The sequence below is a fragment of the Nostoc sp. genome, from assembly GCF_036919895.1.
Lineage (GTDB): Bacteria > Cyanobacteriota > Cyanobacteriia > Cyanobacteriales > Nostocaceae > Nostoc.
Genome location: NZ_JBALBW010000107.1, coordinates 1 through 49,074, shown reverse-complemented (window position 1 = coordinate 49,074; position 49,074 = coordinate 1). Strand labels below are relative to the sequence as shown.

Annotated in this window: 38 protein-coding genes; 18 read left to right on the top strand and 20 right to left on the bottom strand. The window is 41.2% G+C overall.

Going from position 1 to position 49,074, the window contains the following annotated elements; genetic code table 11:
• Window positions 1-463: 463 nt before the first annotated feature.
• The 4 genes from V7K55_RS21385 to V7K55_RS21370 all read left to right on the top strand — a co-directional run bounded on the left by V7K55_RS21385 (window position 464) and on the right by V7K55_RS21370 (window position 9,179).
• The gene (locus V7K55_RS21385; RefSeq protein WP_334834651.1) at window positions 464-3,004 is read left to right on the top strand and encodes a beta strand repeat-containing protein; all 2,541 of its coding nucleotides are present in this window, start codon (window positions 464-466) and stop codon (window positions 3,002-3,004) included.
• Between the two features lie 156 nt (window positions 3,005-3,160).
• Window positions 3,161-3,724, top strand: coding sequence for a hypothetical protein (locus V7K55_RS21380; protein ID WP_334834650.1), 564 nt, complete (start codon window positions 3,161-3,163; stop codon window positions 3,722-3,724).
• Window positions 3,725-3,870: 146 nt separating this feature from the next.
• Window positions 3,871-5,421: a hypothetical protein gene (locus tag V7K55_RS21375; protein ID WP_334834649.1), complete on the top strand. Its 1,551-nt coding sequence runs from the start codon at window positions 3,871-3,873 to the stop codon at window positions 5,419-5,421.
• Entirely contained in the window at window positions 5,418-9,179 is a 3,762-nt protein-coding gene (locus V7K55_RS21370; protein ID WP_334834648.1) for a TonB-dependent receptor, read from the top strand. The genes V7K55_RS21375 and V7K55_RS21370 overlap by 4 nt, the downstream gene beginning before the upstream one ends.
• A gap of 323 nt (window positions 9,180-9,502) precedes the next feature.
• Here the strand turns inward: V7K55_RS21370 and miaB are convergent, their stop codons facing one another.
• From miaB to V7K55_RS21330, 8 genes are all read right to left on the bottom strand, one after another.
• Window positions 9,503-10,867, bottom strand: coding sequence for a tRNA (N6-isopentenyl adenosine(37)-C2)-methylthiotransferase MiaB (miaB, locus tag V7K55_RS21365; protein WP_334834647.1), 1,365 nt, complete (start codon window positions 10,865-10,867; stop codon window positions 9,503-9,505).
• Between the two features lie 331 nt (window positions 10,868-11,198).
• Window positions 11,199-12,455, bottom strand: a complete 1,257-nt coding sequence (locus V7K55_RS21360; RefSeq protein ID WP_334834653.1) for a glycoside hydrolase family 10 protein — start codon at window positions 12,453-12,455, stop codon at window positions 11,199-11,201.
• A gap of 117 nt (window positions 12,456-12,572) precedes the next feature.
• On the bottom strand, window positions 12,573-13,436 hold the full coding sequence (locus tag V7K55_RS21355; protein ID WP_334834646.1) for a hypothetical protein: 864 nt from the start codon (window positions 13,434-13,436) through the stop codon (window positions 12,573-12,575).
• Window positions 13,437-13,878: 442 nt separating this feature from the next.
• On the bottom strand, window positions 13,879-14,382 hold the full coding sequence (locus V7K55_RS21350; protein WP_334834645.1) for a hypothetical protein: 504 nt from the start codon (window positions 14,380-14,382) through the stop codon (window positions 13,879-13,881).
• Window positions 14,383-15,395: 1,013 nt separating this feature from the next.
• The gene (gene speB, locus V7K55_RS21345; RefSeq protein ID WP_334834644.1) at window positions 15,396-16,439 is read right to left on the bottom strand and encodes an agmatinase SpeB; all 1,044 of its coding nucleotides are present in this window, start codon (window positions 16,437-16,439) and stop codon (window positions 15,396-15,398) included.
• 211 nt (window positions 16,440-16,650) lie between these two features.
• Window positions 16,651-18,243: an FAD-dependent oxidoreductase gene (locus V7K55_RS21340; RefSeq protein ID WP_334834643.1), complete on the bottom strand. Its 1,593-nt coding sequence runs from the start codon at window positions 18,241-18,243 to the stop codon at window positions 16,651-16,653.
• A gap of 404 nt (window positions 18,244-18,647) precedes the next feature.
• Window positions 18,648-20,552: a molecular chaperone DnaK gene (gene dnaK, locus V7K55_RS21335; protein ID WP_334834642.1), complete on the bottom strand. Its 1,905-nt coding sequence runs from the start codon at window positions 20,550-20,552 to the stop codon at window positions 18,648-18,650.
• A gap of 412 nt (window positions 20,553-20,964) precedes the next feature.
• Window positions 20,965-21,786 (bottom strand): SDR family oxidoreductase, encoded by an 822-nt coding sequence (locus V7K55_RS21330; protein ID WP_334834641.1) that lies wholly within the window; start codon window positions 21,784-21,786, stop codon window positions 20,965-20,967.
• Between the two features lie 233 nt (window positions 21,787-22,019).
• Between V7K55_RS21330 and V7K55_RS21325 the strand changes: the two genes are divergently transcribed.
• The 3 genes from V7K55_RS21325 to V7K55_RS21315 all read left to right on the top strand — a co-directional run bounded on the left by V7K55_RS21325 (window position 22,020) and on the right by V7K55_RS21315 (window position 26,466).
• Window positions 22,020-23,738: a sensor histidine kinase gene (locus tag V7K55_RS21325; protein WP_334834640.1), complete on the top strand. Its 1,719-nt coding sequence runs from the start codon at window positions 22,020-22,022 to the stop codon at window positions 23,736-23,738.
• 192 nt (window positions 23,739-23,930) lie between these two features.
• Window positions 23,931-25,421 (top strand): sensor histidine kinase, encoded by a 1,491-nt coding sequence (locus V7K55_RS21320; RefSeq protein ID WP_334834638.1) that lies wholly within the window; start codon window positions 23,931-23,933, stop codon window positions 25,419-25,421.
• A gap of 376 nt (window positions 25,422-25,797) precedes the next feature.
• Window positions 25,798-26,466, top strand: a complete 669-nt coding sequence (locus tag V7K55_RS21315; RefSeq protein WP_334834637.1) for an AIM24 family protein — start codon at window positions 25,798-25,800, stop codon at window positions 26,464-26,466.
• A gap of 360 nt (window positions 26,467-26,826) precedes the next feature.
• On the opposite strand, the gene V7K55_RS21310 is transcribed toward V7K55_RS21315, so the two are convergent.
• The 3 genes from V7K55_RS21310 to V7K55_RS21300 all read right to left on the bottom strand — a co-directional run bounded on the left by V7K55_RS21310 (window position 26,827) and on the right by V7K55_RS21300 (window position 30,337).
• Window positions 26,827-28,290 carry a DICT sensory domain-containing protein gene (locus V7K55_RS21310; RefSeq protein ID WP_334834636.1) on the bottom strand — a complete coding sequence of 488 codons (1,464 nt, stop codon included), beginning with the start codon at window positions 28,288-28,290 and terminating at the stop codon, window positions 26,827-26,829.
• A 154-nt stretch (window positions 28,291-28,444) separates the two neighbouring features.
• A complete protein-coding gene (locus tag V7K55_RS21305) occupies window positions 28,445-29,947 on the bottom strand; it encodes a UDP-N-acetylmuramoyl-L-alanyl-D-glutamate--2,6-diaminopimelate ligase (RefSeq protein WP_334834635.1) in 1,503 nt (500 codons plus the stop codon).
• Window positions 29,948-29,980: 33 nt separating this feature from the next.
• Window positions 29,981-30,337, bottom strand: a complete 357-nt coding sequence (locus V7K55_RS21300; protein ID WP_334834634.1) for a glutaredoxin family protein — start codon at window positions 30,335-30,337, stop codon at window positions 29,981-29,983.
• Window positions 30,338-30,420: 83 nt separating this feature from the next.
• Between V7K55_RS21300 and V7K55_RS21295 the strand changes: the two genes are divergently transcribed.
• The 5 genes from V7K55_RS21295 to V7K55_RS21275 all read left to right on the top strand — a co-directional run bounded on the left by V7K55_RS21295 (window position 30,421) and on the right by V7K55_RS21275 (window position 35,853).
• On the top strand, window positions 30,421-30,606 hold the full coding sequence (locus V7K55_RS21295; RefSeq protein WP_334834633.1) for a DUF4089 domain-containing protein: 186 nt from the start codon (window positions 30,421-30,423) through the stop codon (window positions 30,604-30,606).
• A 327-nt stretch (window positions 30,607-30,933) separates the two neighbouring features.
• Window positions 30,934-31,692 (top strand): LmeA family phospholipid-binding protein, encoded by a 759-nt coding sequence (locus V7K55_RS21290; protein WP_334834632.1) that lies wholly within the window; start codon window positions 30,934-30,936, stop codon window positions 31,690-31,692.
• Window positions 31,693-31,797: 105 nt separating this feature from the next.
• Window positions 31,798-33,492, top strand: a complete 1,695-nt coding sequence (gene crtO, locus V7K55_RS21285; protein WP_334834631.1) for a beta-carotene ketolase CrtO — start codon at window positions 31,798-31,800, stop codon at window positions 33,490-33,492.
• Between the two features lie 666 nt (window positions 33,493-34,158).
• Entirely contained in the window at window positions 34,159-34,902 is a 744-nt protein-coding gene (locus V7K55_RS21280) for a tetratricopeptide repeat protein (RefSeq protein ID WP_334834630.1), read from the top strand.
• A gap of 78 nt (window positions 34,903-34,980) precedes the next feature.
• Window positions 34,981-35,853, top strand: a complete 873-nt coding sequence (locus tag V7K55_RS21275) for an SDR family oxidoreductase (RefSeq protein ID WP_334834629.1) — start codon at window positions 34,981-34,983, stop codon at window positions 35,851-35,853.
• 38 nt (window positions 35,854-35,891) lie between these two features.
• Here V7K55_RS21275 and V7K55_RS21270 read toward each other — a convergent pair whose 3' ends face one another.
• From V7K55_RS21270 to V7K55_RS21260, 3 genes are all read right to left on the bottom strand, one after another.
• Window positions 35,892-36,128, bottom strand: a complete 237-nt coding sequence (locus tag V7K55_RS21270; protein WP_334834628.1) for an SDR family NAD(P)-dependent oxidoreductase — start codon at window positions 36,126-36,128, stop codon at window positions 35,892-35,894.
• 61 nt (window positions 36,129-36,189) lie between these two features.
• Window positions 36,190-36,516 carry a hypothetical protein gene (locus V7K55_RS21265; protein WP_334834627.1) on the bottom strand — a complete coding sequence of 109 codons (327 nt, stop codon included), beginning with the start codon at window positions 36,514-36,516 and terminating at the stop codon, window positions 36,190-36,192.
• Window positions 36,506-36,691, bottom strand: a complete 186-nt coding sequence (locus V7K55_RS21260; protein WP_334834625.1) for a hypothetical protein — start codon at window positions 36,689-36,691, stop codon at window positions 36,506-36,508. Before V7K55_RS21260 ends, V7K55_RS21265 begins: the two co-directional genes overlap by 11 nt.
• A 225-nt stretch (window positions 36,692-36,916) precedes the next feature.
• On the opposite strand from V7K55_RS21260, the gene V7K55_RS21255 reads away from it, so the two are divergent.
• Both V7K55_RS21255 and V7K55_RS21250 read left to right on the top strand, forming a co-directional pair.
• Entirely contained in the window at window positions 36,917-37,936 is a 1,020-nt protein-coding gene (locus tag V7K55_RS21255) for an Npun_R2821/Npun_R2822 family protein (RefSeq protein ID WP_334834624.1), read from the top strand.
• Between the two features lie 80 nt (window positions 37,937-38,016).
• Entirely contained in the window at window positions 38,017-38,964 is a 948-nt protein-coding gene (locus V7K55_RS21250) for a glycosyltransferase family 2 protein (protein WP_334834623.1), read from the top strand.
• Between the two features lie 75 nt (window positions 38,965-39,039).
• Here V7K55_RS21250 and V7K55_RS21245 read toward each other — a convergent pair whose 3' ends face one another.
• Genes V7K55_RS21245 through V7K55_RS21235 form a run of 3 tightly spaced genes read right to left on the bottom strand, consistent with a single transcriptional unit; the run spans window position 39,040 to window position 41,894 of the window.
• The gene (locus V7K55_RS21245) at window positions 39,040-39,720 is read right to left on the bottom strand and encodes a hypothetical protein (RefSeq protein WP_334834622.1); all 681 of its coding nucleotides are present in this window, start codon (window positions 39,718-39,720) and stop codon (window positions 39,040-39,042) included.
• Between the two features lie 42 nt (window positions 39,721-39,762).
• Entirely contained in the window at window positions 39,763-40,515 is a 753-nt protein-coding gene (locus V7K55_RS21240; protein ID WP_334834621.1) for a chromosome partitioning protein ParB, read from the bottom strand.
• 2 nt (window positions 40,516-40,517) lie between these two features.
• Window positions 40,518-41,894: an AAA family ATPase gene (locus V7K55_RS21235; RefSeq protein WP_334834620.1), complete on the bottom strand. Its 1,377-nt coding sequence runs from the start codon at window positions 41,892-41,894 to the stop codon at window positions 40,518-40,520.
• 248 nt (window positions 41,895-42,142) lie between these two features.
• Here V7K55_RS21235 and V7K55_RS21230 point away from each other — a divergent pair, with 248 nt between their 5' ends.
• Entirely contained in the window at window positions 42,143-42,514 is a 372-nt protein-coding gene (locus tag V7K55_RS21230) for a zinc ribbon domain-containing protein (protein ID WP_334834652.1), read from the top strand.
• Between the two features lie 64 nt (window positions 42,515-42,578).
• Here V7K55_RS21230 and nblS read toward each other — a convergent pair whose 3' ends face one another.
• Together nblS and purD are read right to left on the bottom strand one after the other, a co-directional pair.
• A complete protein-coding gene (gene nblS / locus V7K55_RS21225; protein ID WP_334834618.1) occupies window positions 42,579-44,525 on the bottom strand; it encodes a two-component system sensor histidine kinase NblS in 1,947 nt (648 codons plus the stop codon).
• Between the two features lie 163 nt (window positions 44,526-44,688).
• Window positions 44,689-45,990, bottom strand: a complete 1,302-nt coding sequence (gene purD / locus V7K55_RS21220) for a phosphoribosylamine--glycine ligase (RefSeq protein WP_334834617.1) — start codon at window positions 45,988-45,990, stop codon at window positions 44,689-44,691.
• A 405-nt stretch (window positions 45,991-46,395) separates the two neighbouring features.
• Here purD and V7K55_RS21215 point away from each other — a divergent pair, with 405 nt between their 5' ends.
• The 3 genes from V7K55_RS21215 to V7K55_RS21205 all read left to right on the top strand — a co-directional run bounded on the left by V7K55_RS21215 (window position 46,396) and on the right by V7K55_RS21205 (window position 48,100).
• On the top strand, window positions 46,396-47,343 hold the full coding sequence (locus tag V7K55_RS21215; RefSeq protein WP_334834616.1) for an NAD-dependent epimerase/dehydratase family protein: 948 nt from the start codon (window positions 46,396-46,398) through the stop codon (window positions 47,341-47,343).
• Between the two features lie 98 nt (window positions 47,344-47,441).
• Window positions 47,442-47,579 carry a hypothetical protein gene (locus tag V7K55_RS21210; protein ID WP_334834614.1) on the top strand — a complete coding sequence of 46 codons (138 nt, stop codon included), beginning with the start codon at window positions 47,442-47,444 and terminating at the stop codon, window positions 47,577-47,579.
• 134 nt (window positions 47,580-47,713) lie between these two features.
• A complete protein-coding gene (locus tag V7K55_RS21205) occupies window positions 47,714-48,100 on the top strand; it encodes a hypothetical protein (protein ID WP_334834613.1) in 387 nt (128 codons plus the stop codon).
• A gap of 71 nt (window positions 48,101-48,171) precedes the next feature.
• Here the strand turns inward: V7K55_RS21205 and V7K55_RS21200 are convergent, their stop codons facing one another.
• Complete coding sequence (locus tag V7K55_RS21200) at window positions 48,172-48,846, bottom strand: ankyrin repeat domain-containing protein (protein WP_334834612.1); 675 nt, start codon at window positions 48,844-48,846, stop codon at window positions 48,172-48,174.
• Window positions 48,847-49,074: the final 228 nt, after the last annotated feature.

Below are 49,074 nucleotides of genomic sequence, written 5' to 3'. Positions count from 1 at the left end.
TGAGCGACTGCCGCACAGAGAAGCCAGTGCGTTGCGGGGGTGGAGGAGTTTGTAGCACCTGGCGCAACACAGAGAAATGAGGAGAAGAGAGTTTTTTAACCAGTTTTTGGGTATTTTTTTATTTAGAAGTCCCTATTATAGCGTTTCCCGGTCTGGTGAGATACAAGAACCCCACCCCCAACCCCCTCCCCGCAAGCGAGGAGGGGGCTGTGATGTACCTCTTTTGATTAGGAAACGCTATAGCATTGATCCTCAAACATTAAGCGTAAAACAAGTAGGCAAATTATTTCTGCTTATTGCTTCAATGTAGTTTTTAAGGAGTGTCAATAATTGAACAGGTCAAATATGCGCTCCCCGAAAACTTAATTTGTGGGGGAAATGTAGTCGCTAATTCTTTAAAGAATTGTCGAACTTTTTACTGTCTCAAAACCCAAAATTAAAAGCAAAGAAATAAACAACTTTTATGGTAAATCGAAATAAATCTATCAACAAGCAGCGTCAGATCTACCAATCTCTAGTAGCAACAGCATTATTGACTGGTAGCTTTTTCCAATTTGTTACACCTGTATTAGCTGACGGAACTACTGCGGGTACATCTATCAGTAACACCGCGACAGCAACCTACGAAGATCCTAACAGTCCAGGGACAACAATTAATGCCACGTCTAACACTGTAGTTGTCACTGTAGCAGAGGTTGCTGGTATTACCGTTACAGCATCTGGTGTAACAGATGCCACTACTAGCCCTACTAATACAACAGTTCAGGTTGGCGACTTACTAATCTACACCTATACCCTGACCAACGTAGGTAACGACCCCAGCAAATTCCACATTCCTAACCAAGCGACAACAACCGGGCCGGGTACAGTTTCTGGCACATTACCAAATGGTGGTACAGCTAATAGCCTGCAATATAGCACCGACGGCGGTCAAACGTGGACAAACATCCCGCAAGGCGGCGTAGACACACCCTCGGTTCCAGTTGGTGGTACTGTATTGGTGCGTGTACCGGTTACTGTCCAGAATGGCGCTCAAACCAACGACATAATCACCGTTACCCTTGGTAATACCCCTGGTGATGCTCAAAACCAACTGCGGAGTCCTGATGGTGGTGACGTGTTCACCGTAGATAACCCCGATGGTAGTATTACTGGTGAGGTAACTGGCGTGCCAGTTAATGGTACACGAGAAGCTAGCGCCACCGAGCAAATTAAGGTTGGTTTAACGCTGAAGACTTATGCTCTAGCTACCATTCTTAAGGTTCGCAGTGGCTATAACAATGCTGGCACAACTGCGATTACAGATGACAAGCTGACTTATGATTTGAGTTTGCGAGTTGAGTCTAACGATCCCACAGGGCAGGGAATTACGCCAGCAGCTTTGACGGGTACAAGCATCAATGTTAATGGTGCTGCTGGCAACTATATTTTAGTTTCCGATGCGATTCCTGCGGGTACAGATTTGGCAGTAGCACCAACTCCACCTCCTGGTTGGCAAACTGTTTATACCATTAGTCCAGTTACAACTAATGCTAATACAGCTACTTGGACTACGACTGCACCAGCCTCTCTGGCCTCAGTTACCCGCGTTGGTTTTATCAATAATCCAGCGACTATTACTTCCATCGCTCCTGGTACAACGGTAAATGGCTTCTCAATTCAGCTAGCTGTTAAATCAACTGCAACTTCACCCTTAACCGTCGCTAATATCGCTCAATTATTTGGTCAAACACCTACCAACAATTTCCCAGTATACGATGACTCTGGCGACCAAAATCCCAGCAACTACGACGGTTCCCCAGGCAATATGACACCTCCTGCGGGTACTGATACCAATAATGATGGTGTTCCCGATGCTTTACCACCTGCTAGTGTTGATGATGGCTATATTAATACTCCAACATCTCCAGAAACTGGAACTGACACGGGTAATAACAACAGTGGTACTGGTACTGGTGGTGAGGCAAACGTCTTCACAGTGCAAGCACCTGTTGCCTCAGCATTACTCAACGGGCCGCTGAATGCCCCGGATGCCACTGGGCCATCGGGTCTGACTAACGATGACTTCACGAACAAATCTTCTCTCGTTCCTGCTGGTACAGCACCTGGTAGTACACTCGATCCTCAATCAGTTGGTTTCACCAACACAATTAAGAATAGTGGTACTGATGCAGGCTTATTGAAGATAGAACCAACGCCACCAGCAACTATAGGAGATTTGCCAAATGGTACGAAGGTAACTATTACCTATAATAGTCAGTCTGCTGTCTATACGTACAATAATGGAGTGTTTACAACACCTGGTACAGCAATTACAATCCCCAACGTTGCTCCTGGTGCAAGTATCAACTACGGTGTGGAAGTTGATTTACCTCCAGGCACGCAGTTATCTACTGATATTAACAGAGGCTTCCCAGTACCCATTACTGCTTCTATTGACAACTACACAACGGATACCAACGCTGATGGAATCAAAGATAGTGGCAACGATAATATCTTTGATTCATCCAACATTACTATCGATCGCGTTTACACTGGTTTCTTGAAACTGCTGAAAAAGTCACGAGTCTTACAAGGAACTGGGCCTGTAGTTCAGGGGAATGACGGTACATTCAGTATCGATCCGAAGAAACCTGCACCGGGGAATATTATTGAGTATCAAATTCAGTACACAAATATTTCCGATCCTCAATCTGGAACCGGTAACGTGATTTTGAATGCTAACAAAGTGGTGATTATTGAAGATGGTACGCAAAGCCCCAACAACTGGGCATTAGACAACGATACCAGTGGTCAAATTGATACTAGCAACATTGTTGGTTCAGCTAAGGATTCTGGAACTGCAACTATCCAGTTCTTCAGTGGTAATCCAGCTAATACTTCTGGCATCGACCAAACCGGAACTACAGTAAACGCAGATATTACCAAGTATGTAGATAGTGTAACTGGCGCGATCGCACCGGGTATTCAAAGAACATTTACCTTCCAACGCAAGGTGAACTAATTCGTTGGGAATGGGGAATGAGCGATCGCTGCAATTAGTTTACCTCACTCCCCAACCCTTAAACAGCAAGCAAATAGGAGAGTGACTATTTCTTGGCAAAAGCAGGGAAAGATAAGTCAACAATCAGCATTCTGAAAGTTTTTTGAGGTTATTTGTATGAAGCGTGTTTCTCTTGCAGGTTTAGGAGCGTTTGCTCTCATTGCTACAGTTCCATTTATCGGTCAAATTCCAGGAATCGCAAATGGATGGCACTCAGATAGTGCTGTTGCTCAGAATATCAAAACTCAAGGGCAAATACAACTGCGTTTAGAAGTAGAAAAGCAAGTGGTAGCCCAAGATCAGCAGGGTAAGCAAAGCCAGAAATGGGAACCTTTGAAAGGTCAAGCCGTGGTACGTCCGGGGGATGTGTTGCGATATACCTTGAGTGGCGAAAATAAGAGCGATCGCTCAGTGAAGAATTTAACTCTTAATCAACCTATTCCCAAAGGAATGGTCTACGTGCTGAAATCTGCAAATGTCCCCAATAATGCCAAAGTCATTTACAGCATTGATGGTGGGCGCAGCTTTGTTGAAAATCCCACTGTGAAAGTTACTCTTCCTGGGGGCAAAGTGGAAACCAAACCAGCACCAGCCATTGCTTACACCCATATCCGTTTGCAGATTCCGTTACTTGCAGCTAAGACAACGGTATCAGCGACTTATCAAACCCAAGTGCGCTAATTGGGTTGGGGATTGGAGAAGATTTTCTGCGAACGCTAAGGGAATTGCTGCTGCTTCCGAAACGAGATTTACACCATTTAAAAATTCTGGATTTCCAGAAATAAATAAGTGCTTTTATTAACAACAGGCTTGACATTTCAGAGGAGATGTGTTCTGTGAGCCGTCTTCAAAACCAAAAACAAATTACTTCTTGCAGTAGCTGGTGGCGACGGTTAACAGCTACTGTTCTTCTGGGAAGTTTTTTGCATACTATTACACCTATACCAGCGAACGCCCAGCAGACTAACAATCTAGCTGCATCTTTGCCATTAATAAATCAAGCTACTTATACTTATACAGACTCTGTTACTAATTATCAATATCAAGGAAGTTCTAGTCAGCTTAATGTTACTCCTAGCCGATTATTCGATCCATTAGGGCGGATTTTAGGTTGCGCCGGCACTATTTTATCTGACTATACAGGTTTTTCAGTTGGGGTATACGAACCTAATTCTAGCGACCCAACGGGTACAGAATTGGGCAGCTTGGTTTCTTTGACTCGAACAGAGTTACCCGATATTCCTAATAACAACGTTCCTGGTGGGAAATCGCCAAATACCGAGAATAGTAACCCTTATTTCGTTACGAATAACCCTGCGGGTGTCTACAATTTCCTACTCGATCCGAATAAGGGTCAAATCGATCCAGGTAGAATTTACATTTTTGTAGTTAATCCACCACCAAATTCTATCTACAAACAACGGCGAATCAAGATTGAAATCATTGGTAGTACTGGCACACAAGGTAATGAGGTCGTGCGATATGTTGCTACTTCTCTGGATGGTCAACCAATAAGTACCACAGGTGAAACCAGGGTAGAGCAAACAGTTGTTTTAGTTCCTAATGCAGAAGTTGTGGGACTAAATTTATTAGCCTTTGAATTCAGCACAAATTTGTGCCAAGCCAATCAGTTGCAGATTATCAAAACAGGCGATCGCGCTGCTGCTGAACCTGGAGATACGGTAATCTACCGTCTGTCGGTAAAAAATCTCGCTGATGCTGGTTTGAATAATATATTTATCACCGACAGCCTACCTTTAGGATTCCAATTTTTACCTAAATCTGTGCGGGGAGAGTTGGATGGTCAAGCAGTTACTCTCACCTCAGAACGCAATGGGAACACGGTGATTTTCAGGACAGACGTAACGATTCCCACTGATAAAGTCTTGAATATTGCCTATGCTGCTCAACTAACAGCCGATTCTCTGCGCGGTAATGGTCGTAATAGTGCGATCGTCAATGGTCAACGGGCTGATAACCGTTTTAGCACCAAGGATGGCCCTGCAACCCATCAGTTGAAAATTCGTTCAGGAATCGTCTCTGATTGTGGCACGATTATCGGTCGCGTGTTTGTTGATAAAAACTTTGATGGCGAACAACAACGGGGTGAGATGGGAATCCCCAATGCAGTGATTTTTCTAGAGGACGGAAACCGCATCACTACAGATCCTAATGGTTTGTTCTCCTTAGCTAATGCCTTACCTGGATACCACACAGGTGTACTAGACCTCAGCAGTGTACCCGGTTACGCCCTAGCTCACAACGAAAAATTCCGCGAACGCAATAGCCAATCTCGCTTGGTGCATTTAGAACCTGGTGGTTTGGTACGCATGAACTTCGCAGTTACCCCCACATTCCAGGAGCCAGTCAAGAAATGAAACCCAGACTGCACTGTGAAACTAGATTTAATCTGAAGATGATGGGGGTAATGCCAGTAATAGCTCTCAGTCTTGTTTTGTATCCTGCCATAGTCAAAGCAGAATCAGCTAGTGAAAACCTCTTTTTCCCTTCGCAAGCAGACAAGGGTATAGAGCAGAATAGAGTTGCTGAAAAAAGCATAAATTCAAATTCTCCCGATCTGTTGGGAAGTTCCGAGCAGCAGTTTCTACCTCTTGAAACGGAAATACAACCATTTCAACCAGCAACTTCTATTACTTTACCCAGAGGAGATAAAAAGGACGAAGGCCAAAACAGTGAGAGACAGTTGCAAACTTCTCCAACGGAAATACAACCATTTCAACCAGCAACTTCTGTTACTTTACCCAGAGGTTTACGCAAAATAGCCGGAATAGTTGAAGCCAAAGAGGAAATTCCCCCTCCCTCCATTTCTGGAGCAATCAAAATCCTGACTCCGACGGCTAACAGTGTTGTAGATGTACAAGCTACCACAGTAATTTTGCAATTCCCTGCTGGTAGTCAAGTGGAATTGCGGGTAAATGGTGTGTTGGTAGATCCTTCCTTAGTGGGACGGACGGAAACTGAGGCCAATACTAACTTGGTAACGCAGACATGGTATGGTGTCTCCTTAAAGGAAGGTAATAACACTATCTCTGCACAAGCAGTTGGAGGAACAGAACCCCCTGTAACAGTGCAAGTTGCAGTCCGAGGAGCGGCACAGCGACTAACCTTAGAAACAGTTGAGTCCCGTATCCCGGCGGATGGACGTTCTACAGCCACCATCAAGGGTCAACTCATTGATGCAAATGGCAATCGCTCTAATCGTGATGCTGTTATCACCTTGATACCTACTGCTGGGGAGTTGGTTGGGAAAGACTTCAAACCCGATGAACCCGGATTTCAAGTGGCGGCAAAAGGGGGGCAATTTACTGCGATTTTGCGATCGCAATTAAAAGCGCAAACTGTGACAATTCGGGCGATCGCTAATGATTTGGAAGCCTTTACCCAATTGCAATTTGAAACTGCACTGCGTCCCAGTTTGGTAACAGGGGTAATAGATTTACGTTTGGGCGCGAGAGGGACAGATTATTATGGCAGTTTTCGTGATTTCCTCCCTCCTAACAAAGATAACGGCACACAATTAGATTTTCATTCAGCGATATTTGCCACTGGTGCGATCGGGGAATGGTTGTTTACAGGTGCATATAACAGTTCTCGTAATCTGAATGAAGATTGCAACTGCGATAATCGCCTATTTAGAACTTACCAATCCAGCGAGCAAAACTATCCTGTCTATGGCGATAGCTCGAAAGTTGATGTGGTCGCTCCTTCTATTGACAGTGTATTTTTGCGTTTTGAGCGTTCAAATGGTATCCCCGGCTCCGATCCTGATTATGCTATGTGGGGTGACTACAACACAGAAGAGTTTGCAAGGCGATCGCAGCAATTTACTTCTATCACCCGTCAACTCCACGGCTTTAAAGCTAACTACAACTTAGGAAACTTACAAATTTCCGGCTTTTATGGCAACAACTTAGAGGGATTTCAACGGGATACCATTGCTCCCGATGGTACTAGTGGTTATTACTTCCTCTCTCGCAGAATATTACAAGCAGGTAGTGAGAATGTCTTTATCGAGTTAGAAGAACTAAATCGTCCTGGAACTGTATTAGAACGCAAACAGCTTAACCGAGGCCCAGACTACGAAATCGATTACGATCGCGGTACTTTATTATTCCGCGAACCGATTCTTCGTACAGATATCGATCAAACTGGACAAGTATTGGTACGCCGGATTGTTGTTACTTATCAATACGACGACCAAAACTCTGATAGCAATATCTTTGCTGGTCGTTTGCAATATAACCTTTCCCGGAAACTCAATCAAGAAAGTTGGATAGGAGCAACTTACCTCCAAGAAAATCATGGGGTGCGTGATTTTCAACTCTACGGTGCAGATGCGCTGATCGCTTTGGGTGAAAAAGGCAAGTTAATCGCAGAATATGCCCATTCCATGAATGATTCTGATGTTGTGGGAAAAGTCAGTGGTGATGCGTACCGATTGGAAGCTGAGGGAGAAATTGCCAATGGGATTCAAGGTCGAGCCTATTATCGCTTTGCTGATACAGGTTTTGTCAACAATGCCACTATTAGCTTTGTTCCAGGACAAACCCGTTATGGGGCGCAGGTTACAGCTAGACTCACCTCAAGTACCAATGTCAGGGCGCAATATGACCACGAAGACAATTTTGGGATTGCTCCCCAACCCCTAGACACCTTTGAAGAACTGTTTGCACCCCGTTCTGAGGCTATACCTGGGAGCCAAGTTGATAATTCTCTGACGACGATTTCGGCTGGGATTCAACAACGCTTGGGTAGTGCCACTTTGGATGTGGATTGGATTCATCGTCGTCGGGAAGACCGAATTTCTGACAACGCCTTAAGTAGTAATTCCGATCAATTGCGATCGCGTTTCACAGTTCCCATCGCTAAGAACCTGACTTTCCAAGCTCAAAATGAACTCAGTTTATCTTCCCAAAAAGATACAGTTTACCCAGACCGCACCATCTTAGGGTTGAATTGGGCATTAATTCCTGGTGTCAGTGTCAGTCTGGCTCAACAGTTTTACACTGGCGGTCAATTTTCGGGTAATTCCATCACCAGCTTAAGTGTCAATGGCGAACACAAACTCGGAACCGATACTACTTTGACTGGTCGTTACTCAATTTTAGGTGGTGCTAATGAACTAACTACCCAAGGAGCAATAGGTTTAAATAACCGCTGGACTATTGCTTCGGGATTGCGGCTGAATTTAGCTTACGAACACATATTTGGCAACTTCTTTGGACGAACTGCGGCGGGTCAACAATATGCCCAACCCTATGCCTTTGGTCAATCAGCATCTGCGATCGGATTTGAAGGTGGAGATAGTTACAGTGTTGGGCTAGAATACTCTGATAATCCCCAGTTTCAAGCCAGCGCTCGTTACGAACATCGCACTTCTTCTGGTGGTAGCAATACAGTAATTACCGCAGGTGCCGCAGGGAAAATTTCTCCGGCTCTCACAGCTTTGGTACGCTATCAACAGGCAAACTCTTCCAATCAAAAGCTGTCAGGATTGGGAGATACCGCTAACCTGAAGTTGGGTTTAGCTTACCGCGACCCCAATAGCGATAAATTTAATGCTTTGTTGCGTTATGAATATCGCCAAAATCCGGCGATTATTCCTGACACTATCCTGTTAGGAAGTGGTACAGGTTCCCAAGACCATACCTTTGCATTAGAAGCTATTTACGCTCCTAACTGGCAATGGGAATTCTATGGTAAGTATGCTTTGCGTAACAGTACTTCTTATTTGGCTAACGATTTAATTGGTACAAGTACGGTTAATCTGGGACAATTACGAGCTACCTATCGTTTGGGATATAGCTGGGATTTAGTTGGTGAGGCTCGTTGGATTGGTCAATCTAACTACAGTGAGACAGGTTTTGTGGTAGAAACAGGCTATTATCTCACTCCTAATTTGCGCCTTTCGGCTGGATATGTGTTTGGGAAAGTTGATGACCGGGATTTTTCTGGGACACGTTCCGCAGGTGGAGCATATTTGGGTTTCACGGTTAAACTGGATGAATTATTTGAGGGCTTTGGACAACAAAAGCCGGTGCCACGTCAGCAACCAGAATCCACGGTGCAAAGCCTGATAAAGAAATTACGAAATAGAGAAATTACGAAACTATAGTGGTTCTCAATTGCATAAAATACAGAGCATTCGTAGGGGTACAGCGATGCTCATTAGTATCAAACGTGAAACCCTTGTGAAGAAACGATCTTGAGTTCACTCACCTCTGATCGCGATCCGCGTCACCCCAACCCAGCTTTGCTGACGCAAAACCTCTCCTCCCCTTAGTAAGGGGAGGGGATTGAGGGGTGGGGTAAAATGCCTGTGAAATAAGCATTTGAGCTTAAGTTGACACCAATGAGCGTGTGTCCCTAATGTGTTGCATCCAAACGAGAATCACTATAAGTTTGTAAAGCGACTAGAAGTCGCCCAAAACATTTTCATTAGACAGACAAGGGTTGTTTGACTTCAACTGGTTCACCTGTCAAGCTAAAAGGGCGAACTTCGGTAATTTTTACTTTTACTAACTGCCCTTTCAATTCTTTGATGTCGCCATTAAAGAATGTCAAACGATTACCATCAGTACGTCCCATCACCTGGGTTTGATCTTTGGGGTTTTGGTCTTCTACTAAAACGGATTCGATGCGTCCAAAGTAACGTTGCGATCGCTCGGCTACTTTCAAGTTTCCTAAATGATTGAGCCGTTGGAGGCGATCGCTTTTAATTTCTTCACTTAGTTGATTGTTCCACAAAGCGGCAGGTGTCCCTGGACGCGGCGAATATGCTGCTGTATTCAGCATATCAAAGCCAATATCTTCCACCAGTTTCAGGGTATTTTCAAACTGTGCCTCTGTCTCCCCAGGAAAACCAACAATCGCATCAGCACTAATTGAGGCATCTGGCATATACCGCCGAATGGTATCGATGATGCGGCGATATTTTTCATGGGTATAACCCCGCGCCATCGCCTTTAAAAGTTCATTATCCCCAGATTGAAAGGGAATGTGGAAGTGTTTGCAAACTTTGGGCAACTCAGCACAAGCCTTAATCAATCTCTCTGTAAAATAACGGGGATGGCTAGTAGCAAATCTTAACCTTTCAATCCCTGGCACATCATGGACGTAATAAAGTAAATCTGTGAAGTTGTGCAGATGCCGACCTTCTGGCGTTGTTCCTGGCAAATCTCGGCCGTAAGCATCAATATTTTGACCGAGTAGAGTAATTTCCTTGTAACCTTGCCGTCCTAATTCTGACATTTCATCGCGGATGGCTGACGGTATACGAGATTGTTCGACTCCTCGCACATTGGGAACCACGCAGTAGGTGCAGCGTTCGTTACAGCCATAAATTACATTTACCCAAGCTGTTACCTTACTATCCCGTCGCGGCTGTGTAATATCTTCAATAATGTGAACCGACTCGGTTGCTACAACTTGATTGCCTTCAAACACCGATTCCAGCAAATCTTTAAGGCGGTTGGCATGTTGTGGCCCCATTACCAAGTCTAATTCTGGAACTCGTCGCAACAGCGCTTCGCCTTCTTGCTGGGCAACACAACCAGCAACAATCAGTGTTAAATTAGGTTGTTCATGCTTACGCTTCGCCTGTCTGCCAAGATAGGAATATACCTTTTGCTCGGCATTATCTCGAATTGTGCAGGTATTGTAGAGAATCAAATCTGCATTATTCGGGTCTTCAGACCATTCAAAGCCCATATCTTCTAAAACGCCAGCCATGCGCTCTGAGTCAGCTTTATTCATCTGACAACCGAAAGTAGTGATGTGGTAGTGGCGTTTAGAAGTGGTCATGGTCAATTTTGCTTAATTAGCTAATGTATATAAGGTTTATTCCCATTCTATAACGCTCTTAGGAGGATGTTTTAAAAGTCCACCACTGGTAAGATTTCTTGGGATGACGACTCAACCAAGATTAAGGGTCATTGTCCCCTTTTGGCGATCGCCAAAAGGGGATGCTCTCAGTTGAGCGATCGCTAAATGGTATAGTTGCGGAGGCAAAGTCAATCCCATAATTTCAGCAGTTAATTTTTTTCGTTCTTTATTTCTGCTAAAATCTTGTCAAGTTTATCGTTTGCGTCCTTAGCAAGTTGAATGCAACGTACACTTGAAACTGTTCAGAAAGTCAACTGGGCGGTTTCCAACCAGCTAGCAAATTCGGATAAGCTACAGGTGTGGGGAAAATTCTCTGGAAACTATTCTGACGCTCTTGTGGCTTTTCTTTGCCCATATTCCAGAGAGATTCATAGAAAAAGAAAGAGACTCCAGCAAAATTGCGATCGCGTACTTTTTGCACTTGTGTCTGAATCTGCTGTATCGGTACGGATTTATTTTTCAAGCCAGCCAAAATACCTACACTCACTGGAATATGTCTTTTTGCCGCTTTCACTTCTGGATACTCTAATTCGGTGATAAAAACATTCAAGTCATCTCGATATATCTGCAAAACTAAATCTTCAACAATTCCTAGCCGTTCCCACTTCTGCCAGTCTGCTAAAAAGAAATCATAAGAAAAACGTTGGGGATTAGGAGCAACGGAAACTAGGCAATTTTTTTTAGTAGCTTTGATGGTTGTAAATACCCGTTTCATAAACTCGGTGATTTTGTTAGCTCTCCAACTTACCCATTCTGGATCTTTAAAGTTTTTCGAGGGAGCTTTACCACGGTGTTCTTTTTTGTAAAGTGCTACTGTATAGGCATCGTATCCTAATTCTGATGGTAAGCCAAAATGGTCATCAAATTGAATGCCGTCAATATTGTAGTTTCTGACAATTTCAATGATTAAATCTTGAATAAATTCTTGGACTTCAGGGCGAAAGGGATTTAGCCAAACGCGATTATCATTCCCATCTTTGACAATCCGAGTTCCATCGCTGCGGCTAGTGAGCCATTGGGGACGATTTTTAGCTAATAGAGAATCGGCTGGTGCCATAAAGCCAAATTCAAACCAGGGAATCACTGTTAACCCTTTTTGATGTCCCACATCGACAATTTCTTTGAGGATATCTCGTCCTTGTAATCCAGGTGTGGGATCGAGCGATCGCCCGATAACTTTTTGAGCAACTTTGCTAGGATACAATGTATAGCCCCAATTCCAAACCGCCGGATATACGGTGTTAAAATTGAGTTCGTCAAGGCGTTGCAAAGATCCCTTGAGGCGATCGCGCTCGAATAACACATCACTATCAATATTTGTTAACCACACCCCCCTTAACTCAGATGCAGTTCGCGGCAGATTAATTTGAGCGTTCAAGGGGAATGATAGCATCACCGTAGCTACCACACTCAAGGTAACTATAGCGGCAAACAACCCAGACTTTCTGCTTTGGCCAATATTCCACCAAGAAGCAAACTCAACACTCCACTTGAGAAATCTTTTCATCATTTGCTACAGACATTATCAAATTATGAACAACTGGCATAGATAGCGATCGCTTCGATTGTAAGCGCTAAAACAATCGCCATCTAATCCCATCAACTTAATTCAGAATTATTTTTATTATTTGGCACTGGTTGCGAGATGATTCCAGACTTTGACTACTGTCTGTAAATTCTTTGGCAGGTTATCTTTAGAAATATCGTTGTACTGAACCGTACCTTCTGGGCTGGTAAGAGTAAAGGTGATATAGTCAGCAGCACCACTGGGGGCTGGGTAACTCAGATTTTGGAATTTACTAAATTTAGAACGTTCTAAAAATCTCTGAAATTGTTGCACCTGTTGTACAGAAACGCGGCGAACACTACGTTCAGAATCATTTGCATCACCAATCCGCACGCGAATTAATCGCCCATCTTTGAGTAAAACAGTCTCGTAAGTTCTACCAGCAAAGCCACCACTAGAAATTTGCCGAAATACTACATCTCTATCTAATGGTGGTGGTAACTCGCTGGCTGGAATTTGCACAGGGGACAGTGTACCTTCGCTAGCCTTTTGATTCAGCCTGACTGTGGAACCTGTCTGATTGGTATGATAAATCCACTTTTGTTCGCCATTAGATACCACAATCAGCCAACCAGGAATTAACGCTTGGGTACAGAATTCATCAGCTTTAGGCAATTCCAAACAACCATTGCGCCAAGTCTGTTGATTATAATCAATAATTTGCAGTTCTCTGGCTGAAATTCCCTGTCTGCGGGCTAAATCTTGTAGTACCGCGTTAGATACTGGACGTGGCAAGCGGTTTGATTTAATATTGTTTTTGAGAACTTGATTACTTGTTTCTAGCGATAAGTTTACAGAAGCGCCTTTAGCATCTTTGATAAGTGTTAAACCGCTAGTAACAGACAAAATTCCAGTCAAAATCAAAGCAGTGAAAATTCGCGCTTGGTTAGTGTTAAAGTAGTCTTTCAGCATGAGCTTCATAGTAATATAGCGGTGTTAATCAAGAGTTATAGAGATCAAAAATAATATCCAGACACTAATAGACAATAAAATACATAATTACAGAACTTCAGCAGTTGGAATTAATTTAGTGGATGTCTTCTGAAACACATATAAAGACAGACGCTGATGTACTGATTGTTTGTTCCTTATATAAATTATCGATGAAAATGCACTCAATCAAAACTCCCTATAGTTTTATGGCAATAGAGTAATAACTTAGAAGCTCAGGCTTCATAAAATGAGAATTTTTTTAGAGAAGGGAATACATACCCCTGTTTTAAAAAATAGCTTGCGAGGAAATCTGGCAAGGCTGTTTGCCTCACCTGGGTAAGCAGAGGTTCAATAAAAGTAATTTTAAAGCTAAGGTTTTGCTCGGATCAACCTAGCGGGTACAAGATTTTGCAAGTAAGCTCAGGCAATATTAGGCACTGATGGCTTGTTGTTCGGCTTCAACTAACTGATTGTGAGGTACATCAAATCTAATGGTACTAGCTGCCCAGTCTTTGAAATCTGGTGCCAGCCAGACTAGCTTACGTAGAATTTCATCATTTACCCACAACACCAACGGAAACTGAAACTGTTTCCGAAACTCATCTCGCATGATGTTAGTACTGATGATTAGTTGGTTAATTTCCACTACAGATTCTAAACCCCGTACCATCAAAGCTTCGGGTTGAGTAGCACCAATTGCAGTTGTAATTGCTGTATATAATGTGTCAGACGCAGGTGAGAGCAGGATTTCGTGGATATCTGCTGATGAAAATTCTGTTAACAGATTCAGCACTTGCTCCTGCCTTTCAACACAGTTACAACAAGCTAATATCAGCGAGAACTCGCCACCAGAAACCATCATCGCCCTTGCCAGCCTTTTAGTGGCTGCGGTGCTGCTAACTGTGCCGTTTTCCGAATTACTTAAGCTGATCATTAAAAAATCCTGCTTTGAATTTTAAAAATATCTGAGCAATATTCAGTTATTCTACCCTATGATTTTTTACTCAAAAGTGTTAGACCGGGTAATTTGGATAAAGTTGTTACTTTAATACTAATGACAGTCTACGGATTATGTAAGGAAGAAGTATATTGTGTATTATCCCACACTTAATAATTAAGGAATAATGTAAAGGTAGCATCAAAATCATGTGAGCAAAAGATAATGCAGGCAAAAGGAAGCAAGTAAAGAATTAGCAATTTAATTACACTATATTTTCATAGATTTTCGCATCTATCCTTGGTTAAGTAATTATTTTTTAATATAAAGTTAAAAAAATACTCAGTATTAGTTTAACAACAAAGATTGGGAAGTGCGAGAAAACTTGACTGGCTAATGGTTTACTGTCACCTACGATAAGTCGCCTAGCAATGATTTTCCCTTGCAAGCTACTTTGGGGCGGGTGTAGAGTCGTGAAATGGTATCAGCCCAATATGCAAAAATCTCTCTTCATTAAAATTAACTCATAAGCTAATGAGCATTTAAGTTGCATAAAAGCAGGGCTGAAGCCCTTACTACGAGCGAATCATTCTGGAAAAATGAATGACGATTAGCTTATCATGTCCGCTTGATTGCTTATTAGACCCGAAGAACCCCACCCCGCCAAAGGATAGCTTTGTCGGAGTGGGGTTCTTTTCTTATGGGTAATTTAGCGGACATGATATCATCCGTTTGATAGACCTGTAAATCGAAGATGTCGCCTCGTTATATCATGTCCGTTTAAGGAATTATCATGAAGGCCGCAGTTCTTGCTGGGGGTAGGGAGCAGGGGGAGTAAGAAAAATATAATCTGAATAAATTGGATAGTTTATTTTCTGGAAGTCCCTAAATTCATTAGCAGGCTTGGTTTCTGGTAGTTTTAGGAATTATTCGAGGGTGAGAGATCAAGGAATTGCTGTTGTCATCCTCTTGAATTCTGTATTATTGCCACTCTGCCAAAATTGTATCGTTTATATTTTTGGCTGAGATAAATCCATCAAATTTGCCAGCTTGTAAACTACCCGCGCTCCAACATTACCATCCCACTCGGCATCACCAACTTCACAAATATCAAAGCCAATAATTTTTCTACCACTCTTGACTAATTCCCGGAACAGAAAAAATGTTTGCTCTAATTCCAGCCCACCTGGAACAGGAGTACCTGTACTTGGGCAAAGTTTTGGATCTAAACCATCGACATCAAAGCTAATGTAAACAAACTCAGGTAAATGACTGATAATTTCTCGGCATAAATCAAGCCAAGTTGTTCCAGAGTAAAGCTTTTGTTTAATAGCTGGGTCGTAGTATGCAATAATGCGATCGCTAGATTGGTCTATCATTTGCACTTCATCATGACTAATATCACGCAAACCCACTTGCACTAGCTTGGAAATTTGCGGTATTTTCATCGCATTAAACATAATCGATGCATGGGAAAACTCAAATCCCTCATAAGCATCGCGTAAATCTGCGTGGGCATCAATGTGCAAAATGCCATAGTTGGCGTAGTTAGCCGCTAATGCTTGGAAATAACCTAACGGCGAACTGTGATCTCCTCCAATAACTGCAACTTGCTTACCCTTGTTAATTGCTTCTTGGCAATTGTCAAACAGCCATTGATTTACCTGTTGTCCAGCCTGATTAATTTCTGTGAGGACAGGTGTTAAATCTGGTGGATCTGAGAGTTCTTTACCTTGGGCTAATCGTTCAATAATTTTTGCTGCCAAGGCGCGGTAGTATGTATTCTTCTCTAAGATATCTTGGGGAATTTCTACCATGAAAATTCCCTGCTTCCAACCATTAGGGTTATCGAAATCGAACAAATCTAGTTGAGTCGAAGCATCGAGAACTCGCTGGGGGCCGTTAGCAGTTCCTGCACCATAAGAAACAGTGACTTCCCACGGCACACCAAATACAATTAGGTTTGCAGATTCATAATCGCAGGGCAAACCTAAGAGGTTGCCATTTATTTCACCTACGCCGCTAGGATTGTAGTCTTGTAGTTGATTACTCATCGATTATCTTCTGGATTTACGTGGATAGACAGCACGCCGCCTAGTGGACATCTGCATTGTAATCAAAATTTTTCACAGACAGTTAGGGACTTCCAAATAAAAAAATACCCAAAAAACTGACGAAAAAAACTCTCTTCTCCTCATTCCTCTGTGTTCTCTGTGCCTCTGTGGTTCGTTTATTTAGGTAATTTATTTCTTAGAAGTCCCTTAACTACAACGCTTCTATTATTTGGTTGAAATTGCGGCGATACACCTGTTGACTGAACTCCTGCCACTTTTTGTCTGATGAATGGGGCGATCGCTGTAATGTTGCCTCTTGGACGTATGCCATTAATGGGCGACGAAGATGTTCGTATTTCTCGAAGGCTTTGGCTATAGCTTGCAGATTATCCCAGTTATTCTCTTCAGCAATTTTAGCGATGAGTGTTGTAACTATTAACGCATCTTCCAATCCTTGATTAGCTCCTTGAGCCATGAAGGGAGGCATTCCATGTGCGGCATCGCCAACTAAGACGATTCGCCCTACACTCCAGGCTGGTGGAATTGTAGCAGGATTAGCTTCAGGATTGAGGTCAGTTGGGTTAGAAACTTGTAAAGAATCTGAAATGCTAGCGTGATGAATATAGTATGGACGCTGCTGCATTTTGGCAGGAGGAGACAGACGCACTAATTGCTTGAGCGGATCAGGAAATCCTGCTTTTTCCAACTCATGCAAAGCTAAGTCAATTAAAGAACTTTCAGATTTTCCTTGCAACGATTCTAAAGGCAAAGCAAGATGTATTATGTACCCTGCCTCACCAGTTGGTCTGTAATATAAAATTATCCTGATGTTATTTATACAAACAGAATTTCCAGATATTTCATCATTAGTAATTGTTACAAGTGGTGAGTTTTGAAAGAAATCTTCTTTTAGTTTTGTCCATAGTTCCTTTGGTACTTCAGCTATTTCCCTACACAATATAGCTGCAAAACCAGAGTATTCAGGTCGGGCAAAATCATCAAATTGAGTATCTGTGTAAAGCAGCCTACGAACTGTAGAATTAATCCCGTCTGCTGCAACAATTAGTTTGGCTCTAATGGATTTTGTTGCTAATTCTTGAGGAGCAATATCTGAGTTTGGGGGCTGTGGATCGTTCTGTTTATGCCCATCTGTCCAATAGGCGTATGGGTTGGTTTCTATTTGGGTATTACCTACACAATCTATGCGGATACAACCTTTTTCCGGCTCATTTACAACATTAATGCAACGGTGATTAGCTTTAACTCGGTTTTCTGGAAGTAGCTGTCTGAGGGTTGTCTGCAAATTGTACCAAGAAATTGATACTCGTCCCTCGCCATAATCTTTAAACCAGTCATCAAAACTAAGCGAAATTGAGTTAATTATTTGTCCTTTTAAGTTTTTGTAAATCCATTTGGGTGAATTTTTTGGAGGTTGATTCTCTTCACGAGGTTCGACAGCGTTCTGGTCATTAGACTGCTGGGAATTCAATAAACCAAGTCCGGTTTGTTTGACTTCTTCGTAAGCGTTAGGATCTAAATATTTGAGAGCTTGTAATCCATTGGGGAGAAGATCCAATGTTTGCCCAATTTGACGAAAGGCGCGAGTTTGATCGATGACAAGGACATTTTCAATTCCACGTTTACGTAAGCCAATGGCAGTTGCTAACCCAATAGGCCCAGCGCCAACCACTACAACATCGTAGATTTCTTGAGAGGTAGAAGAGGCGATCGCAGATGCAGATAATGTATCAGCTTTGGTTGATGTATTTGTATGTGTATGAGGTGTTGATTTAGTTTCTGGCATATTTGTACATTGGATGGAAGCTGGACAATGTGGAAAGCTATAGCCATCAAGTTACATAGGATGACACAACAATTTTAAAATCAAATATAAAAAGTTAGGTATTTTGCTGCGATCGCTCTTTTTGCTCGACGGTTCGTGTTCAGAGGTGGAGCGATCGCCCTTTTTGCTCAATTCAACCTACATGGATATTAATTTTTAGCCTTAACCAATACCTTTGCCAAAAAAATTCCCACCCAGACATTTACCTGGATGGGTAATATATAGCGGTTCTCAGTTGAGTGAGGTACAAGAACCCCACCCCCAACCCCCTCCCCGCAAGCGAGGAGGGCACTATGATGTACCTTGTATGATTAGTAAACGCTATAATACGGGACAAAATAATCTTCCCGAAATAAGTAGGGTAATTATTTGCTCTCTGTAAAATCAGCGTCAATCACATCGTCGCCGCTACCAGAACTAGAGGTGGAACCGCCATCTTGAGGTTCAGCCCCTGGTGCAGCACCGGCACCAGCTTGTTGATAGATGTTGCTACCAACGGCGAATAGAGCTTGTTGCAATTCTGGAGTGAGCTTTTTGATTTGCTCATCGTCTTCTTTAGCAACTGCTTCCCGCAGTTCTTTCACTAAACCTTCGACTTTGGTCTTGTCAGCATCGGGAACTTTATCGCCCAATTCTTGTAACTGCTTTTCAGCTTGGTATGCTAAAGAGTCGGCTTGGTTCTTGCGTTCAATCTTCTCACGTTTGTCTTTGTCAGATGAAGCGTTTTGTTCAGCTTCTCTTACCATCCGGTCAACATCAGTTTTATCCAGGGTGGAAGCACCAGTTATGCTGATGGACTGTTCTTTACCAGTACCTTTGTCCTTAGCGGTGACGTTAAGGATACCGTTAGCGTCAATATCAAATACTACTTCAATTTGAGGAACGCCACGTGGTGCAGGAGGAATACCATCTAGGCGGAAGGTTCCCAAACTCTTGTTATCGTTAGAAAATTCGCGTTCACCTTGAAGGACGTGAATTTCTACGTTGGTTTGACCATCCACTGCGGTGGAGAAGACTTCCGATTTCTTGGTGGGGATTGTTGTGTTGCGGGGGATAATTTTGGTCATCACGCCGCCCAATGTTTCAACACCCAAAGAAAGCGGTGATACATCTAACAGTAAGATGCCAGTAACTTCATTATTCAATACACCTGCTTGAATAGCTGCACCAATTGCGACAACTTCATCAGGGTTAACACTTTGATTAGGGTCTTTACCCAATACCTGCTTCACAATCTGGTGGACTGCGGGAATCCGGGTAGAGCCACCAACTAACACCACTTCATCAATATCGCTTTTGCTTAACTTGGCATCCCGGAGAGCGTTTTCTACAGGGATACGGCAACGGTCGATTAAGTCAGAACAAAGTTCTTCAAATGTGGCGCGAGTCAGGGTTGTATCCAGGTGCTTGGGGCCATCCTGGGTAGCGGTGATAAATGGCAGGTTAATTTCTGCTTGAGTAACGCTAGAAAGCTCAATTTTGGCTTTTTCTGCGGCTTCAGTCAGACGTTGTAAAGCTTGTTTATCTTTGCGTAGTTCAATGCCTTCGGCTTTCTTGAACTTTTCAGCTAAGAAGTCAACTATTTTTTTATCAAAGTCGTCACCACCAAGGTGTGTATCCCCAGATGTTGCTAGTACTTCAAAAACTCCATCTCCTACTTCCAGCACAGATACGTCGAAGGTACCACCACCAAGGTCAAATACGAGGATGGTTTCGTTACTCTTCTTGTCAAACCCATAAGCTAGAGAAGCAGCAGTTGGCTCGTTGATAATTCGCAGAACTTCAATTCCGGCGATTTTACCAGCATCTTTTGTCGCTTGCCGTTGGGAGTCGTTAAAGTATGCGGGAACGGTGATTACAGCTTGGGTGACAGTTTCACCCAAGTATTTGCTGGCATCTTCAACTAGTTTGCGAAGAACCTTTGCAGAAATTTCTTCAGGAGCAAACGGTTTACCAGCTATCGGACAATCTAATTTTACATTGCCGTTGCTGCTGAGAACTTTGTAAGAAACTTCAGTTGCTTCGTTACTTACTTCATCGTAGCGGCGACCGATAAAGCGTTTGACTGAGTAAAACGTATTTTCGGGGTTCATCACCGCTTGGCGTTTAGCGATTTGGCCAACCAAGTTGTCGCCATTTTTCGCAAATGCTACTACTGATGGCGTTGTCCGAAAACCTTCAGCATTAGCAATTACTGTAGGTTTACCACCTTCCATCACTGCCACGCAGGAGTTTGTTGTTCCTAAGTCAATTCCAACTACTTTTGCCATTTTAGGTGCTGGCTCCGTATAACTACAAATGAATGAATGAGAATAAAAAGGACTAAATTTTGAACCAACAGGTCAATAAATCAGCCAATTCAGCATGAATACCTTTGATTTGGCTTTCCTGGGGTTAAAACTCCAGACTATGCTGATATATATACTGAAGTTTAGTGGTAGCCAGTCCATGAAGGGTGGTTTCCCGAACCTTGCTTGGGACGGTTAAACTAACTAAATTGTGTTTTTAGTTGGTTCATGGATCAATTTGCCTTCACTCTGTCTAATGTATGAGAATTAATACTTTCAGTAATTAGGGTGAACCGTAACATCAGAGTGGTGTTTGCCGTCTTTAGAGGTAAAGTATTGGGAATTAGGGATTGGGAATTGGGGATTGGATAAAATATCACTCAGCACTTAGCAGTTACTTAAGTCGAGAGAAAAGAGTTTTCCAATCAATCACAGGTGGTCTTTGTCCCTGGTTGACTAGTTCAAAAATTTTCCTGGAAGTACTTGGCTGAAAAAGGCATTCCACACAAGCGTTTGCTACATCAATCCGGCTGGCATCACCTGAAAGTGTATCCCCAGTGCCTACGACAACACCGTATTTACCCCCTGTTTTTGCCTTTAGCAGTGTGTTGAGGTCGTATGATGTATATGGCCCGTCAATCAAGCGTCCTGGGCGGATGATGGTGTAGGGTAATCCTGAATTAATAATGGACTCCTCACCCTTTTGTTTGGCATCTAAGACACCAAAAGCATTAAGAATACTAAAAGGAAACTGATTTTTACGGAGAATTCCACAGGAAGAGACGAAAACGAATCGCTTCAAATTTCTGGGTGCTGCTGTAACTAGGTTGCTGACACCTTGGGCATCAACTTTAGCCGGACTATTCTTTGCTTTTGCTTGGCTAGATTTAGGGTTAAGGAAAGTGATTCCCCATTCAAGCAAGTTTGGGGTTTGGTCAAACTCCCATCGCGCAGAGGGAAAGGCGGTGGTTCCAGCACAACTGATGATGTGGGTGACATTTTGCGTTGCGGCTGTGAGTGTAGCTGGCTGACGGATGTCACCAATAGCAATTTCCACTCTTTTGTTAAACATTTCTTCGGCTTTTGCGGCATTGCGTGTTAGAACACGAACTTTCCAACCCTTTTCTAGGAGTTTGCCTACTACCAGTTGCCCCACTCCACCAGTAGCACCAGCAACTAGTACCAAATCTTCAGCTGAAGTTTCAAAAGAAGTCATAAATTGCCTTTGAGATAGTCTATTTTTAATCTACTCAAAAAATGCGATCGCGTTGTCTCTCGCAAAGAAGGGATCGCCAAGATAGACCCAAATTAGAGACTTCCAGTTAAAAATTTGGCTAATAGCTGTTGACTTTGTAGCTTTTAGGCACACATGTGGGAATTTTAAAATCAGGGCAAACTCCCCAAAACTAAATCAGCACAGTAGCCAGCACTTGAGGTTTCGAGCAAGGAATGAAAATTAGTCAAAAATTAATTGCGGGTATTTTAGGAATGGCTACTCTCTCAGTAATCGTTGGTGCAATTAGTGCCCATCAACAATTGAAGATAGCTAAGTACCTTGCTCAACAAGAGGCTGAAGAAGTTGCTGGACTACTGGGATATTTCGTGAGTCATGAGCTTGAATCCCACGAAATGCGATCGCGCCAGGAGATGCTAGCCCACTTACAAGAGCATGTTCAATCGCTACACAAGCAACGTCAACGCGATCTGGAGATTGTAGATCGCAATAAAATCATTCTGGCAGATGTAGTTGCAGAAGATATCGGTACGCGATTAGATGAGGATCGCAATAATGAAGTTGGTAAAACTATTCAAGATGGTATACCAAGAACATATATTGAGGCTAGTCCTGAGTACCCACAGGGGATTCAATTGATTGCTGTTGCTTTTAAGACTAGCAAGGGTGAAACACTTGGTGCAGTCATTCTGGAATATACACCGCTTTATAAAGTAGCACTAGCAACAGCCGAAAAAAATATTGTTGTGACATCGGTCATCAGTTTGGCTTGTGGCATTCTGGCATTATTAGCAGGCTATTTGATCTCTATAAGTATCTCAAAACCGATTAAACAACTCCAGCAAGCTTTGCTATATCTGGCTGAAGGAAAGTTGGATACCAGAGTTAGTATTCACTCTCAGGACGAAGTTGGCGAGTTAGCAACCTCGTTCAATAAAATGGCAGACGATTTGCAACATTCTAGAAATAAGTTAGTCAATGCTAACGAACAATTACGAGATGAAATTACCGAGCGCCAGCAGGCAGAAGCAGAACTTCAGCAAGCTCTGAAAGACCTACAAAAAACCCAAATCCAATTAATTCAATCTGAAAAAATGTCCAGTCTAGGTCAACTAGTGGCGGGAGTTGCCCATGAAATCAACAATCCGGTTAACTTTATCTACGGCAACCTCGAATACGCTGATGATTACACTCAACAGATGTTGCTGTTAATTAAGCTTTATCAAAAATACTACCCCTATCCAGAGCCAGAAATTCAAAATGCTAACCAACTGACCGATATTGAGTACCTAATAGAAGATTTGCCTAAGATGTTAACCTCAATGAAAATGGGGGCTAAACGCATCCGGGAAATCGTTCTCAGTCTCCGAATCTTCTCTCGTTTGGATGAAGCTGAGTTTAAAACAGCAGATCTGCATGAAGGAATCGAAAGTACTCTGCTAATTTTGCAACATCGGCTCAAAGCACAAAATAATCGCCCTCAAATTCAAGTGGTTAAAGAATATGGTGAAATGCCTAAAATCCAGTGTTTTGCAGGGCAAATGAATCAGGTATTTATGAACCTCTTGACAAATGCAATCGATGCTTTAGAAGAGGCTTTCCAAAAAGAACTTTGTCCAAATCCCTTGATTCGCATTTCTTCTCAACAGGTAAATGAATTTGCCGTGATTCGGATTGTTGATAATGGATCGGGAATTCCAAAAGAAATCCAGTCGCGCTTATTTGACCCTTTTTTCACTACGAAAGCAGTTGGTAAGGGGACTGGTATGGGATTATCGATCAGCTACCAAATAATTGCTGAAAAGCATGGTGGATCTTTAGAATGTATTTCATCACCAGGACAGGGTGCAGAGTTTGCGATCGCAATCCCAATTCGAGCCGGCAAATCAGCACAATTATCAATCTGCGATCGCCACGATCAGGTAACAGGGTAAATATAAGGGTTTTTGAAAAATAAGTGCGTAGGCGTAGCCCGTCGTAGACATCGCCATATAGGGGAAATTGCTCCCGAATTGTTCGGTTCTACCACTTTCAATAGTACACAAATGGCTATAACCTCGTAGGTAGTAGTGAAATGTCTACCTTAAGACGCTGTTAGTCGCTCTTGAATTAGGGGGTGAAAACCTGTGTACGAATGGATATTGCCAAGTCTAAACGAAATCTTAACTGAAAATCAATCAAGTGTGGCTGAATGTTCGCCTGGTAAAGCAGAGCGGCAGTGGCGTGTCAGCCTCGCTGCGACAGAACACTTGCTATTAAATACTTTAGCAGGTACTTCAGTTGACACAACCCAAGGATTAGTTTTAGCTGCACCCGCACCCTTATTTAGTCAGCTAAAACTGACTCAAAGCTTACAAACAGTAACTTTTACGGCAAAACCATTTAATCCTTTGGCACTGATGCCATTTCAGATGCCAGATAAGATGCCTGCGTTGGACTATGCCAACGCATCTATAAATGAAGAAAATGAAGAGGTCGCTCCTCATGAATCAGTACTTCCCTTATTACCTGCCGATCCTCTCGGTGCAGAGCAGTTTTGCTTAGTTTTTACTGATAAATTTAGATTAGTACTGGTTTTAGCAACCCACAAAAACGGTAAAAAAACATTTTCATTTTCTTTTGAGCCAGAAGTAGTACAGCAAGCTTGGCGATCGCTAGGAACCAGGGTAATGCTGGCTAATCCAGAATTTTTTGCCCATCTAGATGCATTAGTAGAACAGTATTCCCCGGTAGCACCAGACTACCGCATCATGAATCAGTTTAGTCAGTTGTTGCTTCAGGAATTAACAGAAGCAGAAGAGACTAGGGAGTGGGGAATAGGAACTAGGGACAAAGAAGACAAAGAGAATAACCCATGTTCAATGTCCAATGCCCAATCCCAAAATCCTGATGTAGAATTGCTCCAAGCTTTCGCTCACGAAGTCCGCACACCTTTAACAACGATTCGCACGATGACCCGTCTGTTGCTGAAGCGGCAAGACTTAGATCGTAGCGTGGTCGATCGCTTAAAAGTTATCGATCATGAGTGTACTGAGCAAATAGACCGCATGGAGTTGCTATTTAAGGCAGCAGAACTAGAAACTACAGCCTCTACAAAATCGTCAAAAACTCAACTCACACCGATGTCTTTAGATCAAGTGTTGCAGCAAAGCATTCCCCGATGGGAACAAGCAGCACATCGGCGGAACTTAACTTTAAATGTTGTTTTACCCCAGCAACTACCAACTGTGGTCAGTAATCCCATGATGTTAGATCAGGTACTCACTGGTTTGATAGAGAATTTCACTCGCAGCTTACCTTCTGGTAGCCATATTCAAGTACAAGTTATCCCGGCTGGAGATCAACTTAAGTTACAGTTATCGCCCCAATTTGGGTGCAAAGATTCGAGTAAAGCCGCTACACCTGCAACCCCACCAATTCGCAAAGCCCTTGGTCAATTGCTGATGTTCCAACCAGAAACGGGTACGATTAGTTTGAATATCGCCGCAACGAAGCATTTGTTTCAGGCGATCGGTGGAAAATTGATTGTGCGCCAGCGTCCACACTATGGGGAAGTCTTGACGATTTTCCTTCCCTTAGAAGTTAGCAATCAACATAAATCAGGAGCAAAAATCTAGGAGTGAAGATTCATCAACTATTTTTTTAAATTATAAATATTCACCTAAACTAACGTGAGTTAAAAAGACTTCTCCTTGCTTTGAACTAAATTTCAAAGCAAGGAGAAGTCTTTTATGCGGATAAAATATAATCCATCGAACTCACATGAAATTAAACAGTAATTAAAACCTCTAATGTCATGTCCGCTAAATTACCCATCACCCCTTAATCCCCTGGAGACAAAGCATAGCTTTGGCGGGGTGGGGTTCTTCGGGTTTAATAAACAATCGAGCAGACATAATATAACTTGCCATCTTTAAAAATAGATGCCAAAAATGGATATAAATTCTGGCTAAAAGCTAAGTATACATTTGGGCAAAAATCAACAGGAAAATTATGGCAAATTTTGAAGTAATCGAACGAGAAAGCTTACGTTTAGTCAAGGTAACTTTGCAAAACGAAACAGTAAAGACTGAATCTGGTGCTATGTACTATATACGCGGCAACATTCAGATGCAATCTAAACCCCCTTCAGCAGGCGGATTTTTAAAATCCTTAGCGACAGGAGAAAACATTTTCCGTCCTACATATACAGGTACGGGTGAATTATATTTAGAGCCGTCTTTAGCGGGATATCACATTATAGAATTAGACGGTAGTGAATGGATTTTAGATAGTGGCGCTTATTGGGCTAGTGATGGCGCTGTGGAAGTAGGAATTGAACGAAACAAGTTTTTATCAGGCTTAATTGGTGGCGAGGGCTTGTTTCAAACAAAAGTCAAAGGCAGGGGTAAAGTGGTAATGGTAGCACAAGGCCCTGTAGAAGTAATAAATTTACAAAATGACCGATTAGTTGTCGATGGAAATTTTGCGATCGCTCGCACAAGTACTGTAAGATATCGCGTTGAAAAAGCTACCAAATCTCTTTTAGGCTCGATGACTTCTGGAGAGTTTCTTGTCAATACTTTTGAGGGAACAGGGACTGTATTGCTTACTCCCATACCTTATTGGCAAGTCATGATGCTCCGCCAAATTACCGCCGTCATCCCAAAAACTTCTAGCTAATAATTATTGGTAAGCTGGGGAAAAGAAGGAATTAAAAACTAATTGTTCACAAGAGAGATAATTAGCTGGTTATTAAAACTTTAATTCCTTTTATTAACTTTATGAGCAACATATAGGAATCCAGTTTGATTTCTGAAAATATCCGTAGGATGTGTTATCACGGAGAGTACGGCATCAAACCCTTGATAACAGTGCGTTACGAACTCCGTTCTAACACACTCTACAATACCTAATTTCGTTCAAAAATCAAATAGTAATCCTATAGATTATGCCTAAATTTGTGATGCTTTTTTTGATTAACCTTAAAAAAGGTAAAGTTGTATAACACCACAAAGTTACTCAGGCGATAATCAAAACTTATCAGTCCTTTTCTATTGCGATCGCTCTTGGGGTATTGTTAACAGTCGCCAGTTGGACTGTAAATGTGGAACCTTCATATAATTTACTTTTCACAGAAATAGATCCGCCACAGCGCAGCAGCAATTGCTGTACTATTGTTAACCCCAAACCAGCACCACCATAATCTTCAGTTGCTGCTGCACGCACCCGATAAAATCGGTCAAAGATTTTAGGAATCTCACTTTCGGCAATCCCGATACCCGGATCGCGAAATTCTAATTGGACATAATCGCCTTGAAGACGAGCACGCACCCATACTTCACCCCCATTAGGAGTAAACTTAATGCTGTTGTGCAGTAGATTAATTACAATCTGCCTCAGCCCACCACTCACACACCAAATAGATGGGAGTTCAGTGGGTACGGTGTAGGCTAGCATAATCCCTTTTTCTTGGGCTAGAGGTTGGTAGGTACTGACTACTCCCGGTACAATATCTGAGAGTCGCACCGACTCTAAAGCCGTCCCCTCTAAATTACGTTCTAGTTGCAACAGTTCCAATAAACCAGTAATTAGGGAATTTTGCTGATCGCACTGGGTATTTAACATCTGTAAATAACGTTGTCGCTGCGGGGGCTTGAGATTAGGAGAATTCAATAACGAAAGTGCTGTCTTCATGTGCGTCAGAGGTGTACGCAGTTCTTGACATAGATTCTTCAGATATTCATCTTGGAGTTGATCCTTATCGTGCAGTTCTTGATTTAGCTGCTGCAACTTGGTAGTGCGAGCTGTGATGATTTGACGATTAATTTCATCCTGTCGTAGGAGTTGTTTGGCAAATAGTTGAGTCATCAGTGCGGCTTGAGGCACAGTTGGACAAATAAAATCAGCAGGTACAATTGGGGATGATTCTGGTGCAATTGCTTTTTGGATACCATCTAATACTTGCTGAATTACTCTCCCCTCAACAGTTGTGATAATCAGCAATGGCTGATTTTTATTAGTATTTACCTTTGTCGATATCTGATTTTTGCGTTTTTTAAGTGGTCGATGAGCCAAAATTAAACTGGAAAACTGGGGCGATAAAACCATAAGAAAGTTTTCCCGTCGCAGTTGGCTATCTGGTGGCAGGTGAACGGTGACATGATGAGGAGATGAAGAAGACGAGGGAGATGAGCGAGTATTTTCTTCCCCTCCTCCTTCATCTTCCCCTACTCTCCCTTTTCCGCTCTCTTCAATCTGGCAAGTATAGATGAGACTAGACGCACCCACTGAGGATTGATAACGTGCTAATTCTGATTGCCAAATTTTTTCTGGTGGTAGCTTCACCCATAAAGTGGCTGCAATTTGCTGCTCAATTAGTAAGTCAATTTGCGCTCTCACCAGTGATAGCAGAGTAGCAGGACTGAGGGACAATGGTTTTGGAGGCACTTGCACTCCCATAACCAGTTGATAAACAGACAGATCCTTAGCCAAAGAAACATTCATGAGTCAAGCATAAAAAGGATGAAGCAAGAAATAATTCTGTCTTCGATTTTCACCTTTATGTGTGCATTTTTTCCAAAATCCCCACGGAAAGAAACATTAACTATGAAAAATGGGAATGGGGAAAGTTAGGAATGCCCAATTCCCAATGCCCAAATTAACGTTGTATGTTCAGTCTTTCTTGTAAAGCCTCGCGTGCATGTTCTCGGTCATCAAAATGGATTTTTTCAGTACCAAGAATTTGGTAGTCTTCGTGACCCTTGCCAGCAAGCAAGACTCCATCACCTGGTTGTGCTTGTAAAATAGCAGTACGAATTGCAGTAGCCCGATCGCAAATTACCATTGGTTTTATTGTGGGGGGAATTCCTGCCAAAACGTCTTCTAAAATTCGTTCTGGATCTTCAGTCCGGGGATTATCTGATGTCACTACTGCCACATCAGCTAACTCAGCAGCAATTTTACCCATTTTTGGGCGCTTAGTGCGATCGCGATCGCCTCCGCAACCAAATACGCAAATCACTTTTCCAGGTATAAACGGGCGTGCAGCCTTCAGTAAATTTTCCAAACTATCGGGTGTATGAGCATAATCCACAATCACGCTAATATCTTGCTCATTACTAATTTGTACCCGTTCCATCCGTCCTGGAACTCCAGGAAAATCAGGGATCGCAGATGCCACCAACTCCAAATCTAGCCCTAAATGTAAAACTGCTCCTACGGCTGCTAGAAGATTTTCTAAATTATATTGTCCGACTAGAGGCGATCGAAAAGCTACGTCACCTTTTGGTGTATGTAATGTACCACTGACACCATTCGGCTCATAACTTAAATCGCTCATCCATAAATCAGCGCTGTTGTCGTTGACACTGTAACTCCAAACCTGTGAGGAATCTAACGAGGCAATTAACCGTTTACCGTAGGAATCATCAGCATTAATTATTGCCCGTCCCTTGAGATAATCAGGGCTAAATAACAACGCTTTGGCGGCAAAGTAATCTTCCATATCGCTGTGATAGTCGAGATGGTCTTGGGTAAGATTACTAAATACCGCCACCTCAAATTCACAACCCAGCACTCTCCCTTGGGCTAAAGCGTGAGAACTTACTTCCATCACCCCAAACTCACTACCAGCTTTTACAGCCTCTGCTAGCTGCTGTTGCAGTTCCACGGCGAAGGGCGTAGTGTGGGCAGCAGTTTGCTCAAAACCTGCCCAACGGGTGTAGAGAGTTCCCATCAAAGCTGTAGCTAAATTAGCTTTGATCAGCAAAAATTCAATTAAATGGGTAGTTGTAGTTTTGCCATTTGTACCAGTTACACCTACCAGCTTGAGTTTTCGCCCCGGATAGCCGTAAAAAGCACTGGCTATTTGGGCACAAGCTTGAGTTATGTTACTTGCACTGATGACTACAGCCTGATCTGTGGGAGGATTTTTTTGTGCAGCTTCAGGAGAGACGATCGCAGCTACAGCCCCCGATGCGATCGCACTTTGCCAAAATTCCCCACCATCAACTCGCGTTCCTGGCATCCCAATAAACAAATCTCCCACACGACAAGCATGAGAATTCGTCTTCAAACCCCTAACTTCCACATCCTCTAAAGTCGGATGGCTAGGCAATTGCTCAAGACTGTCTACCGCCGTTAGTAATTCCCGCAATTTCATGTTGTGAACCTCGTCACATTCTTGATCTTGCGCTTATTCTGCATTATTTTTTTCGTAATTGGCTAAATACTTACGCAACATTTGCTCCAACTGCTGCACGCTAGCACGAGGAGAAGGACGCGGCAATGGTGCTTCTATAATTTCTTCCTCTGCGCCACGGACACTTTGCTCAACGGGGGGGAACCCCCGCACGCAAGTGTCCTCCTCTGCGCCTCTGTGGTTCGATAAATAAAGTACCGGCACCTCATACTCATACGCAGCAAACCAATCTTCACGAGTCGTAATATCCCTAATTTCCAACTCGAAACTAAGATTTTGGATTTTTTCTAGCTTTTCTTGCAAGCCTTCGCATAAATGACAGCCTGGTTTACTGTATAAAATTAATCGCATTGTTTATTTGAGGTGTGGCAAGAGGTTATAAGTTTAGAATAACTAACGAACCGCAGAGGCGCAGAGTCCGCAGAGGAGGAGAGATGAGAAAAGAGTTTGATGTGGTTGAGTATGTTGAGCTTATGGCGTTGTTAGTGGATTTGCAGCTAAGAGATGAGGATCGGGATGGGGTGGTGGCAAATTTTGAGAGAATTATGGCGATCGCTAATCTTGTTAATGAGTTTCCTCTAACAGAAGAAATTGAAGCTGCACCTATATTTGAACCATAATAGCTATAAGAATCAGCTTTGATTTTTGCAAATATACTGAGACTTAAAAGCTTCTTTTTTCATGGTTTTCTCGAAAATACTGAAGATACCTTTTTCTGGAAGTCATGCTTGTTTTCAGCAAATCTTTACCTCTACCTATATATTTAGATACATTTTCAAGTTTATTTGTAATTAATTAATAAGTTCTTTGACTAATGAAAGTAGTTTTACTCATAAATGAAAAATTACCTTAATTCTCCAAATTACATATACCAAAATATAGATTCGCTCCTTAGTATCTTGCCTTTACAGTAAATATTAAGAGGACATTTATGAGAGTAGTAATTCATGCCTAATGAGCATCGTTTGGAAGAAGAATTTCTATCCCAGGAAGCTGAAAGGAGAATATCCGAAAAGCTAGATGGAGCCGAAAAAATAGAAATAGATATACAAACCGATCTTTTGAAAATAGTTCAGGGACAGGCAGATGGGGTTTCGGTTGCTGGCTTTGGATTAGCGATCAAAGAAGACATTCGCATACAGGAAATAAAACTGCAAACAGATACTATTAACATTAATCCTTTAAGCGCTCTTTTTGGTCAAATAGAACTCAATGAGCCAGTAAATGCCACAGCCAGAATTATACTTACAGAAGTAGATATTAATCGCGCCTTGGCATCAGACTTTGTTCTCAGCCAGATGCAAAATTTTGATTTGGATGTAGATGGTGAAATTGTGAGTTTTGAAGCACAAGAAATTCAAATATTTTTACCTGGTGACGGCAAAATAGAATGTAGGGGAAGAGTGCTGTTAAAGGAAATGGGAAATACTCGCCCTTTAGCTTACACTGCACTCCTTCGCCCACGCACTGATTCACAATCTGCGATGCTAGAAAGTTTTAACTGCACTGAGGGAGAGGGGATTTCAATAGAATTAGCTACAGCTTTCATGCAGAAAGCTAAAGAATTAATGAACTTACCATATTTAAAATGGGAAGATATGGCGTTCAGCATTAAAGATATAAAAGTAGAAATTGGTAGTTTAATACTCCTAGTACAAACTCAAGTGAAGCAAATACCGTCATCAATAACTGAACTATCTCCTTAGTAGTATTGACACTAGTTAAAGATAATTTTTGTAACTAGGGAGTGATGTAAACGCTTAAAAAATTTTATAAGCTTTTGAAAGCTACTTAATTTCAAAATGATAACTATGCAAGAGTATGATGTTGTGCTGATCGGTGCTGGGCACAATGGGCTAGTCTGTGCAGCTTATTTGCTGAAAGCTGGTTATAGTGTCCTGTTATTGGAAAAGCGTTCTGTTCCAGGTGGTGCAGCAACAACTGAAGAATGTTTACCCCAAGAAGCTCCTGGGTTTAAATTTAACTTATGTGCTATTGACCATGAATTTATTCACTTGGGGCCAGTTGTTGAAGAATTAGAACTAGAAAAATACGGCTTGCATTATCTGGAGTGCGACCCGGTTGTTTTCTGTCCTCATCCTGATGGTAAGTATTTCTTAGGACATAAGTCAGTAGAAAAGACTTGTGCAGAAATTGCCCGTTACAGCGAACGTGATGCCAAAAAATACGCTGAATTTGTAGACTTTTGGCAGCGATCGCTAGGTGCAATGATTCCTATGTTTAATGCACCACCAAAATCAATTATAGACATCGTTGGTAACTACGACATCACCAAACTGAAAGATTTATTTTCGGTTATTGGTTCTCCCAATAAAACGCTGGACTTCATTCGCACCATGTTAACCAGTGCTGAAGATTTACTTAATGAGTGGTTTGATGAGGAATTTCTGAAAGCACCACTAGCCAGATTAGCATCAGAACTTGGTGCGCCACCATCACAAAAAACCCTTGCCATTGGTGCAATTATGATGGCAATGCGTCATAATCCTGGAATGGCCAGACCTCGCGGCGGTACTGGCGCACTTGTGCAAGCTTTAGTGAATCTAGTCACAAGTAAAGGTGGCGTTATTCTCACAGATCAGCATGTTGAAAAAGTTTTAATTGATGATGGAAAAGCTGTTGGTGTGCGGGTTGCTGGTGGTACAGAATATCGTGCCAAATACGGAGTTATTTCTAATATTGATGCCAAGCGGTTGTTCTTACAAATGACTGATAAAAGCGATGTTGATGGAGCCGATCCAGATTTATGGGAAAGGTTAGAACGCCGCATTGTTAACAATAACGAAACCATCCTCAAGATAGACTTAGCTTTAGACGAACCACTGCGTTTTCCATACCACGCCCACAAAGACGAATATCTCGTTGGTTCTATCTTAATTGCTGATTCTGTGGCTCATGTAGAACAGGCTCATAGTAAATGCACCTTGGGAGAAATTCCTGATGCTGACCCATCAATGTATGTGGTAATGCCTAGTTATTTAGACGCTACATTAGCACCAGCAGGTAAGCACACCGTATGGATTGAATTCTTTGCCCCTTATCAAATTGCCGGTGCAGAAGGCACTGGTTTAAAAGGTACTGGTTGGACAGATGAATTGAAAAACAAAGTTGCAGATAGGGTGATTGATAAGTTAGCAGACTATGCACCGAATGTCAAGAATGCAACTATCGCCCGTCGTGTAGAAAGCCCAGCAGAATTAGGAGAAAGATTAGGTGCGTACAAAGGAAATTATTATCATATTGATATGACTTTAGATCAGATGATATTTTTCCGTCCCTTACCAGAAATAGCGAACTACAAAACGCCTATTGATAATCTATTTTTGACTGGTGCAGGGACTCATCCAGGTGGTTCGATTTCGGGAATGCCAGGACGCAATTGTGCGCGTGTATTTTTGCAAGCAAAGCATCCCATTAGCCAAACTTTGAAGGATGCGCGAGATTCGATTAAGTCAACTGTCGAGTCGGTATTTGGCATTAGTTAGGTGTTGGAAAGATAGAGCATATCATTCATTATCTATTTTTTGCCTTCATGTCTTTGTAATTAAAATATAGTTTGGGATGAAAAAGACATGGAGGCATTATCTAAAATGTTCTCTTCATAGATATGAGATTGCTTTATTTTATCTGCTACGAGCAATGATTAAATAAATATACAAATCACCATCGCCACAAAATAAGACATTGTTAGAAGCGGGAGATTTACCCCCCCCAGAATTTGTTAATATAATGCGTGATGCGTTCTGAAGTTGCATAGTTAAAATTGCTAGAAAGATGCAAAGACGTAATTTGAATGACGATTAGCTTAGATAATTGATTGATAGAATAAAGCAATTAACATCATTGTTTGGCAAAAAACTAGTGCGATCGCAACCTCGCTAGCTAAAAGAAATATTCCCAAATACTTACTATTACAACATATACAGCAACAAAAATAATGTTTCTTTAGTGAAATAAGTTCTAAGTAATTGCTTTATGTGTATTTAATATGATAATGTAATATCCGCTTGATTGAAATAAGCATATATGCATTATTAAGCAAGCTGTTTCTAAAAATATAAGTGAATTAATGGGTAAAAATTAGTGTATTTTGATAATACTCAAAAAACGAACGAATTTTAACATCGTCTCATAATTTTTGTAGGTACAGCATGGTTTTTCAGCGCTGCTTCGTTGCATCTGGTTTGATAGCTTTCTTTGCTTTTGGTTGTAGTGGTGGGGCAAACTCATCAATAGAAAAGACTACACAAGTTGTCCAAGAAAGTAATGTAACCCAGCTTTTCATAGAAGCGAAGACTACCCAAAAAGCAGAAGATTTTTTTCATCAAGGTAATAATTTATTAGATGGACAACGTTATGATGATGCAATAAAAGCTTATGACAAAGCGATCGCCATCAAAGCTGAGAGTCCTGAAGCTTGGATTAACCGTGGCATAGGCTTGACATCGTTGCAACGTTACAAAGATGCTCTGGTATCTTACGACACAGCGATCGCCATCAAACCCGACAAATATGAAGCTTGGTATAATCGTGGCATAGCTTTGACATCGTTGCAACGCTACAAAGATGCTGTTGTATCTTACGACAAAGCGATCGCTATCAAACCCGACAAATATGAAGCTTTAATTAACCGAGGCATTGCTCTGACAAAGCTGCACCGCTACCAAGACGCTATTGCATCTTATAATAGAGCGATCGCCATCAAGCCAGATTTACACCAAGCATATTACAACAAAGCTTGCTCTTATGCTTTACAAAGCAATCTGGAATTAGCAATTGAGAATCTAGACAAAGCCATCAAGCTGGTTCCTGATAAATACAAGAAATTAGCCAAAACCGATCCAGACTTTAGCAAAGTGCGTAGTGAAAAGCAGTTTCAGGAATTACTGCAATAGTATTTTGTCACCACCACTCAGTGTAAAATATGAGCTTGCTGTAACAAGGATTTTTTCTTGAGCGGTTTACGATTAGACATGAAAAAATTGTTAATCACCGGAGCCAGTGGTTTTTTAGGATGGCATCTTTGCCAACTTGCAAAACAAGAATGGGAGATTTATGGCACTTATTTATCCCATCCTTTAGAAATTCCTGGTATCGAAATGCTAAAAGTGAACTTAACAGATTTTCGGGAATTGCAGCGCATATTTAGTGATGTCAAACCAACAGCAGTGATTCATACAGCCGCACATTCGCAACCAAATTTTTGTCAAACCCACCCTGAAGAATCGCACGCAATTAACGTCACAGCATCCTGCAATATTGCCAGACTTTGCGCGGATAACTCTATTCCTTGTGCTTTTACCTCTACTGACTTGGTTTTTGATGGCTTAAATGCTCCCTATCGAGAAACAGATTCTGTGTGTCCTGTCAACCTTTACGGTGAGCAAAAAGCGATCGCAGAAGCAGGTATGCTAGAAAAATATCCGATGACAGCAGTCTGTCGAATGCCGTTGATGTTTGGTGCAGCTACACCTACAGCAAAAAGCTTTATTCAGCCATTTATTCAAACTTTAAAAGCAGAAAAAGAACTCAATTTATTTATAGATGAATTTCGTACCCCAGTCAGTGGAAAAACTGCCGCTAAAGGACTTTTGTTAGCATTAGAAAAAGTTAACGGCATCATTCACTTAGGTGGTAAAGAGCGGATTTCACGTTATGATTTTGGAAAGATATTAGTTGAAATATTTCAACTCCCTGCTACCAAACTCAAAACCTGCCGACAACAAGATGTGAAAATGTCAGCAGCTAGACCAGCAGATGTTTCTTTAGATAGTTCTAAAGCTTTTGCATTGGGTTATGAGCCTTTGTCTTTACGAAAAGAATTGCAGGAATTAATCATCGAATGACTTTTTTTATTGGAGCAAAGCGACTTGCCCTAAATGCTCTATATTACAAGCGTGAAAGCTTTACTACAAATAAATATTAGGGTACTTTTACCAGATATCAGGGAAAAGAATAAAGGTAAAACAGCATGAGTAGCATATAACAGTCCTAGTACATTGAGGTCAAACGATCGCCGCCAGTCTGAGCTATTTCCAGCTTCAATGGTTCCAAGTAAGGCAATTCCTGCATTATTCACAAGGATATCAACCCTTCCCAATTCTGCATTTGCCTTGGCCACCAAGTTATTTACCTAGTTTTCGTCAGTCACATCGGTGACAATAGCCAATGCCTTTCCACCGCTAGCTTCGATGCGTTCTGCTAATGCCTGGAGGCGATCGCCACTCGCCACGCCTAGCAGCCAATACTACTGTTGCTCCAATTGAAGCCAAAGCGATCCCTAGCCGTTCCCTTGGTACTGCTCCCATGACGGTGCTGTTGTTGGGCGATTGGAATAAACCTAGTCCAATGCCGTAAATAAAATAGCGCGACACATAGCCAAGCTCAGTAATTTGAGCATCAAAGGTGCTAATCCCCAGACAGCCACTTAGCAAACCCATGCTCAACTGAAGATTGCGAAACAGGTGTAGCTCTAGTAGCGGCTGTTCTACGATCGCTTCAACTACCAAAAAAATTGTGAAACTTACGGCAGCGATCGCAATAATACCAGTGCATTAGAACAAGTCCAACATTGATAATGCCCACATCAAGGGTAGACATGAACACCCCAAGTCCGACACCGAGTAAAACCCAATTTTTTTGAGAGTCTGACAAAACCAGAGGTTGTGCTTGCAATTGTCCCAATGTTTAGCCTCCGCCTTTGACAGCACGATTATGAATAGTTTGTATACGTATATTAATTGTAGGATGCTATCCTGACTACACTAACCAAAATCACTTTCTCCTCGATCTCTCAGCACAAAGCGTAAAGATGTGTATATTATTCATTATTTGGGAATAATAGCTCAGGAAATAACGATAATATTGTCTGCGTTGCTCAGTAACTAGAGATAAAAAGGGTTTATCAAAATGGATTCTTTCGGTATTTACACCCTTGCTAATGATGTGGTGTTTGACCAATTAGTAGCTTTAATAAACAGCATTGAGGTGAATGTTAGCGCAGATATCCCTATTTGTATTATTCCATACAACGATCAACTAGACCTAATTAGGCAAGAAGTTAATGCTCGAAAGAATGTAATCCTATTTGATAATTGGGATGTAATTCAACGCTGGGAAGAATTTGCTCATCAGGTCTGGGCGGCTCACCCCAGGGAAAAAGAGACAAAATTATCACGCTCTAGTTGGTACAAAAGTCATTTACAAAGAAGATTTGTTGCTTTTGAGGGTATTTTTGATAAATTTGTATTTTATGACGCTGATAGCTTGGCAATGAAGCCACTAAATAATGTAATTGACAAGCTAGAAACATCTGATTTTGTTTTTGATGATTGGGAACACCTTAAGGATAGACCTGTTGCAGCATTAAATATCTCAGTTATAGAACAAACTGGGCTGTATACAGAAGCAGATATACGTTCTAATATGCATTGTTCTAGCTTTTTTGGATCTAAACGAGGGTTATTTACTGTTAAAGAGATTGAACTAATAAAAGAGCGATTAATTACCGATAGGGAAGTTGAATGGATTAATGGATATGGATGGTGGGATGATTCTTTTTTGTTTAGTTATATGACTTTGCGCTGCGATCGCCCACTTTTTAACTTTACACTTAGTCCCAATGGTGAAGATAGAACAGGCAACTGTGCCAATGCAGATCCTTTCGTCAATATTAATAATGTTCTTTACAATCAAGATGGCTTAAAACCCATTCATCGCATCCATTATATGAGCTATTCTTCTCATGATTTTGCCCAGTTATGTCAAGGACAAGATGTTAATATCTGTTATGCAAATGAGTTTTTACATTATCGCTTTCTCAAACAGCCAGAACAAAGACCAAAAGAGTTAAAACCACCTAGTATAATTGCAAAGACTAATAAACTTTTCAACAAAACAATAAATAAAATTCAAAGAGCTATCCGCTAAATATAGCTTAATTGACGATGCTTTAAATTAGCAATTGATATAATCTGTCTATTTTTTATATTTATTTAGTATATAATTATATGCCTAAAATTACTGTTTGCGTTCCTACCTTTAATCGTGTTCATCTTCTTCCTTACGCCATTGACAGTGTAGTAAATCAGTCTGAGCAAGACTTTGAGTTAATTGTTTGTGATGACGGTTCTAGCGATCGCACACCTGAATTGATGTCACAATACACAGACAATCGGATTAAATATATCCGTCATCAGCAAAATATTGGTAAAAGTAATAATATGCGCTCTGGCTTTGATGCTGCTAGCGGTGAATATTTTATTAAATTTGATGATGACGATCGGCTAACACCCGATTTTCTGGCAAGTACAGCAGCGATTATTACTCAAGACTCTAGCATTGATTTTGTTGGTACAGACCATTGGATAATTGATATTAACAATGTCCGGGATGAGGCCAAAACTCAAGAAAATTCTCAGCGCTGGGGTAGGAAGAATTTACCCGCAGGTGTTGTAAATAATTTATTGGAAGTCGTATTTATTCAGCAAAGCTTTCAAGTTGGAGCGACATTATTTCGCCGTAAAACCTTGCAAGAATTAGGATATATGCAGCCAAATCTGCAAAATTGTGAGGATAATGATTTATTTGTGCGTCTGGCTTTGGCTGGAAAAACGGGTTATTATTTACCAGAATTATTGATGGAATATCGCACTCACGCAGAACAGCAAGGTATTAATCGAGCAATTCCTTATTTATTTGATAAAATGCGCTATTTAGAAAGTTATAAGTTTGATTATAAACAAATAGAGGCAATTAGGAAAAATCGCCTAACTGAAACGCAATTATTATTAGGTTTGCGTTTAATTGAAAAGGGTGAAACGCAAAAAGGCAGAGAGCTAGTTTTAGCGGGACAGTCTTTTTCAACTCCTAAAGCTTGGACTGCTTTAGGATTATCTCTGTTACCAGTTGGGTTACGAGGTAAGGCGTTTAATGCACTGCGACAGGTGCGAGGTTAGGCATTGACATATTCTACAACTGAGTTTTAGCTTATGTGTAAAAGCTAACGCGAAACCGCAAATAAATTGGCAAATCTATCTATTTTGTGGAATAGTTGGGGTAGGTTGGTAAGTTGAGTTGGATCTCAGTTGACTAATCATGAAGAACGTACCAAGAGTTAAAGCTATAGATACGACTGCGATCGCTAAAGAGTTAGTCTTCCAAAAGCTTAGTTTTCCTTGTGTATAAGCCCTATTAGCTATATTTACCTCCCGCCTAGCCTCTTCTAAAATTGATTGGAGAGCATTTATCTGCTCATCTTCTAACTCTGCATATCTATCTTGTCTAAAAGCATTTTCTAGAATTTCTACTTTTTCCTCGGAAGATACTTGAGCAAGTTCTCTCCTGACAACTTCATAGGGATTCGTTTGCTTTACAGGTTGTGAGAATTGATTTGGCAGAATTGGTGGTTTAATCGTAGTATCTTGTTGAATTTCCTTTTTGGTAAAACTGTAGACGTTATTTTGCGTTACAGGCTTTGATGCTTGGTTTTGAGGTATTCGTGGTTGAGTTGGTATACGCTGATTATTACCTACTTCATTTGTCTTCAATGACCATTTATAGTCACTGTCTTGGACAACTATATTCTTCAATGAAGAATATAAGTAATGGTTGACTTCCCGTCTTTCAACTCCCAGCATCTCAGCAATTTTTACTGCTCTTATGGGAGTACCACGTTTTAATATTTCAACAATTTTAGATTCCAGACTATCCATATTAGCCCCGAATTATTCTTGTAGCTCTAATGTAACTAAGTTTTAAATAAACAAGATACGTGACCAGCTATCAACAATATCTACCATTTTATCGCCACTGATGCCTTTAATCTGTTTTTTGCCATTAACAATTTTCACTCTTGTTAATACATCTTTCAAAGATTCAAACTTTTTCTTTTTGCGTTCTTTTTCTACACTTTCAGCAACTTGTACAGCTTTTTTATCAGTAAACCCAGCAGTTCTTAATCTGAAAGTAAGTTCTAGTAAACTTAGACTATTAAATGTATCTAATGGTGTAATCTGTTTGGGTATCTGACTTTCAATCAACTTGAGAGTATCGTATAGTTTCTGTCTTTCTTGTCTTTCTTGTGCTAATTCTGACCTTAACTCATTAATTTGTTTTTCCAACAAACTAAAATCATTGTTTTTTGTAATTGATTCTGAATGATTTGTTTGAATTCGCTCGGTAATTTCTGGTTTATTATCAGAACCAAATTCCCTAAATGCAGATACTTGCTTAAATATTTCATCCTCATTCTTAGGAGAAATTACAAAAGCGTTGACCATTTCGCATTGACGAGGGTTTTTTTCTCTTGCTCTAACAGCAGCATAATATTCAAAGTATCCATCAACTACTGCATAAGTCTCTAAACCTGTAGTTTTCAAAATTAATGGTCTGATAATTCCCCCGCTTTCTATAATCATATCAGCGAGACTATTTAAAGCATCATTTGAAAAATTGGATAGAGGCACATCACAAGTAATATTTTTTACATCAACAGTATAAAATTTCATTATTAATGAACTCCTATTTCTTCTAAAACTTCTTTGGCTAATATCTCAAATTCCATAGCAGATTGTTGAGCATTAGTTTTTGATTCTGCATATTTGACAACTGATTTTGGATCTGGGTATTCTAAATCTCCTACCATTATAGAATTATTCATACATTCTGACAGAGAGGTTCTATCATAAATAACTGCTTCCATCAAAGGTAATTCATAGCGCTCAGATATAACACTTCTTTGTCTTGGAAAAGTGTACTGCAAAAATTTAGCGTTAGTAGAAATTTTAGAAGCTAGAACCCCTATTATGTTTATAGGTTGCTTCCCAATAAGTACTCTATATTCATTAATCTGTTTCAGAAAATTTTTGACTGTTGGTAAACCTTGGTTTGCAAATGGTTTTAAATCTGAAGGAATAATCAAATAATCAGAAGCAATTAGGGCAACTTCGGCATAATAATCTCTTGAGGGAGGAGTATCAATAATTACAATATCATAATCATTTTCTACGATTTTGAGTTTAGAAATAAGCCTACTTCGGCTAACTGCTATTTGATTTAGTTTATCTTGCTTATCAATAAGGTTAATATGTGAGGGAACAACATCTATCTCTGGATTATTAAAAAAATGAGACTGTCGCATAATTTCTGGAACAAAATAAAAATCTCCTGACTCTAATAGATGTGATATATTCTGCTCACGTAAATCGTCATCTTCATCAAATTGAAATTTGATTAATCCTGTAGCAAAAGTAGTATTTGCCTGAGAATCTATATCAATCAAAAGTACTCTTTTATCTTTTTTACGTAATGCTGCCGCCAGGTTTACTGCAACGGTAGTTTTACCAACGCCACCTTTATTGTGGTAGATCGCAATCGTTTTCATTGAATGTTTCCTCTTTATTTCAAAATTGGAATTATTTTCTATTTGAACTTCTGGTTTATCTACCAACAGTTCTTCTTTCAGACTCTCTCTACCAATTAAATTTTTAATATTTTCTAGTTTCGTCTCAACCTCCTTCCCAGAGCATTGAAATATTAACTGAATATCGCTCTGTAATTTTTGATAAATTCGAATCTCTTTCCCATTAGTCAGCAATCCATATCTGACATGCAAACTGGTTAAATAATGCCTGAGTCGGGGGACATGATTATTTAAGTTTTGTTTGGGATGCTTTGCCTCCATGACGACACTCAGGGGTGAGTTGGCATCTAAGACAAAGGGAATCACCTGTGCGGCAAATGCTAAGAAATCTAAGCGGATGCTACCAATGGCAACTTCTTGATGCCAGGTGTCAGGAGTATAACCTAGCTGCGGTAGCAAATATTGCACTATGAGTTTGCTTTCAACTTCGCTTTCGTTACGGCATAGCTCAGGATTAAAAGGCAATATTTTTCTACCTCTAAATAATTATTGGACTTGGGACAAAAACTCATATTTGCTAGATTATGACATACCATTAATTATTTTGAGTGATAAAAATGACTTAGAAAATATAAATAATCATCATGAAACTAGTAATTTTGCTGAATTCTGTTACCTAGCCATCCTCATAATTAACAGGCTACCTATGTATTTCCCCATTAGCCCTGTAAATGGCTAGAATCGAAGTGTTTACCTATTTGCAACTAAAGGTTTTGGCTACTGTATCTTGTCCCCATTGCCATCAACTCGTTGATAATCAAGCTGTAAGTTGTCCCTATTGCCGGACGACACTCAAAGCTTACGGTCATCCCGGTATTCCATTGCACCGCGCCACTGGGGACGGGTATCTGTGCGACACCTGCACTTATCAGGCTGATGATACTTGCAATTTTCCTCAGCGTCCCTATGCCAAAGACTGTACTCTCTACCAAAATATTGAAGAGACAAAGTTAGAGTTGCAACAGCAGCGTTACACTAACAGTTTTGCCGTAACCGTGCAAAGTTGGGTAAAACGCAATCAGGCTTTGCTGTTGCTATTAGGTTTATTATTAGTCTGTTTTTTGTTCGTGATATTAAGACCTTGATTTGTTTTTTGTAAGAGTGGGGAGATGAGGAAGAAAGAATAACTAATACCCCATACCCCATTCTTCAACCTGTGGTGATTTTGGATGCTTCTGCAATAGCTCCAACTTGTATCGGTGGCGCTTTTTCTTCAAAGGCGGCTAAGTCGAACCAAAAAGTTGTCCCAATGCCAACTTCACTTACCAGATGAACTTTACTACGATGTCTATCAATGATATTTCTGACAATCGATAAACCTAAACCCGTACCTTCCAGGGTGTGAACTCGGTTTTCTACGCGAAAGAAACGTTCAAAAATTGAGTGCTGGTCTTCTGTAGCGATGCCTATTCCAGTATCGGAAATTTCAATCCGCACTGGGGAAGATTGGGTGTGATTGGGCTTAAAATCTAGTTGGTAGGCGCGGATTGCCACTTTACCACCAGCTTTGGTGAATTTAAGAGCATTACCAATCAGATTGCCAAACACTTGTACTAACAAATCGTAATTACCCATTACCAAAGGTAAATTAGCAGCAACTTCCTGAAGGAGTTCAACACCTTTATCCTTAGCATTAAGTTGGTAAGTACGCAATGTTTGCTCGATCGCTTGGGCTAAATCTACCCCATCAAAGTTGTACTGACGACCAGATTCGAGTTTTGACAAATCTAAAACATCGTTAACTAGGCGAGTTAGGCGATCGGTTTCATGGTTTACTGTTTGCAGAAACTCTTGCCGTTCTTGTAAAGCTAAGTCTTCACCGTAGTCATGCAGGGTTTCAATATAAGTTTTGATGTTAAATAATGGCGTTCTCAGTTCGTGAGAAACATTACTGATAAATTGGCTTTTTGCATCGTTTAATTCCACCTCACGGGTTATATCTTGGACAGTAATCGCAATGCCTTTGATGCTTTCCCTTTGCACATTGAGTACTGTAGTTAAGAGAATGCGGATTGTCCGTGGGATGGGTTGGTTAATAAAAATTCGGAATTCGGCACTTTCGCATTCCCCTGCTGCCATTTCGTACAAAGGGCCAGTGATTTCCATTTGTACATCTGTCGGTAAATGATGCAACAGATTGCAGCCTACCACATCAGTAGTTTCCCAGCCAAAAATTCGCCGCGCTGTGGGGTTGACTAATATCACCTGCATGTTGTTGTCAATTAACACAGCACCATCTGCGATCGTCGAAACTAGGGTTTCTAGCTTGGCTTTTTCTGCGGTTAGTTCCTCAATATTCTGTTCTTCATAGCGCTCTAATCGCTCTGCCATCTCATTAAAGCTTAAAATTAATTCCCCTAGTTCGCCTCCTAAAGGTAAAGCAATGCGCTGCTTGAAATTCCCGGTAGCAATTTCCTTCACCCCCACTAGCAGTTCTTTTATTGGCTTAGTAATGGTCAAGGCGTTAATCACTCCTGCCAAAATCACCATTACCCAAATGGTGATAAAAACCGCAATGGTGACATCGCGGGTAAAATTGGTGGAAATGATCGCAGTCTGATTGGGATTGATTCCGATCGCTAATACACCTAAGTATTTTTGATTAACGATCAGGGGAATAAATACATCGGTAACAACACCATCTGGGGTCATGTGTTGCCGCACCATTGGCTTTTCCCCATCACCAGGGTAATCTTCTGGTAGTTGGATTCGCCGTTTAATGGTAAGAGAGTTTTCTACCTCTGCATCCCAAAAAGGTATGCCAAAAAAGATTTCCCCAGTTTCATCAGCGTAGAGCATGTAACGCACACTAGAGGTGCTGCTATAGAAGCGTTGAGAAAATTGGGAAACCTCAGTCAAATTATTGTCAGCTATGAGGGGAGCAACATTGGCAGCAAGTAGCAGCCCCAAATCACGACCGAAGCGCGTGTCATTCATCCGCGCGTCCTGCTGAATTGTATTCACAGCCCAGAAGGTCAAACCACTCATCACCAAAGAAACCACCAATGTGGCCACAGCCAGTAGTTTAGTCTGGAGTGTGAACTCCGACCACCAACTAGCGATCGCATCTCGAATTGTTTTGAACAGACTTAGCATCTTAAATAAAGTTGTTAGTAGTCTTTGTTATAAAGCCCAACAACTTAAAAATTAACAGTTAATTCGACAAATATGTTGGAGGGGAGAGAGATATGGAAAAGTGCAGGAGCAACAACTGCTATGATGCTACTGCAAAATCTGTGTACTGCCGTTAGGCGATCGCTTATAGAGTTTCCTCCCCCTGCTTAACACTTACCACTCTATGCCCAATATCTCTCCGGTAATATATCCCCTCAAACTGAATATATTTGATTGCAGCGTAGGCTTGGGCGATCGCTTGCTCAAAATTTTCTCCGATTCCAGTTATATTTAATACTCGACCCCCATCTGTCACTATTTCTTGTTGCTGGTTCAACTTTGTACCTGCATGAAATACAGTTGCTCCTGTTGCCTCTGCGTCGTCAATGCCAGTAATCACCTGACCTTTCTCATAAACTCCTGGATAACCACCTGAAGCTGCAACGATAGTGGCAGATGCTCCCCCTTTCCAAGCAATGGGCGGCAATTCACTTAATCGTTGCTGCACACAGGCTAGAATCAATTCTTCTAGGGGTGTTTCTAACAGTGGCAAAATCACCTGGGTTTCTGGATCGCCAAAGCGACAGTTAAATTCCAAAACCTTCAAGTCGCCATTGGGTGCAATCATTAACCCAGCATACAGTACACCTCGGTAGTCAATGCCTTTTGCTCGTAAGGTTGCGATCGCTCTTTCTAAGACTTCTGTTTGAATCCGTGCCATCAACTCTGGCGTAGCGATGGGTGCTGGGCTGTATGCTCCCATGCCGCCAGTATTTTCACCCGTATCGCCATCACCAATCCGCTTATGGTCTTGAGCGGGCAGCAAGGGTCGAATTGTTAACCCATCAGTTAACGCTAAAACTGATACCTCTTGCCCAATTAAACATTCTTCAATAACAACAAATTCACCAGCACTACCAAATTGCCCCTGAAAAATTGCATCCACGGCACTTTCTGCCTGTGCAACTGTTTCAGCCACCGTTACACCCTTACCAGCCGCCAAGCCATCAGCTTTAATGACAATTGGCGCTCCCTTAGCTCTTACATAAGACTTTGCTGCTGTTGCCTCCGTAAATACCGCAGCCTGTGCCGTCGGAATTCCTGCTTCTTGCATCAGAGTTTTTGCCCAAGCTTTACTCGCTTCAATTTGCGCTCCCGCTCTGACTGGCCCAAATACCATCAATCCTTTGTCTTGGAGGTAATCGGTGATTCCCTTTGCCAAAGGTACTTCTGGCCCAACTATCACCAGAGTGATACCATTTTCCAGAGCATATTGGCTCATGCCCTCAAAATCATCTACTGCTAGAGTCAAGTTCTGGCAACGTTCTATACTTGCTGTACCTCCATTCCCTGGTACACAGACAACTTGCTCGATTTGCTTAGATTGCAACAGTTTCCATGCCAGAGCGTGTTCGCGCCCTCCATTACCTACGACTAAAACTTTCACTGAATTTCCTCGTGCGTCCCTTGCGAAACGAGAATTCCCTATTCGGCTCTCGCGGATCAATTTTTTCACCAATTATCGCACTTGTGCAAGCCCCCTCATCACTAGAAGAGGCAGGATGGGGGAAGAAAGAATTATCTATATCGGTTTTAAGTCCATCCTGTTGCTAGAATTTAAGCTGCTTTTATTCTTAAGATTCAATTTTGTCAACTAGTAGATTTATTAACAGCAACAACTAAATAAATATACTGGCATTACTTAAATATTAAGTATATTTATTTAAGTAATGCTGATGTTTAAAACAGTACAATAATTGATTAAAAATTAAGCTGAAGTGATGACGATCGTTGATTACAAGTACTAACCTGTGAATATAGAAATTTATGAAAGTATCAAAAAATAGGCAACATGGCTAAAATTATCGTTACTGGATCTGCTGGTTTTATTGGTTCTCATCTTGTAGACATATTGCTAAAACAAGGAGAAGAAGTGATCGGGATTGATGAATTCAATGATTATTACGATCCGATGTTAAAGCATAAAAATATTGCACATTTACATTCTTCACCTGGCTTTAGATTAATCGAAGCAGATATGCAACTTTTAGATTGGCAGGAACTCTTAAAAGATGTTGATGTAGTTTACCATCAAGCAGCACAAGCAGGTGTCAGAGCGAGTTGGGGTAAAGCTTTTCGTGGTTACACAGAAAGAAATATTAACGCTACACAAGTTTTGCTAGAAGCAGCTAAAGATGCTAAACACCTGAAAAGATTAGTGTTTGCTTCTTCGTCAAGTGTATATGGTGATGCAGAAACATTACCCACTCATGAGGGAATTTGTCCTCAACCTGTTTCTCCTTACGGTATTACTAAGCTAGCAGCTGAAACTTTGTGCAGACTATATCATAAAAACTTTGGTGTGCCATCTGTATCATTGCGATATTTCACAGTTTACGGGCCTAAACAGCGCCCAGATATGGCATTCCATAAATTCTTTAAATCGATTTTGCACGATGAGGCGATTCCTATTTACGGCGATGGACAGCAAACGCGGGAGTTTACGTTTGTTGGTGATGTCATCGCCGCCAATTTAGCTGCCGCTAGCGCACCCGAAGCAGTGGGAGAAATCTTGAATATCGGTGGTGGTAGCAGGGTGGTTTTAGCAGAAGTTTTAGATACGATTGAAGAAATCGTTGGGAAACCAATTAAAAGAAACCACATAGAAAAAGCAATGGGAGATGCTCGCCACACTGCTGCTGATGTATCTAAAGCCCAAAAAATTCTTGGATATCAGCCAAAAGTCTCTCTAAGAGAGGGTTTGACACAAGAATGGCAGTGGATTAAGTCGTTGTATTAATTGGTTATTTTCCTTTGTATTGACGCAGGTGAATAGGGGACATGCCGCACTAGTGGGATGTCTTAGCGGCAGCGTAACGCACTATTATCGAGGGTTTGGTGCGTTACGAACTCCGTTCTAACACAACGCGAGTTGCGACAACGGAGGGAACATCCCTTCGGTTCACCAGTCGCCTACGTTGGGAAACCCGCCTACAGCGTTGGATTCACCGCAAGGCACTCGCTCCCCTACAATAACTAATTTTGTTCAAAAATAAAATAGTAATCCTATAGTTGAAATATTGTTAACCTTTATGCTTAAAATTGCACAAGAGGTTTGTTTAGCATCTACTGACAGCTAAAGTTAACCCTTTGCAGGACTCTCATAAGCAATGCTGACTGAAATTTTACCTTTCCGCTTTGAGTTAAACACGATCGCGATCGCCGGAGCGAGTTTGTGGTCATTGGCGCTATATCTAGGTTTTTCCTCAGTTAATGAATGGGTAATCGAACAACTCAACCGTTGGTTTAACTTTGCGGGGCGATCGCTTTATACCAGCCAAACAGAATTTGAAAAGACTCGTAAAGCCAGAGAATCCCAAAACGCTTTCTACGCTTCACTATTTAGCATTGTGCCTTTTTTGGTATTTGGCACTTTATGTAACTGGGGTGTAGAACTCAGTTTAGGTACTAGTTGGGGAATCAGCTTAGGTATACTTGCGTGTATTAGTTGTGGCATTTTTGAACTCGGACGACGCAATGGCGAATCTTCGGATTAAGTGCTGGCAGATTAGAAGTTTACCAAGATTGTTCCAGAAGCTTTTTTAAGGGTGGCTTGATATCATAATACCTATTCTTGTCCTCCATAGCTTTTCAGTAGCCTAATCATTTCTTGAAAATTGATTGATTTTGCATAAGCAAGAGGAGTTTTGCCATTACGATCTTTAGCATTTATATTTGCACCCTTAGATATCAAAAATTCAGATGTTTCTAAAATATCTTTTAAATAAATACGTGCCTTACCTTCTTTAGTATTAGTTTGCGCTTTATAGTGTAGTGCAGTTAAACCTTTATCGTTTGTTGCATTAATATTTGCGCCTTTTGCAATGAGAAGTGCAGCCATATCTTTTTTATATGCAAAATCAAGTGGTCTTAAGCCCTCATAACTCACATTGTTAACATGTGCGTTCATGGAAATTAGTAATTCGACGTATACTTTACAACCAAATCCAACTGCTGTATGCAATAAAGGAAATGGCGAACCCCAAGCACCTGGGGCATATTTAGGTATCGGCTCATTAATCATCTGAGGATGTTTTTGAACATCTTTAAATAAAGACTCTATTATTTCTTTCTCTCGACATGTTTCTCTTCTTACAGGAGGAATTAATATTAATACCTTTTCTTCTTTGATAATTTCTTTTTTTGTAGCTTGCTGTTTTGCATAACTTAAATTCTTACTATATTCAGCAATTTTTTTCTGAGCCATCACATAATTTTCGCTATTATCTGGTACAGTTCTCATCAAATTTATTGCTTCTTGCCATTTACTATAAACTAAATTCCAATCATCTTTAGGTATCGGCTCAATAAGTAGGGGTAGGGTGATTCTAGCTAGTAGGACAAGTCCAAGGGAAGAAGAACAGATTGTTCAAGAATAAGTAGGTGGGCGGGAAAATTTACAAGTATGTAACGAAAACTTAACCAGAGATACTAGAGTCAAATTTAATACGTTCTGTACTGTAGTTGCCCT

What these genes read in the sequence shown, in the direction of transcription:
- V7K55_RS21255 (WP_334834624.1), top strand. Translation starts at nt 36,917, where the DNA reads ATGGATTCTTTCGGTATTTACACCCTTGCTAATGATGTGGTGTTTGAC.
- V7K55_RS21205 (WP_334834613.1), top strand. Translation starts at nt 47,714, where the DNA reads ATGCTGACTGAAATTTTACCTTTCCGCTTTGAGTTAAACACGATCGCG.
- dnaK (WP_334834642.1), bottom strand. Translation starts at nt 20,552, where the DNA reads ATGGCAAAAGTAGTTGGAATTGACTTAGGAACAACAAACTCCTGCGTG.
- miaB (WP_334834647.1), bottom strand. Translation starts at nt 10,867, where the DNA reads ATGACCACTTCTAAACGCCACTACCACATCACTACTTTCGGTTGTCAG.
- crtO (WP_334834631.1), top strand. Translation starts at nt 31,798, where the DNA reads ATGCAAGAGTATGATGTTGTGCTGATCGGTGCTGGGCACAATGGGCTA.
- V7K55_RS21350 (WP_334834645.1), bottom strand. Translation starts at nt 14,382, where the DNA reads ATGATCAGCTTAAGTAATTCGGAAAACGGCACAGTTAGCAGCACCGCA.
- V7K55_RS21310 (WP_334834636.1), bottom strand. Translation starts at nt 28,290, where the DNA reads ATGAATGTTTCTTTGGCTAAGGATCTGTCTGTTTATCAACTGGTTATG.
- V7K55_RS21200 (WP_334834612.1), bottom strand. Translation starts at nt 48,846, where the DNA reads ATGAGAACTGTACCAGATAATAGCGAAAATTATGTGATGGCTCAGAAA.
- V7K55_RS21300 (WP_334834634.1), bottom strand. Translation starts at nt 30,337, where the DNA reads ATGCGATTAATTTTATACAGTAAACCAGGCTGTCATTTATGCGAAGGC.
- V7K55_RS21375 (WP_334834649.1), top strand. Translation starts at nt 3,871, where the DNA reads ATGTGTTCTGTGAGCCGTCTTCAAAACCAAAAACAAATTACTTCTTGC.
- nblS (WP_334834618.1), bottom strand. Translation starts at nt 44,525, where the DNA reads ATGCTAAGTCTGTTCAAAACAATTCGAGATGCGATCGCTAGTTGGTGG.
- V7K55_RS21355 (WP_334834646.1), bottom strand. Translation starts at nt 13,436, where the DNA reads ATGAAGCTCATGCTGAAAGACTACTTTAACACTAACCAAGCGCGAATT.
- V7K55_RS21340 (WP_334834643.1), bottom strand. Translation starts at nt 18,243, where the DNA reads ATGCCAGAAACTAAATCAACACCTCATACACATACAAATACATCAACC.
- V7K55_RS21330 (WP_334834641.1), bottom strand. Translation starts at nt 21,786, where the DNA reads ATGACTTCTTTTGAAACTTCAGCTGAAGATTTGGTACTAGTTGCTGGT.
- V7K55_RS21360 (WP_334834653.1), bottom strand. Translation starts at nt 12,455, where the DNA reads ATGAAAAGATTTCTCAAGTGGAGTGTTGAGTTTGCTTCTTGGTGGAAT.
- V7K55_RS21385 (WP_334834651.1), top strand. Translation starts at nt 464, where the DNA reads ATGGTAAATCGAAATAAATCTATCAACAAGCAGCGTCAGATCTACCAA.
- V7K55_RS21250 (WP_334834623.1), top strand. Translation starts at nt 38,017, where the DNA reads ATGCCTAAAATTACTGTTTGCGTTCCTACCTTTAATCGTGTTCATCTT.
- V7K55_RS21370 (WP_334834648.1), top strand. Translation starts at nt 5,418, where the DNA reads ATGAAACCCAGACTGCACTGTGAAACTAGATTTAATCTGAAGATGATG.
- V7K55_RS21315 (WP_334834637.1), top strand. Translation starts at nt 25,798, where the DNA reads ATGGCAAATTTTGAAGTAATCGAACGAGAAAGCTTACGTTTAGTCAAG.
- V7K55_RS21290 (WP_334834632.1), top strand. Translation starts at nt 30,934, where the DNA reads ATGCCTAATGAGCATCGTTTGGAAGAAGAATTTCTATCCCAGGAAGCT.
- V7K55_RS21240 (WP_334834621.1), bottom strand. Translation starts at nt 40,515, where the DNA reads ATGAAATTTTATACTGTTGATGTAAAAAATATTACTTGTGATGTGCCT.
- V7K55_RS21280 (WP_334834630.1), top strand. Translation starts at nt 34,159, where the DNA reads ATGGTTTTTCAGCGCTGCTTCGTTGCATCTGGTTTGATAGCTTTCTTT.
- V7K55_RS21305 (WP_334834635.1), bottom strand. Translation starts at nt 29,947, where the DNA reads ATGAAATTGCGGGAATTACTAACGGCGGTAGACAGTCTTGAGCAATTG.
- V7K55_RS21275 (WP_334834629.1), top strand. Translation starts at nt 34,981, where the DNA reads ATGAAAAAATTGTTAATCACCGGAGCCAGTGGTTTTTTAGGATGGCAT.
- V7K55_RS21325 (WP_334834640.1), top strand. Translation starts at nt 22,020, where the DNA reads ATGAAAATTAGTCAAAAATTAATTGCGGGTATTTTAGGAATGGCTACT.
- speB (WP_334834644.1), bottom strand. Translation starts at nt 16,439, where the DNA reads ATGAGTAATCAACTACAAGACTACAATCCTAGCGGCGTAGGTGAAATA.
- V7K55_RS21215 (WP_334834616.1), top strand. Translation starts at nt 46,396, where the DNA reads ATGGCTAAAATTATCGTTACTGGATCTGCTGGTTTTATTGGTTCTCAT.
- V7K55_RS21295 (WP_334834633.1), top strand. Translation starts at nt 30,421, where the DNA reads ATGAGAAAAGAGTTTGATGTGGTTGAGTATGTTGAGCTTATGGCGTTG.
- V7K55_RS21245 (WP_334834622.1), bottom strand. Translation starts at nt 39,720, where the DNA reads ATGGATAGTCTGGAATCTAAAATTGTTGAAATATTAAAACGTGGTACT.
- V7K55_RS21380 (WP_334834650.1), top strand. Translation starts at nt 3,161, where the DNA reads ATGAAGCGTGTTTCTCTTGCAGGTTTAGGAGCGTTTGCTCTCATTGCT.